Consider the following 57529-nt stretch of genomic DNA (forward strand, 5'->3'; position numbering starts at 1 on the left):
ACCGCCCGCAGCGGAAACCCCCTCTCGGCCTCGGTCGGCCGACGTCTCGCCCTGGGCTTCGGGGCCGTCGCCGCGTGCGTGGCGGTCGCCGGGGGTCTGGGCACCTGGGCGCTGGACCAGCAGGGGAACACCACCGACGACCTGCAGCGCCTCGACGCGGTCTCCCGCCAGGTGCAGCAGCTGCGCTACTACGACGCCGACGTCAGCGGCTGGCAGGGCTGGCTGTACGCGCAGGCGGAGGCCGAGAGCCCCGCTGCGGCCGTCGACCCGGCGGGCGCCAACGTCACGGGTCTCAAGACCGACCGCGAGGCCGGGACCGCCCTGCTCGACGGTTTCGACGAGGAGGCGCTGACGGCGTCGGAGCGCACCGTGCTGGACCAGACGCGGACGGAGTGGAAGGACTTCTTCGCGGTCCAGGACACTTTCGTGAGCCAGGTGGCCCAGGGCACGCCGGAGTCGATGGCCACCGCCTACGCCACCCTCAACGGGCCCCTCAACACGTCGTGGGAGGCGCTGCTCAAGAGCACCCAGGCGCTCGCGGAGAGCGTCGACGCCCGCGCCGAGGACGCCCAGGCGGCGGCGGCCACCCGCGAGGCGCGGCTCAAGGCCGTCCTGATCGCGGCGACGGTCCTGGCCCTCGCGCTGGCCGTGGTCACCGCGCCCCTGGTGGCGCGCTCCATCACCCGTCCCCTGGCCCGCACCCTCGCGGTCGTCCAGGGTCTCGCCGCCGGTCGTCTCGACCAGCGCGTCGCCCTGACCGGGCAGGACGAGGTGGCCCGCCTCGCCGTCGCCCTCGACGCCACCATGGACCGCCTCACCGACACCGTGCGCCGCATCTCGGCCAACGCCGGCACCCTCGCGGGGTCCAGCGAGGAACTCACGACCGTCGCCACTGAACTCTCCTCCGGCGCCGAGAAGGCGGCCGCGCAGGCCCAGGTCGTCTCCGCCGCCACCGAGGAGATCTCCGCGAACATCGGGACCGTCGCCGCCGCCGGGGACGAGATGTCGGCCGCGATCCGCGAGATCGCGACCTCGACCGCCGAGGCCTCCATGACCGCGGCCGGTGCCGTCGCGGCGGCGGGTGCGGCCGGGGACACCCTGGACCGCCTCTCCGCCTCCTCCCGCGAGATCGGGGAGGTCGTGAAGCTCATCACCTCCATCGCGGAGCAGACGAACCTGCTGGCGCTGAACGCCACCATCGAGGCCGCTCGTGCCGGGGAGATGGGCAAGGGCTTCGCCGTCGTCGCCGGTGAGGTGAAGGAACTGGCCCAGCAGACCGCGCGGGCCACCGAGGAGATCGTGGCCAAGGTGGGTTCCACGCAGTCCGACGCGGCGGCCGCGGCGGCGGCGATCAGCGAGATCACCGAGGTCATCGCCCGCATCGACGGGTTGCAGTCCACGATCGCGGCGGCCGTGGAGGAGCAGTCGGCGACGACGTCGGAGATGGTCCGCAACGTCACCGAGGTCTCCACCGGGTCCCAGGAGATCGCGCTGAACATCTCCGGGATCGCCGCCTCCTCCGACCAGACCACGTCGGGGGCCTCGCACACTGCCACCACGGCGGGTGAGGTGTCTCGCGCCGCGGCGGAGCTCAACGACCTGGTCGGGACCTTCACCCTCCCGCGCTGACGTGGGGCTGGCCACGTGGATCGCAGTCGAAACCATCCCCAGACGGCCATGTATGAGATTGGCGGACACCCAATCTTGTGAACGAAGGCCGGTGGAACGATGTCGACGATGATTCCGGCCCGATCGGCACTCGGGCACGACTCCGGACCCACGTCGCCGAAGTGGTGTCCGCGCTGTCCGAGAGGCGGACGCTTCCGCGCTGGGAGACCGAATCCGTCGACTTCAAGGAGGAAGCCGGTCGCCGTGACCGGTCCGGTGAGCTGCGCACCGGCGAACCGCGCAACCAGACCGCGGTCGACGAGCTCGCTCCGGAGATCCGGTGCTTCAGCAACACCCCGGGCGGTGGAGCCATCGTGCTGGGGGTCGACGACAAGACCCACGACGTCATCGGAACCTCCCTCGACGAGGAGTGGCTGCGTCAGCGACTGCACGTCGCGACCGGGATCGCTCCCACCATCGACGTGCACCACGTGCGCGGTCAGAGGGTGCTGGCACTCCTCGTCGCCGAGAGCGAAGGCCCGGTGGAGGATCCTGACCACCGGCTCCGTTGGCGGGTGGGGGACGAGTGTCGCACCGTCGACCGGGCGGAGTGGTGGGCCCAGCGTGCGGTCCGCATCGGCGTGGACCCGATGGCCGCGGTCACCGAGTTCCGTGCTGAGCACGTCACACGTGCCGCGCTCGCGGTGGCGCGCGGACTGCTCGTCGACGCGGGCGACCCCGACGTCGTCGACACGACCGACGAGGGGCTGCTGACGCAGTTGGGGGTCCTCCGCCCGGACGGCTCGTTGAGCCAGGCCGGCGTCCTCATGTTCTGCCCGACCGAGCGACCCGGCCTGAAACTCTCCCGGCTCGACGTCGTCGGAGGCGATGTGGTGTCCGTGTTCCGACCGTCGCCGGGAACGAGCCTGCTCGAAGCTCTCCGCGAGGTCGAGATCCGTCTGGACGCCGTGAACAGGATCCGTCCCGTGAACCACGGCCTCGTCGAGGAACCTGCCCGTGCCCTACCTCCCCGCGCGGTCCGCGAAGCCATCCTGAACGGGCTCACCCACCGCGACTGGTTCCGCTCCGAGCCGACGACGGTGCGGTGGATCGAGACCGACGACACCCTCGAAGTCACGAGTCCGGGTGGGTTCACCGGGGGAGTGACGCCGGAAAACGCCCTGACCACCCGTCACGCGCGCTACCCGGCGCTCGCGGACCTGTTCCAGGCGCTCCGCCTCGTCGACCGTCAGGGGGTCGGCGTCCCCCGCATGTACCAGACCATGCTCGCCGGGGGGCACCGAGCACCCCTCCTGGAGGAGGTGCCCGGCTCGTCCGTCCGGACGACCTTGGCGGGGAAACCCCCCGTGCCTGTCCTGCCTGCCGTGCTGCACGTCATCGAACCATCTCCCCGGCGCCGGGACGTGAGGGTCGCGGTCGTGCTGGACGCATTGTCCCGCAACCCCTTCCTGACCCTGAGCCAAGCTGCGACGGCCCTCCAGCGATCTGTCGAGGCGGCCGGACTCGCCATGGAGTCGATCGACGACTGCCGTGTCGAGGGGCACCGCCTCTTCGCGGAGTTCCGGGACGTGCACCTCCTGAGCGACGAGTTCTTCGCCCTCTTGAAGGCTGGTCGCTTCGGCCCGGTTCCGCCGCGCAGCGCCGTCTTCTGGTACCGGCGGAGCGATCTCGAGACGGTGTCTCGCGTCGCCGGCGTCTGGCTCGCCAGCCACGACCGCGTGACGTCGGGCGACGTCGCGCGACTCACCGGCATGTGGCCCGCCAACGCGTCCAAGCACCTCTCCGCGCTCGCGGAGGCCGGGACACGGTCGCCCGAGGGCCCGGCGGTGGGCGCGCTGCGCACTTCGTGCGGCTGGAACCGCGGGAGGGCGACGGGACGTGAGTCCGGACCGGGGCCCGGCCGAGGGCTCGCCCCGACCGGTCCCCGCTACCGCAGCCTCAGCCGACGAACGGCTCCAGCCACAGGTGTTCGGCCTCGATGCGGTCCGCGCGGCGCAGGTCGTCCTCGAAGTCGACCTCGACGATGTCGTAGCGCGACACGTCGACGGGGACGACGTGCAGGCCCCGACGGGCGATGGCCGTCTCCAGTCCCCGCTCGAAGTAGTCGGTGTCGGCGCAGGCGCGGAGTTCCTCGACGAGGACGGCCTTGTCGGCGGCGCTGACGTAGTTGATGCCGACCGCTTCGCCGAGCCCGCCCGTGACGGTCTTGGACAGTTCCCGCACGAAACCCTCGGGGTCGACGGTGTACTTGACCTCCTCCTCGCCCACGGCTTCCGTGTTGACGCAGACGAAGGTCTCGTCGCGGTCCAGCCACGGCTGCACGTGGCGCAGGACGCGCGGGTCGAACACGACGTCGCCGTTCATCCACAGGACGCCGCCCGGGTGGGAGGTCTCCAGCGCGCGGAGCAGGCTCTTCGAGGTGTTGGTGGAGTCGAAGAGCTCGTTGTAGGCGAAGCGCAGTTCCGGGTGCGCCTCCATGATCACGTTGGCCTTGAACCCGACGACGACGGCGACGCGCGCACCGTCGCCGAGCGCAGTCCGGACGTTGTCCAGCTGCTGCTGCATGATCGTGCGCCCGTCGCGGAGCACGGTCTGCGACTTCGGCAGGGGCCGGCCCAGGCGGGTCCCGAGACCCGCGGCCAAGACGACGGCCTGCACGTTCTGGGAGCGGCTCACGCACCCACCTCCTTGCGTCGGTACACGAGATCGAGGACGCGGTCGGCGGCGTGGCCGTCCTCCGCGTGGCTGAACATCTCCTGGAACGCCTCGTAGCGATCCTTCGAGGCGGTGCTCACGGCGTCGAGGTCCGCGAGCGCGTCGAGGACCTCCTCCGAGGACCGCAGGACCGGGCCGGGGGCGATCCCGGTCAGGTCGAAGTAGAACCCCCGCAGGACGTCGCGGTAGTGCTCCAGGTCGTAGGCGAAGACCAGGATCGGCTTGCCGGTCAGGGCGAAGTCGAACATGGCGGAGGAGTAGTCCGTCACCAGCACGTCGGCGGCCAGGTAGAGGTCGTTGATGTCGGGGTGGGTGGAGACGTCCACCACCCCGGGCACCTCCCCGCCGCGCAGCGCCTCCGGCACGAGGTGGTGCAGGCGCAGCAGCAGCGTCTGGTCGGCGCCCAGGCGCTGCGTGAAGCGGTCGGGGTCCAGGGGGAGGCGGTAGGCCTCGGCGCCCTCGAGACGGTCGTCGTCGCGCCAGGTGGGCGCGTAGAGGACGGCGGTGCGTCCCTCGGGCAGGCCCAGCCCGGCGCGCACGGCGGCGCGGCGGGCGGCCGCGTCCGGGGCGAGCAGCGCGTCGTTGCGCGGGTAGCCGGTGACCGGCACGGCACCCGTGTGGCCGAACGCGGCGCGCAGCGCGACGGCGCCGGCCTCGCTCGGACCGACGAGGACGTCCCAGCGGGTCACGTCCTCGTCGAGCAGGTCCATCAGGGCCGTGTCGTCGGTCTGGAAGTGCGCGTCGCGGTGGATGCGCTTGAGCGGCGTCCCGTGCCAGGTCTGCACGTACGTGGTGCCCGGGCCCTTGCGCCACCGCGGGAGGTGGTTGTCGGCGAACACGACGTCGGCGGACTCCAGCGCGGCCACAGCCTCGGGGGTCCCCACGGGGACGGTGCGGGTGCCGGCGGGGAACGAGTCCGCGTGGCGGGCGTGGGCCAGCCAGACGTGCTCGACGTCGAGCTCGTCCCGGGTCAGTGCGCGCTGGTGCAGGGCTCGCGGGTTGTCGGAGTAGCGCCCTCCGAAGCTGTAGTAGACGATCTTCACGTTCTTCTCTCTGTCGACGGGTCAGGTGGGCGCATCCCTGCGTCCCCTCTGCAGTGTGCGGCCTGTACGGCGCGAGGACGACACTCCGCGTCCCGGGGGTCCGAGGTGCGGGACGGCCATGGATCTGGTTGAATCTTCTACTACCTGACCAGCGGAGGACCGACGTGAGCTCGACCAGCACCGACGACGGCAACACCGGCTACGTGAACCCCACCGGCGACTTCCGCCGCGACCAGCGCTACATCGAGACCCGCATCACCGCGGACGGCCGTGACGGCTACCCGGTCGAGGCGGGCCGCTACCGGCTCATCGTGAGCCGGGCCTGCCCGTGGGCGAACCGGGCGATCATCGTGCGGCGCCTGCTGGGCCTCGAGGGTGCCCTCTCGATGGGCATCGCGGGACCCACGCACGACGAGCGCAGCTGGACGTTCGACCTCGACCCCGGCGGGCGCGACCCGGTGCTGGGCATCGAGCGCCTCCAGGAGGCGTTCTTCGCGCGCATCCCCGGCTACGACCGGGGGATCACCGTCCCCGCGATCGTCGACGTCACCACGGGGCAGGTCGTCACCAACGACTTCCCGCAGATGACGATCGACCTGTCGCTGGAGTGGAGCGAGTTCCACCGCGAGGGCGCCCCGCAGTTGTACCCGGAACACCTGCGCGACGAGATCGACGCGGTGAACGAGGACGTGTTCCGCGACGTCAACAACGGCGTGTACCGGGCGGGTTTCGCGGGCACCCAGGACGCGTACGACCGCGCCTACGCTCGGCTCTTCACCCGTCTGGACGCGCTGTCCGAACGTCTGGAGACCCAGCGCTACCTCGTCGGCGACACCATCACCGAGGCCGACGTCCGGCTGTTCACGACGCTGGCGCGCTTCGACCCCGTCTACCACGGGCACTTCAAGTGCAACCGCTCGAAGCTGTCCGAGATGCCGGTGCTCTCGGCCTACTTCCGCGACCTGTACCAGACGCCCGGGTTCGGGGACACGACCGACGTGACCCACATCAAGGCCCACTACTACCGCGTCCACCGCGACATCAACCCGACCGGCGTCGTGCCCGCCGGCCCCGACCTGTCGGGGTGGTGGGAACCGCACGGTCGTGAGGCGCTGGGCGGTCGCCCGTTCGGGGACGGAACCCCGCCCCCGCCGCCGGTGGAGTCCGAGGTCGTCCCCCGCGACCACGCACCGCAACCCCGCTGAGGCGAGGGTTCAGAGGTCGCGGGTCGTCCGGGAGGTCGTGACGCCCGCGGCCGGGTCGGTGCTGGTCACGCTGGTCGAGCGCAGGGTGCGGGGCCGGAACAGGGCGAACTCGAGGACGACGCCGAGGACGCCGACGACCATGAGGATCACCCCGACCGTGGACAGGTCGAGGCCCGAGACGGAGAACGTCACCGCGAAGGTGAGGACCGCTCCGAGGGCGATGAGGAAGATGCTGGTTCCGAGGCGCATGGGACCAGCGTCCCGTCATCTCGCGCGCACTGCGTCGCCGAGACCCGCCGGGTCACGCGGACGGCGCAACGCCACGGTCGCGGATCAGGGCTGCACCAGGATCCGGACCGGGTTCCCCTGCCGCTCGCGCAGCCGACGGATCCCGTCGGCGACGTCCTCGAGGGGGACGACGGCGCTGACCGAGCGCGAGAGGTCGAGGCGCCCACCGGCCAGCAACCGGACGAGGGTCCCGATGTCGGAGTTCCGGTAACCCAGGTGCCCCAGGGCCTTCTTGCGGGACAGGTTGAACTCCATCGACGTGCCCAGCGACAGGGGCTGCCCGCTGAGTCCCACCCCCACGACCCGCCCGCGCGGCGCCAGCATCGCCAGCCCCTGCTCGAAGGTGGAGGCGAGGCCCACGGCGTCGAAGGCGACGTCCAGCAGGTGCCCGCCGGTGGCCTCGGCGATGCGTTCGCGCAGGTCCGGGTCGTTGGGGTCGAGGGCGACGTCGGCGCCGACGGTCAGGGCGCGTTCCCGCACCTCGGGGTCGAGGTCGACGGCGACGACGGGCACCGCGCCGACGAGTCGTGCGAGCTGCACCAGGTGGGTCCCCACCCCGCCGACGCCCCAGACGCCGACGGCTTCCCCGGGACGGACGTCCGCGGTGTGCACGACGGCGCCGAACGGTGTGGAGACCGCGTCGGCGAGCAGTGCGGCCTGGTCGAGGGGGACCCCGTCGGGAACGCGGGTCAGGCCGCCCGCCTCGGCGAGGGTGTACTGCGCCCAGGCGCCGTCGTAGGCGAACGCCATCAGCAGCAGCTGGTCGCAGTTCACGAGGTCCCCGCGGCGGCAGCGGTCGCACCGGCGACACGGCCGCCCGGCGGCCGGCACCACGCGGTCACCGACCTCCCACCCGGTGACGCCCTCGCCGAGGGCGGCGACGGTGCCGGAGGCCTCGTGGCCCTGGGTGATCGTCTCGGGCCCACGGGGATCGGCGAACGTGCCCTCGAGGAGGCTGACGTCGGAGTGGCAGATGCCGCAGAACGCGACCTCGATCAGCACCTGGCCCGGACCCGGGTGCGGGACGGGGACGTCCTCGACCGACATCGTGCGGGTCGGGACGTGCAGGCGCTGGGCGCGCATGGTGGTGGGCAGTTCGGTCATCGTCGTCCTCCGAGGGGGTTCGGTTCCGGCCAGAACTCCGCGAGCAGCGCCGCGAACTCCTCGGCCCGTTCGATCTGCGGCATGTGCCCGGTGCCGGGGAACACGTGGGTCCGGGCGTGGGGGAGTGCGGTGCGGGCGGCGTCGAGCTGTTCCACCGGCAGGACCCGGTCCTCGCCGCCCCAGACGACGAGCGTCGGGACGGGGTGGCGGGCGGCGGCGCGCAGCAGGTCCCGGCGCCAGCGGGACCGCACCCCCAGGACCGTCCCGAGGGACCGGGCGGTCTCGTGCATGACCCGCACCCCGTGCGGACGCCGGCTCAGCGCGTCGGCGCGTTCCACCCGGTCGGCGGTGACGAGCGCCGGGTCGTGGAAGACGCCGCGCAGGGTGCGGCGGGACGCGCCGGGGCGGGGCGCCAGCAGTCGCGGGCCGAGCCACGGCACCGTGATGACCCGCAGCGCCGCAGTGACCCGCCGGCCGAAACCCGCGGGGTCGGCCAGGACGAGGCTGCGGACCCGGTCCGGAGCGTCCGCCGCGAACTGCAGGGCGACGCCCCCGCCGAGGGAGTTCCCGACGACGTGGAGGGGTTCCCGCAGACCGACCGCGTCGCAGAACGCGGCGACGAACGCCGCCAACCGCGGCACCGATCCCGGGACGGGCAACGGGTCGCTGCCGCCGAAACCCGCGAGGTCCACCGCCCAGCAGCGGTACCGCGGGCTGAGCAACGCCACCTGCTCGTCGAAGTCCTCCAGGCTGCACCCGATCCCGTGCAGCAGCAGGACGGGCGCCCCGCTGCCCTGCACGCGGTAGCGCGCGCGGATCCCGTGGGCCAGGGTGACGTGACGCGCGGGTTCGAGGTCCGGCGCGCTCACGAGAACTCCAGGGCGGGGTCGTCGACGCGGCGGTGGCGCAGTCCGACGACGTCGATCGGGTAGTTCTGGTGCAGCCGCCACGGCGCCGCCCCGCCCTGGGAGGGGAGGAGGCCGGCGGCCCGGCGCACGTAGCCGGAATCGAGGTCGATGAGCGGTTCCCGCTGTCCCGCCGCCGGTTCCCGGGGGACGACGACGCGGTGCGAACGCCGCTGCATCAGGTCCAGCAACCGGCACACGTGCTCGGTGACGAGGTCGATCTTCAGGGTCCACGACGCGTTCGTGTAGCCCAGGGCGAAGGCCAGGTTCGGCACCCCCGACAACATCATCCCCTTGTAGGTGACGCGGTCGGCCGGGTCGACGGGATCACCGTCGACCGACAGCGCCATCCCGCCGAGGAACAGCAGGTTGAGACCGGTGGCGGTCACGACGACGTCGGCGGGGAGTTCCGCACCGGAGGTCAGGCGGATCCCCGTGGGGGTGAAGGTCTCGATCCCGTCGGTCACCACCGACGCCCGCCCCGACCGCAGCGCCCGGAACAGGTCGCCGTCGGGGACGAAGCAGACGCGCTGGTCCCACGGGTCGTAGTCGGGGGTGAAGTGGCGCTCCACGTCGAAACCCTCGGGGAGGCGGGCCGCGACCCGTTCGCGCAGCACCTCGCGGGCGCGGCGCGGCCACCGCCGGGTGAACTGGTACGTGGCGGTGGCCAGGGCGATGTGCTTCGTCCGCACGAGGGCGTAGGCCAGAGCCTCCGGAACCCGTCCGCGCAACCGGTCCGCGAGGTGGTCGCGGGAGGACAGGGCCAGGACCCAGCTCGGGGAGCGCTGCAGCATGGTCACGTGTTCGGCGTCCCGGGCGAGGTTCGGGACCAGGGTGACGGCCGTGGCGCCGCTGCCGATGACGACGACGCGGCGGCCCGTCGTGTCCAGGGCGGTCGGCCAGTGCTGCGGGTGGACGATCCGTCCGGCGAACTCCCCGGCTCCCGGGAACTCGGGGGTGTACCCCTCGTCGTAGCGGTAGTAGCCGGTGCAGCTGAGCAGGAAGCTGCACGTCAGGCGCACGGTCTCGGAACCTCCGCCGGCGCGGGGCCGCTCCACGACGACGGTCCAGCGCGCGGTCGCGCTGGAGAAGTCGGCGGCCAGCACGCGGTGGTGGAAGCGGACGCGTTCCTCGACGCCGAACTCCCGCGCGGTCTCGGTCACGTACTCGCGGATGTCGGCGCCCTGCGCGATGGCCTTGCCGCCGCGCCAGGGACGGAAGGAGTACCCGAGGGTGTACATGTCGGAGTCCGACCGGACGCCGGGGTAGCGGAAGAGGTCCCAGGTCCCGCCGATCGCGCCGCGGGACTCGAGGACGGCGAAGGTGCTGCGGGGCAGTTTCTGCCGCAGCCGGCAGGCCGCGCCGATCCCGGAGAGGCCGGCCCCCACGACGAGGACGTCGAGGTGTTCGAGCGGTTCGCCGTTGTCCACGGCAACTACCTTTCAACACCCTGTCGACTCTGTCAACAGGGTGTCGACGACGACGTCCGGGGACGGCCGTCGCGGGTTAGGGTCGAGCCCGTGAGCACACCACCGACCGCCGTCGCGCGGGGACGTCGAGCCCCCCGTCCGCGCAGCGAGGACCGCGAGACCGCGATCCTCGACACGGCGGAACGGCTGTTCGGCGAACGTCCCTACGCCGCCGTCTCCGTCGACGACCTCGCGCGGGGGGCCGGGTTGTCCCGGCCGACGTTCTACTTCTACTTCCCCTCCAAGGAGGCGGTGCTGCTCGCGCTGCTCGACGGGGTCGTCGCCGAGGCCCGGGCCCGTCGCGACGAGGCGCTGCGCGTTCCCGCGACGGGCACCGCCGACCGCTGGCGCCAGGTCATCCACGCGATCCAGGACCCGTTCCGCACCCACCGCGCGGTCACCCTCGCCGCCGCGGAGGCCCGGGCCACCAGCGGCGCGGTCCGTGACGTCTGGAACGGTGTGATGGAACGCTTCGTGGCCGAGACCGCGGCGGAGATCGAGGCCGAACGCGCCCGCGGTGCCGCGCCGGCGGGTCCACCCGCCCGCGACCTCGCCATCGCCCTGAACTGGATGAACGAGCGGGTCCTGCACTCCTCGTTCACCGCCCAGCAGCCCGCGCTGGAACCCGGGGACGCCGTCGAGGTGCTCCTGACGGTGTGGTTGCGCACCATCTACGGCCGCAGCGACCCGGAGTAGTTCCACCGGGACGAGGAACGACCCGGCACCCCTGAGGGGTACCGGGTCGACCGTGGGGACCGGTGTCAGTGCGCGTCGGAGGAACGGATGTCGCCGTTCACGCCCTGCGGGAAGAACCCGCCCTTGTTCGTCTTGCCCGGGTTCAGGAAGACGACGTTGAGCACCTGACCGAAGGTGCGTGAGTAGGCCACACCGTTGGCGTCACCGGGGGCGACGATGACGGTCCCGTTCGGACCGTCGACGCCCTGGTCGATGTCGGTGGGCCCGTCGAGGGAGTCGCGGGCGTTGGAGATGGCGTCGGCCGCAGCGCCCTGGCCCCGCGCCACGAGCGTGGTCCGGATGGTCGCCGCGTGGTACGCCTCGAAGGCGAGGATGCCGGCGGCGGCGTCGAGGTAGGTCTTGTTGGTGATGAGCGGGGCGGCACCCTTGTAGGCGGTGACGCCGACGTCCTCGAACAGGAACGCGCCGAGCAGGAAGCTGCTCTCGTCGGCGAAGGGGTTGAACTGCTGGCCGGGCTTGATGAGCTTCGCCGCCGTCGCGGCGGCGGTGAAGGAACCCACGAGGTCGATGGTGGGTCGGGCGACCTTCACGGTGCCCAGCGCGGCCCGGAGGAACTTCACGTGCGCGACCTCGTCGCGGGCGATGTCCTCGGCGATCTTGCGGATCCCCGGCGTGGCGAACCGGACCTTGGACCCGCCGCTGACGGCGCCGGTGTTGTAGTTGCCGTCGATGTCGCCGGCCGCGAGACCGTGGCCGAACGCGGCCCAGGAGTAGAACTCCGCCTCGAGGTACTCCAGGTTCAGGGCGAAGTTCAGGATGGTGGCGTCGGAGATGAGTTCACCGTTGGCCGTCTGACCGTTGGGCTGCGCGGAACTGGGCGGGTTGCTGTCGGCGAAGGCCGCCGAGGCCCCACCGGTGCCCACCGCAGCCGCACCGGCGACGCCCAGTCCGGCCAGACCCGCGGTGCGCAGGAAGTTGCGTCGGTCGGCGCCGGTCTCGGCACTGCGGTCGATCATGGTCTTGACGAGCTTGTTTCCGAACACGGTTCCTCCGGTGAATCGGGTGGGTCGCGCGAGCTCGGTCACGGTGTCTCGTCGTGGCAGCACCGGACCGTCGTGTCGGCCGGCCTCGTGCGCCGGTCACCCGTCCTTCGGTGCACTGGGCCGAACGGATTGCTCCCCGGTGGAAGTTCATGCGTCAGAACGGAAAACAATACTCTCCGTGTTCAGATGTCACGGATGGGCGTCAGGATGGGGTGGGCGGGGACGGGGATCGCGTCCCGGAGCAGGGTCTGCAGCAGCTCCTCGACCGGGAGGGGCCGGTGGAACAGGTACCCCTGGGCCAGCGGGCAGCCCAGCGCGACGAGTTCCGCCTCCTGCTCCGCGGTCTCCACCCCTTCGGCGATGACCAGCAGACCCAGTTCGTGCGACATGCGCATCAGCCCGCCGAGCACGGCCCGGCGTCGGGGACTGACGGTGATCTGGGAGGTGAAGTCCCGGTCGAGCTTGAGGAAGTCCGCCGGCAGGGCGTCGAGCTGGCTGAACGCGGAGTAGCCCGTGCCGAAGTCGTCGATGGCGGTCCGCACGCCGATGGCGCGCAGTTCCTCCAGGGTCTCCCGGGTCGCCACGGACGCGGCCTCGACCGTGCTCTCGGTCACCTCGACGACGAGGTCGTGCGCGGACCAGCCCGTCTCGGCGAGGATCCGCAGCAGTTCCGCGACGAAGTCCGGGTCCACCAGGTGCTGCCCGGAGGCGTTCACCGTCAGCAGCAGGTCCCGGCCGAGGGCCTCCCGCATCCGGACGGCGTCCGCACAGGCGAGGGCCGTCACCGCCAGGTCCAGCTCCTTCACCAGCCCGTTCGCCTCGGCGAGCGGGATGAACTGCGTCGGTGGGACCGGACCGCGGGTCGGGTGGTTCCACCGGGCCAGGGCTTCGACCCCGACCACCTCGCCCGTCCCGGGGACGACGACGGGTTGCAGGGCGACCGACACCCCACCGGACAGCAGGGCGGCCCGGAGGTCCTCCACGAGACCGTCGTCGCCGCTGGCGGGCACGGCCACGCGGCCCCGTCCCGCCGCCTTGGCGTCGTACAGGGCCGCGTCGGCACGGCGCATCAGGCTGCCGGCGTCCTCGTGGGCCCGTCGCTGGGCGACGCCGACCGAGAGCCCGGCGGGAAGAGCGGCGCGTCGCAGCGACTCGGCCACCGCCGCCGCGGCCTCCTGGTCGCACCCGGGGAGGACCAGCGCGAACTCGTCCCCGCCGTGCCGCGCGAGCACGGCTCCCGGGGGACCGTGGTCCGCGAGGCTCCGCGTGATGACCTCGGCGAGGGAGACCAGCAGGGCGTCGCCGGCGGCGTGCCCACCGGAGTCGTTGACCTCCTTGAAGTGGTCGACGTCGACGACGGCGAGCGCCAAGGAGGTGCCGTTGCGGTGGGCCTTCGCCACGGCCTCTTCGAAGCGCTCGTCGAGACCCCGGCGGTTGAGGAGTTCGGTGAGGCTGTCGCGGGTGCCGTGCGAGGCTCGCTGGACCAGGCGCCCGATGACGGTGACGACCGCCACCTGGACGAGCAGCAGAGCCGCCACGACGCCCGGGTCGATCCCGCGCCAGAGCAGGCTGCCGGCGACCGCGACGAGCAGCAGGGCCGTGTGGGCCACGGCGTGGTTGCGGGAGAAGAAGTAGAGGTTGTCGATCGCGCAGAACACGAAGACCCCGGCGACGCCGAGCGCGGTGGTGTCGTCGGCGCTGAGGACCACCCCGGAGGCGAGCATGAGGGCCGCCTGTCCCACCACGACGTGGAAGGCCCAACGGGGTAGCCGGAGCCCACGGGTCAGGAGCATCGTCCCGACGACCACCGCGATCGTGGCCAGGCCGAGGATGGCTCCGCCCCGGGCACCGGGGTGTGGCCAGGTGCTCGTCGTGGTGAGAGCGACCGCGGAGCCGCCGGCGACGTAGAAGGCGCCCGTGGTGAACGCCATGAGCCGGGGGGTCGCGACCTCGGGCACGGTCTCGGACGATGTGCTCACCGATCGAACATCGGAAGGCCCCGGTTCCGACTTGACCTCACCCGGCGGTGGCCGCCCCGCGGGTCTGTGCTCCGTCCGGCGGAACCGGTGAGCAGCTGACAGGTCACGACGGGCGGGACCCGACTATCGTGTCTGCATGGATCTGGAGCTCCAGGCTGACCAGGAGAAGCGTTCACTGGAAGGAAGCGCTTACTCAGAGGCTCGAGAGCGGGCGGACGACTTCCGCCGGGACGCGCTCGAAGACCCCGCCGCCGCGATCTACCCGCACGCCGACGTCTCCGACGTCGAGCTGGCTGCGGCGATCGACGGCATCGTGCAGAAGCCCGTGGTGATCACCCGGCAGGGGACCGAGGCGGCGGTGCTGGTGTCCGTCGACTTCTTCAACCGGGCGCACGCCGCGGTGGAGCTGCTCGAGGACGACGCGACCTTCGAGGACGCCTAGGCCCGCACGCGCGACGTCCGGCGGTTCCCGGGTGACCGGTGAGCCGCCGGACGTCGCACGTCCGCGGAGTTCCGTCTCAGGACCGCAGCCCCGCGGTCACGCACGCCTGGCTCGCCGAGCCCGCGCAGAGCGCCTCGACGGTCGTGAACTCGTCCGCGATGACGGTCGTGGCCAGGTTCGACGCGGTCACGGCGGTGGGCTGCAGCAGCGTCGTCGGCACCGCGCCGGCGCCGTTGTCGGTGGTCGTCGTGGTGGTGACGGCCTCCCCGCGTCCCAACGCCAGGGCCATGTCGGCCGCGGCCGCGGCGAGCTGCGGCATCGGCTTGTAGGCCGTGACGGCCTGCTCGCCGGTCAGGAGGCGCTGCATGGCCGCCACGTCGGCGTCCTGGCCGCTGATGGGTGGCAGGGTTCCCGTCCAGCCAGCCTCACGCAGGGCCTTCGCGGCTCCCTTGGCGATGCTGTCGTTGGCCCCCACCACACCCGCGATCGGTGTGCCGTGCAGCTGCTGGATGGCCTGCTCCATCGCGATCTCGGCGTTGTCCGCGGACCACTCCGGGACCCAGGCCTGGAACCCTGTGGTGATCTTGCCGTCGAGCACCGACTTCGCCCCCGAGGCCACCCAGGCCGCGTTGCTGTTGCCGGCATCGCCGTCGAGCTCGACGACGACCGCCCCCGGGGCGGGTTTGGCGTCGAGCACGGCCTGGGCGCCGATCGCGCCGACCTTGCCGCTGTCGAAGGTGACGAACGCGTCGATCGCCGCCCCCTTGATGAGGCTGTCGTAGGAGATCACCTTCGCCCCACCGGACGTCGCCTGCTGGGCGATGGCCGCCGCACCCTCGGAGTCCTTGGGTGCGACGACGAGGACGGTCGCACCGTCGCTCAACGCCTTCGACGCCTGCTGGTTCTGCTCGTCCTGGGTCGAGGCGAAGTAGACGTCGACCGTGCAGCCGGGGCACGACTTCGCGACGTCGATCTGGAAGTTCGGGACGTCGGACGCCTCGTAGCGCAACGAGGTCTTCTCCGCGAGGAACGCGATGTGGGGGGACGCCGTCGACGCGGAGCCGGCGGTCGAGGCCGTCGTCGGACCGTCCGAACAGGCCGTCAGCGTGCCGGTGGCCGCGAGGAGGACGAGAGCGGTGAGGGTGCGCGTGCGGCGCCGGCCGAGAACCTTGACCATGGGCTTCTCCTGATCTCGGGGCGCGTCAGAACTGGAAGCGGCTGACGGCGGTGGACATGCGGGTGGCCATCTCGGCGAGTTCGCGGACGGCGCGGTCGGACTCCAGCGCCCCGTTCCCGGCGGTCGTCGCGGCACCGGCGACGGAACCGATGTTCCCCGCGATGTCCTCCGCGCCGTGGGCGGCGTCGGCGACGCTGCGGCTGAGTTCCTGGGTGGTCGCGGCCTGTTCCTCGACGGCGGCCGCGATGGTCGCCTGGTAGTCGCTGATCTCCGCGATCACCGAGCCGATCGAGCCGATCGCGCCCATCGCGGAGGTGACGTCGGACTGGATCGCCTCGACGCGGTGGGAGATGTCCTCCGTCGCCCGGGCGGTCTGCTGGGCGAGTTCCTTGACCTCGCCGGCGACGACGGCGAAACCCTTGCCGAGTTCCCCGGCGCGGGCGGCCTCGATCGTCGCGTTCAGGGCGAGCAGGTTCGTCTGTTCCGCGATCGCGGTGATCGTCTTGACGACCGTGCCGATCTCACCGGAGGAGGTTCCCAGCGCGTCCATCGTCGCCCGGGTGGTCTCGGCGAGTTCCACGGCCCGTTCGGCCACCGCGGAGGCGTTCGAGGCGTTCGAGGAGATCTCCCGGATCGAGACCCCCATCTCCTCGGTACCCGCTGCGGCACCGGCGATGTGGGCACTGACCGCACCCGCGGTACCGGCGACCTCGGCGGCCCGCTGGGAGACGCTGCCGACGCCGTCGGCGATCCCCTGGCTGGTCGCCGTGAGGCGGTCGGCGGACGACGCGAGGGCCGAGGCCTCCGCGCTGAGGGCGGCGACGGTGCGTCGCATGCTGCTCGTCGCGGAGGTGAGGGCGCTCGCCATGGTGCCGACCTCGTCCCGCTGGTCGATCTCAGCGGTGGCGGTGAGGTCGCCGTCGGCGACCCGCTCCAGGACCTCGCTGACCTTGCGCAGCGGTCCGACGATGCGGCGGACGATGATCCGGGCGAGCACGGCGGTGAGCACGAGCCCGACCACCATCGTGAGGATCATCGCGAGCCGCGCCCGGCGGTAGGTGTCCTGTGCCGCGGCCGACGACGCCTCACCGGTCTTCGCGCCGAGCGATTCCAGGGTCGAGAGTTCCGACGACGCGTTCGCGGCCAGCACGGACAGGTTCCCCAGGTAGAGCGTCTGGAAGCTCTCCCGGTCACCGGACTCGGCGAAGGGAAGCAGGAAGTCGTCGCGGGTGTTGCGGTACGCGCTCCACCAGACGTCGAAGCGCTTCAGCGCCTGCCGCTGCGCGGTGGTGAGGGAACGTCCCTCGAAGCTCTTCACGCGGGCGTCGAGCTGCGTGTCGTCCTCGCCGATGCGGGTCTTCAGGTCGGCGTAGGCGATGTCGTCCGAGGCGAGCGCCAGGTTCGCGAGGTCGCGCTGGGTCTGCAGGGTCGCGGCGCGGACGCCGGCCAGCTCGGCGTTGGGAACCGTCGACCGCTCGTAGGTGGCGCTCGCGCGGTCGCTGACGCTGTGCAGTCCCGTCAGCCCGACCCCCAGCACCGTCCCGGAGACGACCGTGCCCAGCACGACCACCGCAGTGATCTTCGTGCCGACGGACCGGTCGGCGAACCACGAACGCCGGCCGGGCTTCCCCGTACCGCTCTCGTGCTCGAGTCCTCGCGACACCGCAATCCCCTTCGAACGGATCGGTCGACCAGGGTTGGACGACCGCGTTGCTGCCTACTTGAAAGGTTCGACGCGTTGCGACCACGAGCTGAGGACCGGAGAGCATCAATCTGTCGCGGACCCGCCACGGTGGACGCGCTCGGCTGCACGTACGGGCAGGTCCTTCACGTCGGCCCTCCCGCTGCCGATGGACCGGCGTGACCCCTGCCTCCACGCGCACCTCCGTCCCGCGTCGACTGCGCCGGACCGCCACCTGGCTGCTCGCGATGTCGTTGCCCGCGGCGGCCGTGGCCGGTGGGGCGAGCGCGCAGGCCGCGACCCCGTACCCGGGGTACGACTACGGCGTGACGGGGATGATCACCGCGGGGCAGACCTACGGCGCACCCACCGGGATCGCGGTCTCCTCCGACGGGACGGTCTTCTTCTCGGACCCGAGCGACCACACGATCAAGCGCATCAAGTCGGATCACACCGTCGAGGTCGTGGCCGGGGCGGACGGCAAGCTCGCGGCCCCTGCAGGCCTCGCGTTCGGACCGGACGGTGGGTTGTACATCGCCGACCAGGGCAAGGACCAGGTCCTCAAGCTGGTGCTCCCGAGCACGCTGACGGTCGTCGCCGGCTCGGGCGTGGAGGGTCCCGCCAAGATCGGTACGGGGCTGACCTCGCCGCTGCACGACCCGACGGGCGTGGCGGTCGACACCGACGGGAACGTGTACGTCGCGGACTCGGGGAACAACCAGGTCGAGAAGGTCGACTCGAAGGGTGCGCTGTCGATCTTCGCGGGGACGGGGTTCCAGGGGTCTCCCGTCGCCGGCCCGGCGAACGGTACCCAGCTGAACACGCCCAGCGGGCTGACCCTGGACAGCACCGGGAACCTCTACATCGCCGACACCGGCAACCGCACGATCGAGAAGGTCACGCCCACCGGTGTGCTGTCGATCTTCGCGAACAACGTCGTCAGCGGGACCGGGGGGCCGACGTCCCTCGCGGTCGACCTGAACGGCACCGTCTACGCGAACGACCCGACCGGTGCCCAGATCAGGAAGATCTCCACCGCCGGAGCCGTCTCGAAGCTCAGCGACAACGGCACCTACTCAGGTCCCGCGGCGGTGTTCACGAACAACTCGGGAACGATCTGGGTCGCCGACGGCGGCGCCTCGCCGCAGGTCTACACCCTGACGTCGACGGCCGACCCCGCCGCGCCGCGCGTCACCTCGGCGCCGTCCGTCACCGCGGCGGTCAAGGTGCCGTGGACGTACAGGGCCACGGCGACCGGCAGTCCCACCCCGACCTGGTCGCTGCTCAGTGACGCGCCGACCTGGCTGTCGGTCTCGGCCGGCACCGGTGTGGTCACCGGCACGCCGGACACTCCCGGGACCCTCACGTTCACCCTCCGCGCGGCGAGCAGCGCGGGCCACGACGACCAGGTCATCACCCTGACCGTCGGTGCCCTCCCCGCCGCCCCGGCCGCGCCGACGGCCGTCGCGGGCGACGGCCGTGCGGTCGTCACCTGGGCCGCCGCAGCGGCGTCCACGACCCCCACGACGACCCCCGCGGTGACCGGGTACAAGGTCACCCCGTACAAGGACGGCGTCGCCCAGACCCCCGTCGCGTTCTCCGCCACCCAGGCCACGACCCAGGTCCTCACCGGACTGACCAACGGGTCGAAGTACACGTTCACCGTCGCCGCGACGAACTCCTTCGGCACGGGGACCGCGTCGGCGGCGTCCACCGCGGTGACGCCGTACGCGACCGTCAAGAAACCCGTCCTGGACGTCCCGGTCAGCCGGCTCTCCGGCAAGGACCGCCTCGAGACGGCCGTGAACTCCTCGAAGGCGTTGTTCCCGACGACGGGTTCCGCGGGTTCCGTCATGGTCTCGGCCGGGTACAAGTACGCGGATGCGCTCGCCGGGGCCCGCCTGGCCTCGGCGACGTCGGCGCCGCTGCTGCTCACCGAGTCCGACAAGCTCACCCCGGCCGTGGGGACCGAGATCTCGCGCGTCCTCGCGCCCGGCGGGACGATCTACGTCCTCGGCGGCAGCGGAACCGTCTCCACCGGGGTCGCGACCTCCCTCGCGGCGTTGTCGCCGAACTTCAGCGTCGTGCGGCTCTCGGGTGACGACCGGTTCGAGACGGCCACCCGCATCGCCGACGAGGTCACGGCCCGGGCTCCGGGGACCGACACCGCGCCGATCTACCTCGCCAGCGGGGTGAACTTCCCCGACGGCCTCGCGGTGTCGGCGCTGGCCGCCCGCACCGGCGGGATCGTCCTGCTCACCGACGGCCCCGTCATGCCCGCCGCCACCGCCGCCTACCTCGCCGCGCACGACGCGACGGGTTCGCGGGTCGTCCCCGTCGGCGGGGTTGCGGCCGAGGCGGCGAAGACCCTCCCCGCCTCGGGCGGGAGTTCCGCGCGGGCCATCGTCGGGGTCGACCGGTTCGACACCGCGAACCTCGTCGCCCGCAAGTTCACGACGGGCACCGCGACCAAGGCCGCGGGGGTCGCGACGGGTGACAACTGGCCCGACGCGCTCGTGGGTTCCGCGGCGATGGGTCTGCTCGGTGGGCCGTTGCTGCTCACCAGCGGTTCCGACCTGTCGACCTCGGCCGCGGCCGCGCTCACCGCGCTGGACGCCGCGAAACCCCTCACCACCGGGGTCGTCTTCGGTGGTGAACCCTCGGTGCCCGCGGCGGCGGCGACGAGGTTCGGGTCCTACGTCGCGCAGGACTGACCGGCGTCGTCGCGCTCAGGGCCGGGTGGGTGCCCCCAGCCGACCCCGGGTGGCGACGATCAGCACCAGCGTCGCGACGGTGGTGGCGAACAACTGCACCACCAGCGTGTCCTGGTCCCCGTCGAGCGCGGGGAAGATCGCGGGCCACAACAGCGTGTAGGTGCTGTTGATCCCCGCGTGCAGCAGCATCACCAGCGGGACGCTCTGCCCGCTCCGGTTGAAGACCCAGGTCATCACGAGGCTCAGCGGAACGCAGGACGCGATGAACAGCGCCGGGTGCGTCCAGGAGAAGTCGGGCCAGCCGCCCCACTCGGTGAGGAACAGCGGCAGGTGCCACGCGCCCCAGAGCAGGCCGAGGAGGACCGTCCCGGGGACCGCGCCGAAACGCGTCTGCAGGCGGGGCAGGGCGAAGTCGCGCCACCCGGGTTCCTCCGCGAGCGCGGTCGTGACGACCTGGAGCGCGAGCATCGGCAGGTAGCTCACCAGCAGCAGGACGCCGACCGGGCGCACCGCCTCCCACGCCTGCGGGAGCACGAACGTCGCGGCGAGGATCGAGACCGGCACGCCGACGCCGACCCCGAGGTACCACCGCCAGCCGACGCCGAAGCGCAACAGCCGGCCGCGCCAGGAACGCAGACCCGGGCGTCCCTCCACGAGAGCCGTCACCACGAAGGCCGCGGTCACCGGGCCGAGGTAGGCGCCGGGGAGGACGCCCAGGAGTTGCGAGGTTCCCAGGAGGGCCGGGAACGAGAAGGGCAGGACCCCGAGTCCGTTGCCGGACAGCACGTACGGGATCCACGCCAGCCAGCTGAGGCCGAACGCGAGGGTGAAGAACGCGACGAGGGGGTGCCGGGAGACGACCCCGGGCGGGCGGACCCGCAGGGCGGTGGTGGTCATGTCGACCAGTCCACCGGAACCCGGCGCGCGGGTCAGTCCCGCAGGCGACCCGGTCGGGGTGGTGCCTGCACTACCTCTGTTCCGCGGTGCGCAGGAACCGCAGGACCGCGGCCACCCGGCGGTCCACCTCGTCGGTGGGGGAGAGGTCGAGCTTCGCGAAGATGCTGCGGATGTGCTTGTGCACGGCGCCGTCGGTGACGAACAACCGCGACGCGATCGCGGAGTTCCCCAGACCCTCGGCCATGAGTTCCAGCACCTCGCGTTCGCGCGCCGACAACCGGTCCAGCCCGGCGTCCGGGCGGGTGCGGGTGAGCAGCTGCCCGACGACCTCCGGATCGACCGCGGTCCCGCCCTCGGCGACCCGGTGCAGGGCGTCGAGGAACTCCTCCACGCGCCCGACCCGTTCCTTCAGCAGGTACCCGAGCCGGCGTGCGCCCCCCGCGAGGAGTTCCGTCGCGAACGCCTGCTCGACGTAGGCGGACAGCACCAGCACCGCGAGCTCCGGGTGCCGGCGACGGGCCTCGACGGCGGCCCGGATCCCCTCGTCGGTGTGGGTGGGGGGCATCCGGACGTCGACGATCGCGACGTCGGGCAGGTGTTCCTCGACGGCCGCCAGGAGTTCCTCGGCGTCGGCCGCCGTCGCGACGACGTCCAGGCCCTCGGCCCGCAGCAACAGGGCCAGACCCTCGCGCAGCAGCGCGTCGTCCTCGCCGATCACGATGCGCACGGCAACCACACCTCCACCTCGGTCGGACCACCGGGTGGGCTGGTCAGCTCCAGCCTGCCATCGTGGGCGCGGACGCGGTGCAGCATCCCCGACAACCCCGACCCCGCGGCCGCGTCGGCCCCGCCCCGGCCGTCGTCGGTGACCCGCACCAGCAGTTCCGCCCCCCGGCGTCGCACGGTGAGCGTGGCGGAGCGAGCGCCGCTGTGCCGGGCCACGTTCGTCAGCGCCTCGGCCACCACGAAGTAGGCCGTCGCCTCGACCGAGGCCGGGCACCGGCCCGGGACGTCGACCTCGACGTGGCACGGCACCGGGCAGGCCGCGGCGAGGCCGGTGACCGCCCCCGCGAGACCCCGGTCCTCCAGGACCGGCGGCAGGATCCCCCGGACGACGCTGCGCAGTTCCGCCAGCGCCTGTTCGGCGGCGCTCTGGGCCCGTTCCAGCAGTTCGTCGGTCGTGGCGGGATCGGCACCGGGACGGTTCAGGGAACGGCGGGCCGCACCGAGCATCACCGTGACCCCGACGAGCCGGTTCTGCGCCCCGTCGTGCAGCGACCGCTCGATGCGGCGCAGTTCCGCGACGTGGGCGTCGAGGGCGGCCGCGCGGGTCGCGCTCAGCTCCGCCACCCGCAGGGACAGGTCGGTGCCGGGTGGCGGCGCCAGCAACCTCAGCCCCGGTGCGGCCTGCCACCGCGCCAACCGCGGGGAGGCCCCCACGGTGAGCGCCGCCCACCCGAGACCCAGCAGGGCGACCGCCGCGGCGGAGGGCCAGCCGTCCACCGTCCACCACCACGGGGAGGCGTCCACGTCCGCGGGAACCAGTGTCCACCACAACGGGAACGACAGGTCGCGCAGCGCGTAGACGGGCAGCAGGACCCCGACGAGGCCGAGCAGGAGGCCCCAGGTGGCGTGCACGGGGAGCCACAGCAGTTCCCGCCGCACCGCCGCGTCCCGCACCGCCGCACGCGACCCGGACGGGACGGGGCCGGCCGGCAGCATCGTGGAACGGTTGCGCCGCAGCCGTTCGCGCTCCCGGTCGCTCAGGCGGCGCAGGGTCCGCAGGGCACCGGGGAGCAGGAGGAGGCCGATCCCGACCACGCACAGGACCCCGACGACGACGACCCACACCAGCAGGAGACCCGCGAGGAAGGAGGTTCCGAGGCCGCCCCCGAGACGGGCGACCGCCGTTCTCGTCGTGGCGGTGCCCCGGCGGAGCGCGGACAGGGCGCTGGGGTTCTCGGGGGGTTCCACGGGCACGCCGTGACGGTACGAGGTCGACGGCGTCGGTGTCCGCCGGTCTCCGCTGGTGCAACCCGGGACGGGTGAGGAGTACAGCCTGCTGCACCTCGCCCGGGTAGCGCGGGGGATCGTCCGGCCCCCGTGCGCCGCAGCAGGGTCGAGGGGTACCGAACGCCCCCCACCCGAGGAGCTCCCCGTGTCCGAACCGACGAACCTGCACCGCGGTCCCGCCGTCCCCCTGTTGTGGGCCGTGCTCACCGTCGCGGTCCTGCTGAACGTGCTGGCGTCCGCCGGCGTCCTGCCGCTCGCCGTGGGCATCGCCTGCGGCCTCGTGACGTTGGGCTGCGCCACCGCCCTCGTCGTGGCCCGGGTGCGTCGCCGGTGACCGCCGAGCGCACGGTCCCCTGGCGGGCGGTGGGTCTGTTCGCCGTCCTGGCCCTCGGCGGGGCCTGGCTGGCGAGCCTCCCGCTCTACCTCGGCGGTGGTCTGCAGAACCCGCACTTCTTCGTCATCGGGGCCGTCGTCATGACGACCCCCACCCTGGCCGCCCTCGTGACGGTGTTCGGCGTCCTGCGCCCCGCGAACCCGCGGGAGGTGCTGGGACTCGTCGGACCGCTGTCCTGGCGGCGCACCGCGCTGCGGGCGCTCGCCGCGGCCGGCGGCGGGATCGTGCTGGCCGCGGCGGCGATGCTCGTGGCCGCCGCGGCAGGGCTCGTCGACCTCCGGGTGAACCCCGACGCGTCGTCCTCGCTGCTGGCGATCCCGCTGACGACCGTGGTCATCGGCGTCACCGCGGTGGGGGAGGAGATCGGCTGGCGGGGTTTCCTGTTCCACGCCCTGCGTCCGCTGGGGCCGGTGCGGGCGAACCTGCTGAACGGCGCGTTGTGGGGTCTGTGGCACACTCCGTTGCTGCTGCTGGGCTACAACTACGGCACGACGAGCCCGGTGAGCATCCCCCTGATGGTGCTCAGCACGGTGCTGATCGGAACCCTGCTCGCGTGGGTCAGGGAGAGCACCGGGACGGTCTGGGCCGGCGCCCTGGCCCACGGGGCGATGAACGCGTCCACCTCGTTGCTGCTCGCGGCGTTCCTGGTTCCCGCCCAGCAGGGTTCCGAGGCGACCGTCCTGGCCTGGCCCGGGTGGGTCGTGCTCGCCCTGGCCATCGCCGTGGTCCACCGGCGACGCGGCACCCCGCTCGACGGTCCTGCCCACGTCGACGCCTCCGCCCGACGCGACACGCACCCGCAGGACGCACCCGCAGGGTGACGCGAGGATCCAGAGGACTCCCCGCTCCGAACAGAGGAGTGGTGCCCCGGCAGCTCGCTGCGGCACGGAGGGGAGAACGGCGTGCTGAAGCAACGCGAACGAGGACCGCAGGCTCCGGGCCGGCAGGGGCGACACGGTCGACGGTTGCTGGCGGTGCTGGCCGGTCTCCTGTCCGGCGCCACCACCCTGGGGGTCGGCGCGCTGCTCGCGACGCTCGTCACCCGTTCGGCCGACCCCGTCTACGGGGTGGGGCAGGAGTTCATCGCCCGGACGCCGGAGTGGCTGAAGGAGTGGGCGATCCGGCAGTTCGGGCAGTCCGACAAGGCGGTCCTGCTGGGCAGCCTCTACGCCACCCTGGTGATCCTCTTCGCCGTCATCGGCCTCGTCGCGCTGCGCTGGTTGCGGGTCGGCCTCGGCCTCGTCGTCCTCCTGGGTCTCGCGGCCGTCGGCGCCAGCGTGCACCGCCCGGACGCGACCTCGCTGAGCTGGATGCCGTCCGCCGTCGGGACCCTGGCCGGGGCCGCCGCCCTGGTGCTGCTGATCCACGCCCTGACCGGTCGCGCCCCGGCCGCGCGGGGACCGCTGTCGCGTCGGTCGGTGCTGTTCGGTGCCGTCGCCGGCGCGGCGGCCGTGACCGCCGGTAGTGGCGTCCTGGTGAACCGCTCGAAGTCCGTGGCCGCCTCGCGCGCGGACATCGTGCTGCCCAAACCCGTCTCGGCGGCACCCTCGCTACCCCCGGGGCTGGACTCGATCGACGGGATCACGCCGTACGTGACGAGCGCGAAGGACTTCTACCGCGTCGACACCGCCCTCTCCGTGCCGCAGGTCGACATCTCGTCGTGGACGCTGCGCATCCACGGCATGGTCGACCGCGAGGTCACGGTGACCTTCGACGACCTCCTGAAGGAGGACCTCGTCGAACGGTGGATGACCATGACCTGCGTGTCGAACGAGGTGGGCGGCAACCTCGTCGGCAACGCCCGCTGGCTCGGCGTGCCCCTGACCACCCTGCTGGACCGGGCCGGGATCAAGGCCGACGCGGACATGCTGTTCTCCACCTCCGTCGACGGTTTCACCATCTCGACCCCGGTGGCGGACGCCACCGACGGCCGCGACTCGATGATCGCCGTCGCCATGAACGGTGAGCCGCTGACCGACGTCCACGGGTTCCCGGCCCGGATGATCGTCCCCGGCCTCTACGGCTTCGTCTCGGCCTGCAAGTGGATCACCGACATCGAGGTCACCCGGTTCGACGCGAAGACCGCCTACTGGACGGACCGCGGCTGGGCGCAGAAGGCGCCCATCAAGACGGCCACCCGCATCGACGTGCCCGCCTCCTTCGCCAAGGTCGCCTCGGGTCAGACGGTGCCGATCGCCGGGGTCGCCTGGGCGCAGACGCGGGGGATCAGCAAGGTCGAGGTGTCCCTCGACAACGGCGACTGGGCCGAGGCCACGTTGGTCCCGTCGGTGAACGCGAACACCTGGGTCCAATGGACCTACGCCTACGACAACGCCGAGAAGGGCAGTCACACGGTGCGGGTCCGCTCGACGGACGGCGCGGGGCAGGTGCAGACCGAGGACGTCGTGCAGCCGATCCCGGACGGTTCGTCGGGACAGCCCAGCAAGTTCTTCACCGTCGTCTGACCGACGCCACTCTTGGTGACGATCAAGTAACGGATCGTCATTCAACGGGTTCTGGGCGCGCGGTGGACCGGGTGCTGGCCGACGGTGGGAGGGAACCAATCCTCTGGTGGGTCGGCGCCGAACTGAAGTTGTACGCACGATCCGCCGTCGGTCCTGACGGGGGAAGCACCCTTGAGGAGCTACGACCTGATGATGACCACGACTCGCAAGCGCACGTTCTCGGTCCTGGCTCTGGCCGGGGCGATGGGTCTTGGCCTCTCGGCCTGTGGCGGTTCCGACGACACCGCCGGTTCGACCACGAGTTCCAGCACCACCTCCAGCAGCAGCTCGGCGATGGCTTCCCCGAGCGAGTCGATGACCTCCAGCGCCGCGATGGCCGGTTCGACCGACCCGATCGGCCCCGGCTGCGCCGACTACGCCGCCCAGGTTCCCAGCGGTGCCGGTTCCGTCGGTGGCATGGCCGCCGCCAACGTGACGACCGCCGCGTCGAACAACCCGCTGCTGACCCAGCTCGTCGCCGCCGTCTCCGGCAAGCTGAACCCGGACGTGAACCTGGTCGACACCCTGAACAGCGGTGAGTTCACCGTCTTCGCCCCGATCGACTCCGCGTTCGCGAAGCTGCCCGCCGACACCGTCGCGTCCCTGAAGACGCCCGAGGGTGCGAAGACGCTGACCAGCGTCCTGACCTACCACGTGGTGGCCGGGAAGATGGACCCGCAGCAGCTGCTCGACGCGGGCACGGTTCCGACCGTCCAGGGTGGTTCGGTGAAGGTCGCCGGTACGCCGGACAAGCTGACCATCGACGGTTCCACGAACGTCATCTGCGGCAACGTGCAGACCTCGAACGCGACCGTCTACCTCGTCGACTCGGTGCTCATGCCCCCGATGTGATGACGAACTGAAGAGCGCCGGCGACCTCACGGTCACCGGCGCTCTTCTGCGTTGAACGGCGATCAGACGCGGACGAGCATCTTCCCCGTGTTGGCGCCACGCATCATCGACAGGAACGCCTCGACGGAGTTCTCGATCCCGTCGACGACGGTCTCGTCGTAGGCGATCTTCCCCTCGGCGAACCAGCCGGCCATGCGGGTGCCGAACTCCCCGGCGAGGTCCTGGTGCTCACCCACGATGAACCCGCGCAGGGTCAGCTTGCGGGTGACGAGGTTCGAGAGGTTGTCCGGCCCGGCGGCGGGTCCGGTGGCGTTGTAGCGCGAGATCGACCCGCACAACGCGGCCCGGCCGTGGTCGTTGAACGCGTCGAGCGCGGCCTCGAGGTGGTCGCCGCCGACGTTGTCGAAGAACACGTCGATGCCGTCGGGGGCGGCGTCGGCGAGGAGTTCGCGGATCGCACCCTCCTTGTAGTTCACGGCCCGGTCGTAGCCGTACTTCTCCTGCAGCAGGGCGACCTTCTCGGCCGTGCCCGCCGAACCGATGACGGTCTTCGCGCCGAGCAGACGGGCGATCTGACCGACGGCGGTCCCGACGGCACCCGCGGCACCGGAGACGAAGACGGTGTCCCCCTCGCGCAGACCGGCGACCGCGGTGAGGCCCGCGTACGCCGTCATGCCGATCATGCCGAAGACACCGAGGTGCAGGGAGTTGGGGGCGCCGGGGATCGCGTCGACCCTGCGGAAGCCCGACGCGTCGCCCTGGGCGACGTCGCGCCAGCCGAACCCGTGGACGACCAGCGAACCGACGGGGAGGTCCTCGCTGGTGGACTCCTCGACGTGGCCGATGGCGCCGCCGGTCATCGTCTCGCCCAGGGCGTACGGCGGGACGTAGCTGCGGACGTCGTTCATCCGGCCGCGCATGTAGGGGTCGACGGAGACGAACTCGTTGCGGACCCGCACCTGGCCGGGGCCGAGGTCGGGGAGCTCGATCGTGACCGTGCGGAAGTCGTCCGCGGTCGGCCACCCCTGGGGGCGGTTCACGAGCTGGACCTGGGTGCTGGACGTCACAGGAACTGACTCCTTCAGTCGGTGGTGAGGGATGCGATCAGCAGCAGGCTGCCGATGAGCGCGGGGAGGATCTGGATCAGTGCGGGGCGGACCTTGGAGCGGTCGGAGGCGAGCAGGACGATCCCCGCTGCCACCATGGAGAGCGTCCCCACGAGCACGAGGACGGCGCCGACGGTGTGCCGGCCGGTGGCGTGCACGACGATCCCCGCGAAGATCTCGAGGGCGAGGAACAGGTTGTAGAAACCCTGGTTGAACGCCATCGGAGCCGTCGTGCGGGCCGTCTGCTCGTCGAGACCGAAGACCGCCCGCGCCCGCGGTGTGGTCCAGAGCAGCGATTCCAGGACGAAGACGTACACGTGCACGAGAGCCGCGATGCCGGTCACGGTCAGGGCGGCGATCAGCACGAGGACTCCTCAAGTCTTTGGAACGGTCGTTCCACTATAGACTGCTCCCGAGAGGGGGCGCCACGTGGGAAGAGTCCAGACGTTCGACACCGACGAGGTGGTGCGCGCGGTGCGCGCGTTGTTCTGGGACCGGGGGTTCGAGGACGTCTCCGTCCCGGAGATCGAGATCGCCACCGGACTGCGCCGTTCGAGCCTCTACCACGCGTTCGGCAGCAAGCGCGGGCTGTTCGACGCCGCCGTGCAGAGCTACCTCGACGAGGTCATCCGGCCGCGGCTGCGGCCGCTCGCCGGGCCCGACGTGCAGCCCGGGGCACTGCTCGACTACCTCCACGGCCTGCGCGCCGTCTTCGCCGACGGACGCGTCCCGGCCCTGCAGAGCGGCTGCCTGCTGCTCAACGCCGCGACGGCCCCGATCGGACGTGAGCCCGAGATCGCCGACGTGGTGCTCGGCTACCGCCGGGAACTGCACGCGGCCATGGCCCGCGGGGTGGCCGCGTACGCGCCGTCGCTGTCGGCCGAGGACCAGGACCGGCTGGCGCGGGTCTGCGCCGCCCTCGTCGTCAGCGCCATGGTCCTCGCCCGGGTCGACACCGACGAGGCCGCGCGGACCATGGACGCCGCGGTCGAACTGGTCCAGGACGCTCGTTCCCCTCAGGCCGGTTCCACGTAGTCCGGCGGCGGGGTCCCCGGAAACCCCGCCGTCGCCCAGGGCATGCCCCCGTCGTTGAGCAACGCCACCACGTTCCCGTCCGCGTCGCGGCCGGCGCAGGTCGGGTACCCGCCGTCCCCGATCCCGGTGCTGAACACGATCCCGTCCTCGACCCCGTCGCTCGGATCCTCGGACGGTTCCACCGCCGCGGCGGTCGGCGACCAGAACCCGCCGCTGCCGCCGTCGGTGACGATCCCCAGCGCGTCGACGGTCTCCCACCGCACGGGAACGGCGTCGCCGAAGGAGAGCTCGAGCCAGGCCACCCGCCGGCCGTCACCGGGTTCCCAGATCGAGGCGGTCACCTGCGCGTCGACGGGTCCCTCGGAGACCACGAACGGATCCGCCGCGGAGATCGGAAAGCCCTGCACCGCCTCGTAGCCGTCGGCGGCGAGCACCGATCCGGTGGGCAGGTGCAGAGTCGTCACGTGCCGCACCAGGACCGGTCCGGACAGGCCCGGCAGGTCGGGGGAGCAGGGCGGCAGTTCCACGTGGTCGACGGCCTGCAGGTGTGTCGTCCCCGGCGCCGCCGGGGTCTCCTCGCAGGCCCGGAACCCCACGACCGTCCCGGCGGAGGGAGCCGGGGAGGACGAGGGGCGGGCGCACCCGCCGGGGAACCCCCGCACGCGGCGAGCAGGAGCACCAGGAGCGGGACGGCCCGGCCCACCCGGCACCGTTCGTCCGTGCGGGGGAGGATGACCCTGTGGACTCCGAGGTGGACGTGGACGGGTCGAGAGCCGCCGGGATCGTCGCGGGGACGGCCTGCGGGGACGCGCTGGGCGCGGGGTACGAGTTCGGTCCGCCCCTCGCGGACGAGACGCCCGTGGAGATGGTGGGTGGCGGGGTGTTCGACTGGGCCCCCGGGGAGTGGACCGACGACACCTCGATGGCGGTGCCGGTCCTGCAGGCCGTCGCGGCCGGTCGCCCCCTCACCGACGACGCGACCCTCGACGGGATCGTGGCCGCCTGGGTCGGGTGGGCGCGTGACGCCCAGGACGTGGGGGCGCAGACCCGGGCCGTCCTCGGGCGGCTGCGGGCCCCGTCCGGCACCGCCGACGGCCTCGCCGCCGACTGCCGCGCCGCCGCCGCTGCGCTGCACGCCGAGACGGGGCGCACGGCCGGGAACGGGTCGCTGATGCGGACCGCGCCGGTCGTCCTCGCCCACCTCGACGGCGGCAGTTCCCCCGAGGAGCTGGCCGTGAGCGCCCGGGCCGTGAGCGACCTCACCCACGCCGACCCGGAGGCCGGTGACGCCTGCGTCCTGTGGTGCGCGGCGGTGCGGCACGCGGTCCTGGCGGGGGAGTTCGACCTCCGCGGTGGACTCGACCTCCTGCCGGGATCCCGCCGCGACCTGTGGGCGGGGCGCATCGACGTCGCCGAGGTCTCCCGGCCCCGCGACTTCCCGCAGAACGGCTGGGTGGTCCAGGCGCTGCAGGCGGCGTGGTCGGCGATCGTGACGACCCCCGTCCCGACGGCCGACCCCGCGTCGCACTTCCGCCTCGCTCTCGAGGACGCGGTGCGCGGCGGGAACGACACCGACACCGTGGCCGCGATCGCCGGCGGGCTGCTCGGGGCCCGCTGGGGTGCCGGGGCGGTTCCCCCGGTCTGGCGCGAACTCGTCCACGGGTGGCCCGGTTCCCGCCTCGCCGACCTGGAACGGCTGGCTCAGCAGGTAGTGCGCCCGCTCCGCGCGGACTCCTGAGCCGCCAGCACGATCCGGGTCGTCCGCATCCCGACCCCGATGTCCGGTTGCGGCTGGACGCTCGAACGCACGGCGTCGGGGTCCGCGCCGTGGGGGAGCTGCAGCGGGCGGCCACCGGCCGCGTTCCCCACGCGGTTGGTCACCGCCGTCACCGAGACGGGTTCCGCGCCCAGCCACGCGTCGAGCAGGTCGGCCACGTGCACGACGTGGTCGACGAGCACGATGCCGCCGGAGAGTTCCAGGTCGGCGAACCAGGCAGCTCCTCCCTCCGATTCCCCCGTCGTCTCGTGCGGTCGCCGACGTCCCACCGCGATCCTGCTGGGAGTCCCTGCACGATCGCCGGTCGGGGGTGAGCGAGCGGGCCGGGTGGGGGGTGGTGGGCTAGGGTCGCCGGGTGGACATCGGTCCGACCGTGCTGGCGGTCGACGTGGGCGGAACCGGCCTGAAGGGTTCGGTCGTGGACCTCCACGGATCGACGGTCTCCTTGCGGCACAGCCCCACCGTCTCGCCGGGGCGGGCCCCCGAGGACAACCTGCGCGCGCTGCTCGGGGTGCTGGCCGAGGACGCCCGGGCCGCCGGGGCGGAACCCGTGGCCGTCGGGGTCGTGACCCCCGGGACGGTCGACGAGTCGAGCGGCACGATCGTCTACGCCTCGAACCTCGGCTGGAACTCCTACCCGCTGCGGGCGACGCTGGAGGAGTTCACCGGGTTGCCCGTCGCCGTCGGGCACGACGCGCGGACGGCGGGGCGAGCGGAGCACCTCGCCTCCGGCGCGAGCGGGAGTTTCGCGTTCGTGCCCATCGGGACCGGGATCGCCGCGGCGCTCGTCGTCGGCGGTCGCGTCGTCGAGGGCTCCTCGGGTTCGGCCGGGGAGTTCGGCCACGTCGTCGTCCACGCCGGCGGGGAACTCTGCCCGTGCGGTCAGCGTGGCTGCCTCGAGGCCTACGCGGCCGGGGCGGCCGTCGTCCGGCGCTACCTGGCCCGCGGTGGGCGGGGCGCGGTGACCACCGCCGACGTCGTGGGGTTGCTGGGCCGCGACGCCGACGCGGACGCCGTGTGGCGCGACGCCGTCGAGGCCCTGGCGCTGGCCCTGCACGGGCTGACGATGCTCTTCGACCCCGCGGAGGTGGTGCTGGGTGGCGGGGTCTCCGGGGCCGGGGGGTCGCTGCTGGAGCCGCTGGCCGCGGCCCTGTCGGAACTCTTCGTCTGGCGCGCGCCGCCGCCGCTCGCGACGGCCCGGTGGGGGACCGACGCCGGGAGGGTCGGTGCCGCCCTGATCGGCTTCGAGCGGGCCGGTCTCCTGCCCCGCTTCCCGGCTCCCTGAGGTTCCCGCGCCCGGCTCACGGCGGCCGGTCGTCCCGCTCTGGCAGGCTGCCCCTGTGCGCCTGCTCGTGATCACCGACGGAGTTCCGCCCGAGCACCGTGGTGGGGTGGCGTCCTCGGTCCTGGTCGAGGTCGACGAACTCGCCCGCCGCGGTCACGAGGTCACGCTCCTCGTCCGCCGGCACGACCCGGCCCGGCCCCTCGTCGAGGACCGGGGGCACTACCGTCTGCTGCGCCACCCGGCCCCCGCGCGGGGGAGCCGCGGCTACTACGCGCACCCGCTGACGACGACGCTGCAGGTCCCGGGGTGGTTGCGCTCGCTCGACGCCCGCGAGGGTTTCGACGCGGTCTACGCCCACTCGACGTTCCACGCCGCGGCCGCCGTCCGCGCGGGGCTCGGCGAGCGCACCGTGCTCCGCTTCCACGCGCCGTCCTCGCTCGAGGTGCGACTCGACGCGGCCGGCGGGAAGTACCCCTTCGTCCGGGTCACGTCCGGAGCGGTCGCCGACCTCACCCGCCGGGCCGAACGCGTCGCGATCGAGGGTTCCGCCCGGACGCTGGCGACGAGCTGGTACGTGCGGCGGTTGTTGCAGCAGGTGCACCCGGGGGTCCGGGCCCGCGTCGACGTCGTCCCGCTCGCCGTTGACCTGCCCCGGTTCGCGCCCGGCTCTGCAGCCGCGGCCCGGGCTCGTTTCGGGTTGACGGGTTCACCGGTGCTGCTGACCGTGCGGCGCCTCGTCCGGCGGATGGGGCTGGAGAACCTGCTGGCCGCCGTGCCGGCGTTGCGGACCGAACACCCCGGGGTGCAGCTCGTCGTCGGCGGAACCGGGTACCTCGCCGAGGAACTCCGTCGCCGGGCCCGCGAACTCGGGATCGCCGATCACGTGGTGTTCCCCGGTTTCGTGGCCGACGCGGACCTGCCCGAGCTGTACCGGGCCGCGGACCTCTTCGTGCTGCCCACCCTGGAGATGGAGGGTTTCGGCATCGTCACCGTCGAGGCCTTCGCCAGCGGGGTCCCCGTCGTGGCGACCCCCGTCGGGGCGAACCCGGAGGTCGCAGGTTCGCTGGACCCCCGCACGATCGCCGCGTCCACCGGACCCGCGGACCTCGCCGCGGCGGTGCTGCAGGGTCTGGAACTCCGGGCAGAACTCGCGCCGCGGGCGCGGGCGCACGTCGAACGGAACTACTCGCCCGGCGCCGTCGGGGAACTCGTGGAGGCGGCGCTCGAGAGCGTCACGCGCTCCGCCGGAACTGGGCCGGTCCGTCGGGGTCGCCGGAGGTGACCCGGTCGACGCCGACCGGTGGGCAGTGGTCGGTGGACCAGGAGCTGCTGAACCGTTCGACCGTGGAACGCCTGTGCACCACCGCCCTGGGGCGAGCGGTGCAGGTGGAGAACGTGGAGCGCCTCCGTGGTGGCACCAAGAAGGGCGTCTTCCGGGTCACCACGACCACCGGGACCTCGGTCGTGCTCTACGTCTGGCACGAGGACGAGGACTGGTGGAGCACCTCGACGGACCCGGCGGCGGACGTCGAGCCGTTCACGCCGGCGAACGGGATGACCCTGTTGACCAGTGCCTACGAACACCTCAGGGCCGTCGACGTGCGCGTCCCCGCGGTGCTGCACGCCGAGCACCGCGGTGCGGACCTGCCTGCGGACTGCGCGGTCGTCGAGGACGTCACCGGTCGCTCACTGGAGGCGGTGCTCGCCGACGATCCGGTCTCGGCGGTCCCGCTCCTGGCCGAACTCAAGGGCTTCCTGCTGCGGATGGCTACCACCACGAGCAGCCGCTACGGCAAGGTCGCCGACGGGCGCAGTGGAGAACCGATGACTGGTGCGGAGACCGTCCCGTTCCACGAGGTCGTGCTGCAGCGGGCGCTGCGCCACCTGGTGGCCGTCGCTGTCCGCGAACCCCGCCTGGCCGCAGCAGCCGAGCGGGTCGAGGACGCGCTGCGCCGGCGCGCCGCGGCCGTCGAGCCGCGTGAGGGGTCCACCCACAGCCTCACCCATGGCGAGCTCGGCCCGGACCACGTCCTCATCGACTCCACCGGCCGGCCGGTGCTCATCGACCTGGAGGGTTTGATGTGGGCCGACGTGGAGTGGGAGCACGCGTTCCTGGAGATGCGGTTCCACGAGCACTACGAGGCGCTGCGCATCCCGGACCTGGACGAGGAACGGCTGCAGCTGTACCGGTTGGCGCTGCACCTGTCGCTGGTCGAGGGTCCGCTGCGACTCATCGACACCGGGTTCCCCGACGTGGAGTTCATGGCCGGGATCGCCGAGCACAACCTCGGTCGGGTGCTCTCGACGACAGCGGGACGACCGTGCGCCGTCCGGGCTTCGAGTCGTCGTCTCCGGGTCCCTGATGGTGCTCTTGTCGATCGTGGGTCTGATCTTCCTGCGGTCTGACCTGACAACCCGCAGCCAGGTCCTTGAGACCGTCGAGCTGGTGTGCGGTGGCCTGCTGACGGGGGTGAGTGGCCGGCGTCTGCGAGCCACCAGCACGCGGTGAAGCTCGGTGATCTCCCGCACTTCGACGTCCGAGGTCGCCGGCCACCAGCGCGCAGGGCCGCGTGGTGCTGGGCAGCCGGGATCTGGACGCATCGGACGCCGGTGGGCGGCGCCACGTCGCTCTTCCGGTACTCACTCGTCCGGTGGGTGAGGCAAGGTGGCAGTCATGACCGACGCAGGACTGCTCAAGGACGCCGAAACCGAACTCAAGAAGGCGAAGAACAGCTCGACGCACGCTGACCCGGAGAAGCTCTCGAGCCTGGCCGTCGAGGTCGAGTCCCTCGACCCCGAGCTCGCCGGCCGGCTCCGGGTCTCCGCCCAGCAGGTCCGGGCCCTCCGCGCGAAGCACGAACGCGAGCAGAGCCGGGTGCTCAAGCCGAAGTTCCGGGCCGGGGGGCTCGACCGCTTCTGACGCCGTCGTGCGAAGGGTCCGCCTCGCGTGGGAGGCGAACCCTCCGCACGTCGTGCTCACGCCGGTGGCGGGTGCAGAGCACGACGTCTTCCCGACCGCTCTGGCGGCGCGACCGTCCAGCGCAACGGGTTCGGGGAGTCCCGGTCAGCTGCAGTCGTGCGGGGCGTCGGCCGCCAGGTCCTGCAGGGCCGCCAGGTTCGCGGCGTCGGTCGCGCTGGAACCGGCCGTCGTGGCGTCCGGGACGGCGACCCCGGTGCGGACGAGTTCCGCGTTGACGTCGATCCCGTCGTCGGTGCGGTACCAGCCCGCACCCGCGACGTCGACGCGCTGGCCCATCGGCAGGTACGACATCAGGTCGTGCACGTAGGCGTCGCGGCACCCCTCGGCGGGCAGGACCCCCGCCAGCGGGGTCGGGTTCGAGCCGTCGGCGCCGGCCACCACGGGCACCGGGCCGGCCGCCCAGGCGACGACGACCTCGGCCGCCGCGGTCCGGGTCGTCGCGGTCGGCGTCGGGGCGGGGAGCGACGTCGAAGCGGTCGCGGTGCCCGTCCCGCGGACCCCTTCCTGGAAGGCCCGCTGGACGACGACGGGGTTGGGGTCGGTGTCGGGACGGTCGTGCTCCCAGACGCCCAGTGCGGTCAGGGGCAGCAGGACGGCGAGCGCGCCGACGACGAGCTTTCGCCGGGAGACGGGGGCGGAGGCGTCGGCCGCCCCGGGGGAGAGGAAGTCGTGCGGTTCGTCCTCGACCGTGTGCTCCGGCTGCCACGGGGTGTCCCAGCGGGCGAGCTCGCCGCGCTCCCCGAGGTCGACCCGCAGCGCGCTGCCCCGGGCGGAGTAGCGGACGTCGAGCGAGACGACGTGCCAGGGCGGGCCGGGCGCGCGGTGCACGGCGACGACGACGGCCCGGCCGCCGTGGTGGGCGGGGTTCGTCGTGCCCCGCACCTTCACGAAGTCCCCGGGGCGCAGCTCCTCGGACTCGGGTGCACGCACGTCCCCTCCATCGGCCGCGGGGTGGCCCTCATGAGCGCGGGCCCCGGGCGTGGACGTCCGCGACCACCTGCAGCCACCACTCCCGGCGCCGGACGACGGCCGTCCAGGTGAAGCGCAGGACGACGAACCCCCGGCGGGTGAGTTCGGCGTCGCGGCGGCGGTCCTCGGCGAACTGCACGGGGTCGTCGTGGGTGCGGCGACCATCGAGTTCGACCACCAGCCAGCCGTCGACGAGGAAGTCGACCCGTCCTGCGGGGTCGAGCACCACCTGGGTCTGCAGGGAGTACCCCGCCTCCAGCAGGTCGTAGCGCCCGATCGACTCCAGCGGGGAGCCGGACTTCTCGTCCGCCATGGCCAGCAGCTTCCGGCGGTCGTCGTTGCGGTTCATCCCCTTCGCGGCGAGGTTCAGGTCCTCCCAGGAGACGCGGCCCGCGGCGAGGGCGGCGTCGAGGGGGACCAGGGCGGTGCGACGTGGCAGGCAGCGCAGGCAGTCGAGGACGGTGGTGAGGACATCGGTGCAGCCGTCCAGGTCGGTGACGTCGCGGCGGTGCACCAGGGCTGCGCGCCAGACCGTCGTCGAACCGCGGCCGGCGGTCACGTGCGGAACCGGGGGCGCATCGACCACGGCGAGGCCGAGTGCCGTCGCGGCGGTGTGGCAGGAGCGGACGCCCCGGACGGCAGCGGCAGCGAGCACGTCGGCCGGGCACCCCGGGAGGGCGTAGAGCCCGGGCAGCGGACGGCGCAGCACCCCTCGGCGGACCGCGGTGCGAAGTCGATCCGCGGTGGTCAGGTGGCGCAGCCGGTCCCAGCGCGCAGCACCCCCGCAGCGGCCCACCGCCGCGTCCGCATCCACCGCTCAAGGGTGGACGATCCGGGGCTCGACGGCGGGGGCCCTGTGGACAAGTCGTTGGCCCGCAGTGGTTCTGCAGCCATCGGCCGACACGCCGTCGGAGCGGGGGTCCCGCGCGGCGTGTCGGCCGATGGCTGCAGAACCACCGTGGGGTCAGTCGTTGCGGGCGTTGTAGACGGTCGCGCCGGTGGCGCTGACGTGGGCGGCGTAGTCGCGGTAGACGGCCAGCGCCTCCTCGCGGAGCACGTCGGAGACGACGGCGATGCCGCGGGCCTCGAACTGCTCGGCCCAGTCGTCGCGGACGGGGCCCTCGTCGAAACCGCTGATCTCCTCCAGCTCCGGGCCGGAACCGGCGACGACGAGGGTGCGGACCCCGGACCACAGGGTCGCTCCGTAGCACTGGGCGCAGGGACGCCAGTTCACGACGAGCTCGCGACGGGCACCGTCGGCGCCGAGGTCCCACGACCCGGTGCGGGCCTGGGCCAGGCCGAGGGCGGTGACCTCGGCGTGCCCGGAGGAGATCCCGGTGGAGAGGACGACGTTGACGCCCACGGAGACGATCTCCCCGGTGGTGGAGTCGGCCACCACGGCGGCGAAAGGGCCGCCGTTGCCCTCGCGGAAGTTGCGGGCGGCGAGGCGGTGCACGAGGGCCATCCGGTCCTCGCGGGTCGCCAGGGCGTCGGGGACGTCGGCGAGTTCGTCGTCGACCCAGGCGGGGAGGGCGATGGTGAAGGAGTGGCTGAGGGCCGAGGTGTCCATGGGGGGAGGATCCCAGTGCGGCTATCCGGGTGGTAGCCGGTCCCGTCGCTCCAGCGCCGCGGCGCGAGGGTCGATGAGGGGATCAGCGGTCACCGTCGGGGTGACCGGCCGCACCAGGGGAGACGCCTGCATGTCCACGATCGACGAAACCCCGGACACCGCCGTCCGCGGCGCGCAGACCGTCGCGCCCGTCCAGGCCTCCGCGCTGCTCTTCGCCGCGTCGATCCTCGGTGAGGCGAGCTACACCCCCGACCAGGAGCTCAAGGGCACGCTGAGCAGCCCCGCCCGCGTGCACGAGGAGGAGGTCGTCGAGGCCCCCGAGCCCGTCGTCGCGAAGCCCGTCGTCGCGAAGCCCGTCGTCGTGGAGCCCGCCCCGGTCGTGGAGGCCCCCCGCAGCGCGGGCGTCGTCCCGCCGGTGCGCGTCGAGGCCCCCGCGGCACCGGTCGCCGCGCCCGTCGTCGAGCCGGTCAGGAAGGGCTTCTTCGCCCGCCTGATCGACAAGCTGCTCGGACGCTAGGCCAGCGCGGAGTCGGCGAGCGCGCTGCGCGGCCCCGCGTCCGCGGGGAGCAGCACGGTGCGGTCGGCGCTGCGGGTGGCGAACCGTCCGTGCAGGACGAGGCGGTCGCGGGTGGTGGGGCGTCCGGTGCGGTGCAGGCCGCGGGGGTCGAAGAAGACCACCGTGCCCGCGCCCCCGTGCAGCACGACGTGGGCGGCGTCGCCGAACTCCCGCAGCAGGTCGGGGTCCTCGAGGCGGTGCCCGCTGCGTTCGAGGTGACGGACCCGCCGGGCGCCGCGCCGGCGGTGCGAGGCCCGCACGTAGTGCAGCGGGCCGGTGCCCTCGTCCACGCCCGTCAGGTGCAGGGCGACCTCGAGCGAGGGGCCGGCGGCGGTCCGTGCCCAGTCGGTGGGCCGGACCGGTGCCGCGGCCAGGGTGAGCAGGCCGTTCATGTCCAGGACGCGCACGTCGCGACGGCAGTAGGCGCCGGCGACCCCGGCGACCTGGGAGTGGCGCAGGAAGCGCGTGTAGGGGTCCTCGGGGTCCACGGGCGGGTGGGCGCCGAGGAGTTCGACGGCGTGCGGGTCGTGCAGCGGTCCGGCCCAGCCGGTGGGTTCGCCACCGGCGACGAGGCGACGGCGGCGCACGATGTCGGCGGACTGGTCGGCGATGAGGTCGTCGGTGCGCGAGAGGACGTCCTCGAGCAGGGCGGCGCTGCCGAGGAGGGCCTCGACGCTGGTGCTGGCGACGCCGTCGCGGTCCAGGTCGGCCACGACCCGCCGCGCCTCCGGGGACAGGGTCCGCGGTTCTCCTCGCCTGCGCACGTGCCTCCCTCGTCGCTGCTCCTGCGGCACCGTAGTGCTGTCTCACCGTGGGGCGCTAGTGACACTCCGTGAGGGATGCCGTCCCGCCACCGCGCGGACGGCCGTTGCCCGGGGGAAGCTTCGGCCGTGGCGGAAGAAACCAAGGGGACCGTGCTGGTCGCCCTGCTCGCAAACGTCGGCGTCGGCATCGCGAAGGGCATCGGTGGGGCGGTCACCGGCTCCAGCGCGCTGCTCGCCGAGGCCGCCCACTCGATCGCGGACACGATGAACGAGGCGTTCCTGCTGCTCTCGCTCAGCCGGGCCGACCGACCCGCCGACCGGACCCACCCCTTCGGCTACGGCAAGGAACGGTTCTTCTGGTCCCTCATCGCCGCAGTCGGGATCTTCCTGTCCGGAGCGGTGTTCTCGGTCTACGAGGGGATCTCCTCGCTCACCGGCGAAGCCGAACCGATGTCGACGCAGCACTTCATCGTGATCTACGTGATCCTCGGCATCTCGATCGTGCTCGAGGGGGGTTCGCTGCTGAAGGCGCTGCGGCAGGTCTCGCGCGAGGCCTCGACCGCGCAGCGGCGAGTCCTGACCTACGTCGTCCGCTCACCGGACCCGACGGTGAAGACCGTCGCCAGCGAGGACAGCATCGCCGTCCTCGGCGTCCTGGTGGCGCTCGCGGGGACGATCCTGCACCAGGTCACCGGCTCGAACGTCTACGACGCGATCAGTTCGATCGTCATCGGTGCGCTGCTCGGGGTCGTGGCGTTCCTGCTGGGACGCGACACCAAGGAACTCCTCATCGGTGAGGCCGCCGACCCGGCGGTGCGCGTCGCGGTGGTCCGGGTCCTCGGCGCCGAAGCGGGGATCGTGCGGATCCAGGAGGTCCTCACGATGCAGCTCGGGCCGAGCGGCGTCCTGGTCGCCGCCCGCGTCCAGTTCGGTGAGGAACTCACCTCGCGCGCCATCGAGGAGCTCTGCACTCGCGCCGAGGAAGAGATGCGCCGGCGGGTTCCCACGATCACCCAGGTGTTCCTCGACCCCAGCCGGGTGACGGCGTCCGCGGACGCCGCGGCCCGGGAACGTCTCGCCGTCACCGAACGTGAGGCGGCGGACCTCCTCGACCCCGACGCCGCCGTCCAGCCCCTGCCGCAGGCCCGCACCCGGACGGGTCGCACCCTGCGGAAGTGAGTTCCCGCTCACCGGCACCCCCGGACACCGGGGCCGCAGGTGGTGGGAGGGTGGGGCGTCGAGCGTTCCAGGAGGTGGGGTCGTGGCGCGGGATCCGTCCGGGACGGTGATCACGCGTCCGTGGTGGCGTCGCCTCGTCGAGCGCCTGCCCGGACGCTGGCTGGTCGGCGCCCCGGCCGTCGTCGCCGGTCGCGCGGTGCTGGCCGTCACCGGTCTGCTCGTGCTCCTGACCGTCCCGCTGCTCGTGCCGACGGCCGCGGACTGGATGGTCGTGCTGGCCGTCGCGGCCGCCGACGCGGCCTTGCTGGTGGCCAGCCTCGCGGTGCCGTGGGGGCGGCTCGGCCGTTATGGTCCCGTCCTCTTCCCCCTGGTGCAGATGCTGGGTCTGGCCGTCGTCGGTGTGAGCACCGAACGCGTCGACGGCGCCTACGTCCCGCTCTTCGTCCTCGACTTCGTCTTCGCCGGCCTCTTCCTGCCGCCGCGGAGCGCCTACTGGCTGTTGCCCGCCGCGCTCCCGCTCTACCTGCTCACCTCGGAGCAGCTCAGCGCCCAGGTCGCCGTGCGGACGGTGGTCATGGCCTGCGTGTGGGTCCTCGTGGCCGAACTGCTCGCCTCGATGAGCCGCCGCCAGCGGGCGGCCTCCGACCGGCTGGAACGCGACGCGCGGACCGATCCCCTCACCACCATCGGCAACCGGCGCGACCTCGAGGACCGGATGGCCCTGCTCGTCCCCGGGGACAGCGTCGTCGTCTGCGACCTCGACCACTTCAAGCAGCTCAACGACACCCGGGGTCACACGTTCGGCGACCAGGTGCTGCGGGAGTTCGGCGCGATGCTGACCACGGGGCTCCGGCGCGGTGACTACGCCGCCCGCTTCGGTGGCGAGGAGTTCGTCCTCCTGCTGCACGGCAGCGGGACCGACGTCGCGATCGACGTCGTCGAACGACTGCGCGGCTCCTGGCGGGAACTCGGCGGGGCTGCGACGTTCTCGGCGGGCTGCGCGACGCTGGACGCGGACACCGGCGCCCAGCAGGCCCTCGTCGCGGCCGACGCCGCCGTGTACGCGGCGAAGGCCGCCGGACGCGACTGCACCCGGAGCGCCGAAGCGGCGCAGGGCTGGGGGCCTAGGGTTGACGCGACCACCGCCGAGGCCCTGTTCGAGGAGTAGCCCCCATGCCCACCACCCCCGCCGTCTTCGTCGGACCGCAGGAGAACCCGCTGCTGGTCGAGGCCGTGGAGCGTGGCGGGGGCACGGTCGTCGCGCTGGCGGACGCCGAAGCCGTCGTCGTCAGCGGCGGGCACGGGGACCTGCCCGAACTGCCCGACTCCGTGACGTGGGTGCAGCTGCCCTCCGCCGGGATCGAGAGCTGGGTCGCCGCGGGCGTCATCGACGCCTCGCGCACCTGGACCTCCGCCGCCGGGGCGTACTCGCACTCCGTCGCCGAGGGGGCCGTCGCGCTGCTGCTCGCCGGGGTCCGCGGGATCGGGCGCGCGGCCCGGCTCTCGACGTGGGACCCGGAGACCCTGGACGGCGTCCAGTCCAGCCTGCGCGGCTCGACCATCGCGATCATCGGCGCCGGCGGCATCGGCACCGCGATGATCCCGGCCTTCGTCGGGCTCGGTGCGGAGGTCATCGCCGTGACCCGCCGCGGTCTTCCCGTGGACGGCGCAGCGCAGACGCTGCCCGCCGACCGCGTCGGCGAGGTCTTCGCCGCCGCCGACCACGTCGTGCTCGCCGCTCCGGCGACCTCCGAGACGAAGGCCCTCGTCGGGGCCGAGCAGCTCGCCGCGCTGGGCCCGCAGGGGTGGCTGGTGAACATCGCCCGCGGTTCCCTCGTCGACACCGACGCCCTCGTCGCGGCGCTCGCCGCCGGCACCATCGCCGGGGCCGCCCTCGACGTGACCGACCCGGAACCGCTGCCCGACGGCCACCCGCTGTGGACCGAACCCCGCTGCATCATCACCCCGCACTCGACCAACCCGAGCGTGCTGCGGGTCGGCGCGCTGGCCGAGCGGGTCACCGAGAACGTCCGTCGTTTCGCCGCCGGTGAGGAACTGCTGGGTCTGGTCGACCCCGAGCGCGGTTACTGATCCCTCCGACGTGCGGGGTCCCGCCCCGCGCGTCACGGTGGTCCCGTGCAGACGTTCCTCCCCTACGCCGACTTCGCCCGGTCCGCGGCCGTCCTCGACGGTCCGCGGCTGGGCAAGCAGCGCGTGGAGACGCTGCAGGTCCTGCGCGCCCTCGAACTGCCCGACTACGGCTGGGTGAACCACCCGGCGGTGCGGATGTGGCGGGGGTGCACCCCGGCCCTGGTCGCCTACGGCCTCGCGGTCGTCGACGCGTGGACCGCCACCGGCCGCGCCGACACCACCGGAGCGCAGATCGCGGAGTTCGCCCCCGAGGTCGTGGGTCGCCCGCAGTCCGCGCTCGCCGACCTGATGCCGCCCTGGCTGGGCGACGAGGACCTGCACCGCAGCCACCGTTCCGCGTTGCTGCGCAAGGACCCCGGGTTCTACCGGCCCCTCTTCGGCGACGAACCCGAGATGCCCTACGTGTGGCCGGACCCGCCCTCGCCAGCCCCGCCGGTCCGCCCCGCCGGGCGGCTGGTGTGGATCGTGCGCGGGGCGCCCGCGGTCGTGGGGGAGTTCCTCACCGACGGCGTCGTGGGCCTCGGCGTGGACTCCGGCATCGACGTCGACGTGCGCGGTGCCGCGGCGGGCGCGTCCCTGCGCGACCTGCTCCGGGAGGTCGCCCCCGGGAGACGACCCGGCAAGGCGCTGCGGGTCCTCGACACCTTCGTCCACGAACTCGACCCCGGGACCGAGGTGGCCCTACCCATCGAGGGCGACCAGGCGCTGCTGCTCGGCGAGGTCGTCGGCGAGTACGAGTTCGACGCCCGCAAGGGGGTTCTCGCGCGCCACCGCCGGAAGGTCCGCTGGGGTGGCCGGGCCGCCCGTCGTGACGTCGAACCCCCTGCCCTGCTGCAGGATCCCCGCCCCTTGTTCAGTGTTCCGCTCGCCGCCTGAGGAGACCCCTTGTCCGACACCGCCCTGCTCGACGTCGACGGCACGCTCGTCGACACCAACTACCAGCACGCCCTCGCGTGGTTCCGCGCCTTCCGGCGCTTCGACCTGACGTTGCCGGTCTGGCGGATCCACCGCGCCGTCGGGATGGGCGGCGACCAGCTCGTCCCCGCCGTGGCCGGGGCGGAGTTCGAGAGCGCCCACGGGGACGCCGCACGGGACGCCTGGACGGAGGAGTTCGAGCCGATGTTCGGCGAGGTCCAGCCCTTCGACGGCGCTCGCGACCTCCTGGTGGAGCTGCGGCGGCGGGGCTGGAAGGTCGTCCTCGCCTCCTCCGGGCAACAGGACCAGGTGGAGGGCTACCTCGACCTGATGGGGGCCCGGGACCTCGTCGACGGCTGGACCACCTCGCAGGACGCCGAGAGCACCAAACCCGCCCCTGACCTCTTCCACGCTGCGCTGCAGCGGGTCGGGGGTTCCTCGGGGGTCGTGCTCGGGGACTCGACGTGGGACTTCGAGGCGGCGGGGAACGCGGGGATGACCGCGGTCGCCGTCCGGACGGGGGGTTTCTCCACCGAGGAACTGACGACTGCCGGTGCGGTCGCGGTGTTCGACTCGCTGCCGGACCTGCTGGAGGGCCTGGACGGGACGCCGTTGTCCCGCCCCTCCTGATCAGCGCAGGGTGCGGGTGCGCCGCGGGATCGTGACGGTCGCGGTCGGCGCCGAGGCCGTCATGCTCGCCTTCGCCGCGGCGACGGCCGCGCCGACGTCCAGCATCCCGGTGCCGTAGCCGCCGTCCCAGGACTCGGGGGTGGCGGTGGTCCGCAGGACGTCCTCGACCTGCGCGACGCTGGCCCGGGGCGCGACGGAGCGGACCAGGGCCGCGGCGGCGGAGACCTGGGGGGCCGAGAAGGACGTCCCGGAGGCGGAGGCGTACACGTACCGGCCGGAACTCAGGGGTTTCCCGACGGGGATCTTGTCGCCGGGGGCGCTGAGGTCGACGAGGGTGTTGTGCTGGGCCCAGGGGGCGGGGGTCCCGGTGCTGGTGGACGCCGAGACGGAGATGACGCCGGGGTAGGAGGCGGGGTACTCCAGCGGGTTCCCGGTGTCGCCGGAGTTCCCGGCGGAGGCGACCACGACGACCCCCTTGCCGATCGCGTAGGCCACGGCGGCGGCGGTGGTGCTGTTGTAGGTCTCCCCACCCAGCGACAGGTTGACGACGTCGGCACCCTGGTCGACGGCCGCGGTGATGCCCTCGACGACGGCGTCGCTCGCACAGCCCTCGGGTTCGCAGACCCGGATCGCGAGGATCTTCACGTCGGGCGCGACCCCCGCTGCGCCGTAGGCGTTCTGGTAGGCGCCGGCGATGACGGTCGAGACCTCGGTGCCGTGCTCGCCGATGTCGGTGCCGGCCGCGAAGTTCCCGCCGTCGATCACCCGGCCGGCGATGTCGGGCTGGTTCGCGTCGACACCGGAGTCGAGCACGGCGACGGTGAGCCCGGTGCCCCGGGTGGTGGGCCACGCGTCGTAGGCGTGGATCGAGCCCAGGTGGTAGGCGTAGGACAGGTACGGGTCGGTCGCCTTCAGGGTGCGGCCCGTCAGGGGTGTGGCGCCCGTGGGCGCCAGCGCGTAGCTGGTGCGCACCTGGGCGGCGGACACCGCGGGGTCGGCCTCCATCGTCGCCGCCAGCCGCTGGGCGGCGGCGGGGTCGGTGGCGGTCCGGGTCTCCAGCTGGGGTCGTCCGTCCACCCAGCGCAGCGCGTCGACCTGGACCCCGGGACCGTCGGCCGGCGTGATCTCCACGGCGTGCGCGGCGGAGCCCGGCACCAGGGTCAGCGCGAGCAGCGCGGAGGCGACGGTGGCGGTGCGGAGGAACTGGGGCAACGGGACTCCCTGGGTCGGGGCGAGACTCCCCGTGCATCGACGGTCTCACACGGTCGCTTGAGACGGGTGGGTCCGCCTCGACCCGGATGGCCGTACGGCTCGGCCGGGCGTGTTCCGGCCACCGCTTCCTGGTCACCGTTCGGTTGCACCGGAGTGAAGTGCTTGCCGGAACGGCGGTGCGTCGACTAACTTCCGATACGCATCGACGAAGCGCATCGACGAGGACGTCGGAGTTCGTCTCACGGGGTGGGAGGGTGGCGTGGCCCGAGTTCCGACGAGCAAGGACGTGGCGAAGGTCGCCGGCGTCTCCCAGAGCACCGTCTCCTACGTGATGAGCGGAAAGCGTCCGATCTCCGAGAAGACCCGGCGTCTGGTCGAGGACGCCATGGAGCAGTTGCTGTACCAACCGCACGCCGGTGCCCGTGCCCTGGCGAGCCAGCGCACGAACATCATCGCGATCGTCCACCCGGTCCTCTCCAACCTCGGGGTCGGCGGGATCATGGCGTTCATCGACGAGATCGCGACGCAGGCCCGTCGCCGGGACTACGACGTGCTGCTGGTGACCGCCGCCGAGGGCAAGGAGAGCCTGCGCCGGGTCGCCGGGCGCGCCCTGGCCGACGCCATGGTCGTGATGGAGGTCAAGGCCGAGGACGAACGGGCCGAGGTCTCGCGCGGGATCGCCCAGCCGAGCCTGTTCATCGGGTACCCGGACGAGGCCCTGGACGAGCACAGCACGTTGCACTGCATCGACTTCGACTTCGCCGGCGGTGCGGAACTCCTGGTCGGTGAACTCATCGGCACCGGAGTGCGTGAGATCGTCGTGCTCGGCTGGGGTCCGGAGGTCGTGGCCCGCGGGGTGAACTACGTCCCGCGGTTCCGCCGTCGGGCTGAGGCCACCGCGGCCGCAGCCGGAGTTCCGCTGCGCTGGGTCGAGGTCCCGCGTGACTCCGTCGCCATCAGCGCAGCGCTCGACGACCTGCTGGGTTCGGGGTCCGTCCCCGGGTTGCTGCTCGCGGACGGCGTCCCCGAGACCCTCGGTGCCCTGCTCGACCGCGGTCTGCGGCCGGGGCGGGACGTCGACGTCGTGGCGTTGTGCACCGACGCGGAGGCGGAGGCGCAGGCCGTGCCCCTGACCGCCGTCTCCCAACAACCCCGGGACGTCTCCCGGCGTGCCGTCGAGTGGTTGTTCCAGCTGCTCGACGATCCTTCGGCACCCGGCGAGGTCCGCCTGGTGCCGGCCCACCTGACCCGACGACAGTCCGTGCGTCCCCAGCACTGACATCCCCCACGGTTCGGCCACCCGGCCGATCCACCCCCATCGTCGATACGCATCGACGAGTACCGCCCACGACGTCGTGGGCACGAGGAGAGGAACGACATGGCTCGACGAGGATCCATGGGACGCACCCGCGCGATCGCTGCGCTGGCGGCCCTCCCGCTGCTGCTCGCGGCCTGCGGCGGCGGCGGTGGGAGTGCGACGAAGTCGGACTCCGGCACGCTGCGCGTCCTGGACTACTACAACTCCGACCCCAACAAGACGTTGTGGGGCACGGCGCTCACCGACTGCGGCACCAAGGTCGGCGTGAAGATCGAGCGGGAATCCGTCCCCGGCGAGACCCTCATCCAGAAGGTGCTGCAGCAGAGTTCGTCCAAGACGCTGCCTGACGTCCTCATGCTCGACAACCCCGACGTGCAGCAGATCGCCGCCTCGGGTGCGCTGGCCCCGCTGGACGACCTGGGCGTCGACCCTTCCGGGGTCGCCGACGGCGTCATCAAGGCCTCGACCTACCAGGGCAAGCTCTACGCCCTGCAGCCCGTCACGAACACCATCGCGCTCTTCTACAACAAGAAGATCCTCGAGGCCGCGGGCATCACGCCCCCCACCACCTGGGACGAGCTCAAGACCGACGCGAAGGCGCTGACCGCCGGCAGCCAGTACGGGTTCGCGATGTCCAACGTCAACACCTACGAGGGCACCTGGCAGTTCCTGCCCTTCATGTGGTCCAACGGCGGGGACGAGAAGGACATCAACACCCCGCAGACCGCCGCCGCCCTGCAGCTGGTCAAGGACCTCCTCGACCAGGGGTCGCTCTCGCAGTCCACCGTCACCTGGACCCAGGCCGACGTCGCCGACCAGTTCTCCGCCGGCAACGCCGCCATGATGATCAACGGTCCGTGGAACTTCGGGACCCTGGACAAGGTCTCGGGCCTCGACTACGGCATCGTCCCGATCCCCGCCCCCACCGCCGGCGGGACCGTCGTGTCGCCGTTCGGCGGCGAGGCCTGGGCCGCACCGGAGACCGGGGACAAGGACAAGCAGAAGAAGGCCGCGGAACTCATCCAGTGCCTGAACAGCGACGAGAACGAGGTCACGATCTCGGCCGGCACCGGGACCGTCCCCACCAAGCCGGAACTCTCCAGCCAGGTCGTCGCGAAGAACCCGAACCTCGAGGCGTTCGCCACGCAGGTCCCGGACCTGCGCGCCCGCACCGGTGAGCTCGGTGACGGCTGGCCCAAGGCCGCCACGAAGATCTACACCGCGGTGCAGAACGCGCTCGTCGGGGGCATGACCCCCGAGGCCGCGCTGGCGCAGGCCCAGAATGGCTGAGGTCTCGGCCCCAGGTCGTTCCGCCGGCGGGGCCACGGCCCCGTCGGCGGGTGCGGCCCCGCGGAAGGGCCCGTCGCAGAAGCTGACGACGCGTCTCGTGCAGATCGCGTTCATCGTCCCCGCGGTCGTCTACCTCGTCCTGTTCTTCGGCTTCCCCGTCGTCAAGAACGTCATCATGGGTTTCCAGGCCTACACGACCAAGACGTTCTTCACCGGCGAGGCCCCCTGGGTCGGGCTGGAGAACTACCGCAACGTCATCGGCGACGCGATCTTCTCCCGCTCCGTCGTGAACACCCTGCTCTTCACCGCCGGGTCCATCGCCGGGCAGTTCGTCCTCGGTCTGGCGATCGCGTTGTTCTTCCACAAGCGGTTCGCGCTGTCGGGGATCCTGCGCTCGCTGATCCTGCTGCCGTGGCTCATCCCGATGATCGCCGGCACCGCGGTGTGGCGCTGGATCCTCGACGCCGACAACGGCGCTCTCAACCGGATCCTCTCCGCCCTGCCCGGCGTGGACGCCTCACCGAACTGGCTGACCTCCACCTCCCTCGCCCTGATCGCGGTGATCGGGGTGAACATCTGGCTCGGCATCCCCTTCAACATGACCATCCTCTACGGCGGTCTGCAGGAGATCCCCGAGGAGCTCTACGAGGCCGGTGCCCTCGACGGCGCCACCGGGTGGCGGGCGTTCCGCCACATCACGTGGCCGTTGCTGCGCCCGGTCGTCACCGTCGTCCTCGTGCTGGGGGTCGTCTACACGCTGAAGGTCCTCGACGTCATCCTCGGGCTCACCAACGGCGGCCCGGCGAACTCCACGCAGACGATCTCCACGCTCTCCTACGACATGTCGTTCCGTCAGTTCGACTTCGGGGCGGGCGCGGCGCTGGGCAACATCCTCATCGTCATCTCCCTGATCTTCGCCGTGGTCTACCTGCGGCTCAACCGGAAGGCGGTGGACGAGTGAGCGCGGTCATCTCCACCCGGGTCAGCACGACGGAGGTCCGGGCCGAGGGCAAGGCCCCCCGTCGACCGGTCTACACGGTCGTCGGCATCCTCATCCTGGCGTTCATGCTGTTCCCGCTGTACTGGATGGTCAACGTGTCGCTGCAGCCGGCCGGGAACGCCGTCGCGACCCCGTGGCTGCCGTTCGACTTCTCGCTGCGCGGCTACACCACGGCGATCTCCGAACAGGGCCACAACCTCGTCACCTCCCTGGTCATCAGCCTCGGCTCGGTCGTGTTCAGCCTCCTCATCGCGACCCCCGCGGCCTACGCCATGGCCCACTTCAAGTTCGGCCGCTGGGCGACGGTCATCCTCTTCGGGATCCTCGTCACCCAGATGGTGCCGGGCATCGTCGTCGCGAACGCGCTCTACAGCGCCTACACCGACCTCGGCCTGCTCAACACGACGGGTGGGCTGATCCTCGCCGACTCCGCCGCCGGGATCCCGTTCTCCATCATCCTCATGCGGGCGTTCATGGGGTCCATCCCGGCCTCGGTCATCGAGGCCGCCTACGTGGACGGCGCCGGTCCGGTCCGGGCGTTCTTCTCCATCGTGCTGCCGATGAGCCGCAACGCGCTCATCACCGCCGGCCTGTTCACGTTCCTCTTCGCCTGGGGCGACTTCCTCTTCGCCCTGACCCTCACCACGACCGCCGACGTGCGCCCGATCACCCTCGGCCTGTACACCTACGTCGGGAGCTTCGTGTCCGACTGGTCGCCGATCATGGCGACCGCGGTCCTGTCCTCCCTGCCCGCCATCGCCCTGCTCGTCCTGGCCCAGCGCTACGTCGCCGCCGGGGTCACGGGTGGGGCCGTCAAGTCCTAGGAGTTCCGAATGACCATCAGAGTGACCGTGTGGGGCGAGAACCGCCACGAGCAGCTGGAACCCGCGGTGGCGCAGCGCTACCCCACCGGGATGCACGGTGCCGTCGCCGAGGGGATCGAGGCCAACCTCGGTTCCGGCGTGACCGTCCGGACGGCGACCCTGGACCAGCCCGAGCACGGGTTGACCGAGGAGGTCCTGCAGGACACCGACGTCCTCACCTGGTGGGGGCACGCCGCGCACGGCGACGTCTCCGACGAGGTCGTGGAGCGGGTCCACCGTCACGTGCTGGCCGGGATGGGGCTCATCGTCCTGCACTCCGGGCACTGGTCGAAGATCTTCCAGAAGCTCATGGGGACCTCGTGCACCCTGCGCTGGCGCTCCGAGCACGACCGGGAACTGCTGTGGACGATCGACCCCACGCACCCGATCGCGCAGGGCGTCCCGCACCCCCTCGTCATCGAGGAGGACGAGATGTACGGGGAGTTCTTCGACATCCCCGCCCCCGACGAGATCGTCTTCATCTCCTCCTTCACCGGCGGCGAGGTGTTCCGCTCGGGCATCACGTTCAAGCGCGGGTTCGGGAAGATCTTCTACTTCCGTCCCGGTGACCAGGACTTCCCCACGTACTTCCACGAGGGAGTCCGCAAGGTGATCTCCAACGCGGTCGAGTGGGCCGTCACGGTCCGCCCCGAGCGGACCGACCCCGTGCTGCTGCGCTACGACATCGAGGACTTCTACAACGGCCAGGGCTACCAGGGCGCCCTCGACCCGGAGAGGCAGCAGTGACCGCCCCGCTCCGCGTCGTCCTCGTCGGGGCCGGCGGCATGGGCAAGGCGTGGCTGGCGACGATCCTCGCCGACCCGGCCGTCGAACTGGCCGGGGTCGTCGACCTCGACCTCGACGCCGCGTCCGCCGCCCTCGCCGCGGCCGGGGTCCCGGACGTCGCGACGGGTCGCGACGCCGTCGAGGTGGCGCAGCGGACCGGCGCGCAGGCGATCGTCAACGTGACGGTGCCGCAGGCGCACCACCCCGTCACGACGGCCGCGCTGTTCGCGGGGTTCCCGGTGCTGGGGGAGAAGCCCGTCGCCTCGACCGTCGCGCAGGGGTTGTCGCTCGCGGCGGCCTCGGAGGTCTCCGGGGTGCCGTTCCTGGTGTCGCAGTCGCGGCGCTACAACGTCCACGTCGAGGAGTTCCGCGCGCAGGCCGCCGTGCTCGGCGACCTGGGGTCGCTGTCGACGGAGTTCTTCAAGGCGCCGCACTTCGGCGGCTTCCGCGAGGAGATGGCCCAGCCGCTGCTCGTCGACATGGCGATCCACCAGTTCGACCTCGCGCGGTACCTGTTGCGGGCCGAACCCGTCTCCGTCTACTGCGAGTCCTGGAACCCGTCGTGGTCCTGGTACTCCGGGGACGCCTCGGCCGCGGCCGTCTTCGAGATGTCGAACGGCTCCCGCTACACCTTCACCGGCTCGTGGTGCGCGCCCGGCCAGGAGACCTCGTGGAACGGGGCCTGGCGGCTCTCCGGCGCGAACGGCACGGCGACCTGGAACGGCGACGACGTGCCCGTCCTCGACGCGCCCGGCTCGCCCGCGGCGTTCACCGACCCCGGGAAGGAGATCGCCGGGTCGCTCGCGGCGTTCACCGCCTTCCTGCAGGACGGGACGCCGTTCTCCGGTGAGGTGCACGACAACGTCCTGAGCCTGGCCATGGTCGAGGCGGCGGTCGAGTCCGCCGCGTCGGGCACCCGGGTGCTGGTGGACGACGTGCTCCAGCGCGCCTACGAGCAGGCCCTCGCCGACGAGCAGCGCGCCGACGTCGCGGCGGCCCTGAAGGGCTGGACCTCCGTCCGCGAGGCCCTGACCCGCTGACCCACCCCCTCCGACGCGTGATCTCGCAGGGATTCCCCGCGGGATCACGCGTCGGAGGGGTGTGCCGGGGGTGTGGACCGGTCAGTACGATCCAGCCCAGAACGTTCGACGACGATGTCCTGGAGGAAGTCCTCGCATGTCCACCGATCGACCGGAGTTCGGGGTCGCCGTCATCGGCCACTCCTTCATGGGCGCCGTCCACTCCCACGCCTGGCGCAGCGTCGACCACGTCGGCACCCCGCGCTGGCGCACCAAGCGCCTCGCGCTGGCCGGGCGTGACCTCGGCCGCGCGCAGGCCGCCGCCGAGCAGTTCGGCTGGGACGAGGGCGTCGCCGACTGGCGCGAGGTCATCGCGCGCGACGACGTCCAGGTCGTCGACATCCTGACCCCCGGTGACTCCCACGCCGAGATCGCCATCGCCGCGCTGCAGGCCGGCAAGCACGTCATCTGCGAGAAGCCGCTGGCCAAGACGGTCGCCGAGGCGCAGGCCATGACGGAGGCCGCGCAGGCCGCCGCCGCGCACGGCGTCCGCAGCATGGTGGCGTTCAACTACCGCCAGGTGCCCGCGATCGGCCTCGCCAAGCAGCTCGTCGACTCCGGCCGTCTCGGCGAGGTCCGTCAGGTCCGCGCGGTGTACCTGCAGGACTGGATCGTCGACCCGAGCTTCCCGCTCACCTGGCGCCTGCAGAAGGACCGTTCGGGTGCCGGGGCGCTGGGCGACATCGGGTCGCACATCATCGACGCGGCGCAGTTCATCACCGGCCAGCGCCTCACCGGCGTCTCCGGCACCGTCGAGACCTTCGTCAAGCAGCGTCCGCTGGAGGCCGCCCGCACCGGGTCGAACACCGGCCTGGGGGCCGAGGCCTCCACCGAGTTCGGCGAGGTCACCGTCGACGACGCGGCCGTGTTCTTCGGGCGGGGTGACGGCGGCGCGCTCATGACCTTCGAGGCGACCCGCATGGCGCTGGGCCGCAAGAACGGCATGCGGATCGAGGTGAACGGCTCGAAGGGGTCGATCGCGTTCGACTTCGAGTCCATGAACGAGCTGCACTTCTTCGACGGCACCCTGCCCGACGCGGAGAACGGGTTCCGCCGCATCCTGGCGACCGACCCCGCCCACCCCGGCGTCTCCAACTGGTGGCCGGCCGGGCACGGCCTGGGCTACGACCACCCGTTCGTGCACGAGCTGCAGGAGTTCCTCGGCGCGATCGTCGACGGGCGCGACCCCAGCCCCAGCTTCGCCGACGGGCTGCAGGTCCAGCAGGTGCTGGACGCGGTGCAGCGCAGCGCCGAGAACGACTCCACCTACACGACCATCTGAGGAGAAGAACATGGCAGAGACGCGTCCGGTGACGTTGTTCACCGGCCAGTGGGCCGACCTCCCCTTCGAGGAGGTCTGCCGCCTCGCCTCGGAGTGGGGCTACGACGGCCTCGAGATCGCGACCTGGGGCGATCACCTCGACGCCACCCGCGGGGCGAAGGACGACGACTACATCGCCGAGAAGAAGGCGGTGCTGGCGAAGTACAACCTCAAGGTGTGGACGATCTCCGCGCACCTGACCGGCCAGGCCGTCTGCGACCTGATCGACCAGCGGCACCAGGACATCGTCTCCGTCGAGGTGTGGGGCGACGGCGACCCCGAGGGCGTGCGTCAGCGCGCCGCGGAGTACGTCAAGGATGCGGCCCGCACGGCCGCGAAGCTGGGCGTGAAGACCGTCACCGGGTTCACTGGATCTTCGATCTGGCACACCGTCGCGATGTTCCCCCCTACGCCCGACTCCATGGTCGAGGCCGGCTACCAGGACTTCGCCGACCGCTGGAACCCGATCCTGGACGTCTTCGACGAGCTCGGGGTGAAGTTCGCCCACGAGGTGCACCCCTCCGAGATCGCCTACGACTACTGGACGACCAAGCGCGCGATGGAGGCCATCGGCCACCGCGAGGCGTTCGGGCTGAACTTCGACCCGTCGCACTTCGTGTGGCAGGACCTCGACCCGATCGGGTTCATCCGGGACTTCTCCGACCGGATCTACCACGTGCACTGCAAGGACTCCCGCAAGCAGCTCGACGGCCGCTCCGGTCGCCTCGGCTCGCACCTGCCGTGGGCGGACTCCCGTCGCGGCTGGGACTTCACCTCCGTCGGTCACGGTGACGTGCCCTGGGAGCTGATCTTCCGCGAGCTGAACAACATCGGCTACACGGGTCCCACGAGCGTGGAGTGGGAGGACGCCGGGGTCGACCGCCTCAACGGCGCCCCCGACGCGCTCGCGTTCGTCCGCAAGCTCGGTGCGTTCTTCGTGCCCCCGGCCGCCGCGTTCGACGCGGCCTTCTCCTCCAAGGGCTGAGCCCACGATCCGTGATCTTGCGGGGAGACCCAGCAAGATCACGGATCGGGTAGGGGGCTCAAGGGGGTCGGGGGCATGGTCGATGCCCTGGGTGGCGCATCCGGGTCCGGGTGCCGTCCAGGTCCGATCGCCGGGGGTGTCACCGCGTGTCGTCGCGTCCCGTCGCGTCCGGTGAGCGCCTCGTGGAGGCACCCGGGGAACCCGCGCTGCTGCAGGGGGTGCTCCGGCGGCGGCTGGTCTTCGGCCTGGTCTTCGCCGCCGCGATCCTCGTCGGCCGCAGCGCCCAGGCCGACGGCGCGCACCTCGCGATCGTCTGGCCCGCCTCGGCGGTCGGGCTGCTCTGGGTCGCCGGCTCGCCCGGGCGCCGGCAGCGGATCCTCGACGCCGTCCTGCTGCTGACGATCACCGTCGTCCTGCGGGTCGTGACGCACATGCCCCTGCCGGAGTCCGCCCTGCTGGCCGCCGCCGCGCTGACCCAGGCGCTCTTCGGGGCGCACGTCTACCGCCGGTTGCAGCCCGAGGGCTTCCGCCTGGTGAGTCCCGGCCACGTCCGCTCGCTGGCGTTGTCCTCGCTCGCCGGGGCGCTCGCGTCCACCCCCGTCGCGGCCCTCGCCTTCGTCGTCGCGGACCACGTGCCGGTGGCGCAGTCGAGCGTGCAGTGGGCGCTGCGCACCACCGTCTCGACGTTCATCGTCCTCGCGGTGCTCCTGCGCACCGCCGAACGGCGTCCGGACGCGCCGGGCAGCAGCGCCTCGCGGGGAGAGCGCTACGCGCTGTTCCTCGCGTTCCTGGTGTCCTACGGAACCGTCTTCTGGGTCGTCAACGGGTTCGCCGTGACGTTCCTCGTCCTGCCGGTCGCCGTCTGGGTGGCGCTGCGACGCACGACCACCGCGGCCATGGTGCACGTCGTCCTCGCGGCCGCGGCCGTCGTCGTGTCCGCCTGGTCCGACCGGGGACCGTGGCGGGAACTCACCCCGGACCTGCAGGCGATGAGCGCGGAGGCGTTCATCGGCACTCTGGGGTTCCTGACCCTGGTGCTCGCGCTCTACCGCGACGAGAGCGTGGACAACGCCGAGCGGGCCGAGCGGGCGCTGCGCGACGCCGCCGAGCAGGCCGACCTGCTGGCCGCCGTCTTCGGGTCGATCTCGGACGCCGTCTGCGTCTTCGACAGCGCGGGGAACTCGTTGCTGCGCAACCCGGCGGCCGAGACCCTGCTGGGCGGCGGGACCCCGGCCGAGCGCAGCCGCTGGGACTCCAGCTACGGCTTCTTCCACCTCGACGGGGAACGGATGGCCGACGGCGACCTGCCCGTCGTGCGCGCTCTGCGGGGGGACGCCGTCGACGGTCTCGACCTGCAGCTGTTCTCCCCGCAGGTCCCCGACGGCGTCCTGCTGAACGTGTCCGCCCACCCCCTGCCCGGTTCCGGCGGTGCGGTCTGGAACGGGGGTGTCGTCGCCGCCTTCCACGACGTCACCGAGGTCCGGACCGCCAGCGCGCAGGTCGCGCAGGCGCACGACCTCATGACCAACGTGCTCGCGGCGGCGACCGACCACTCGATCATCGCCGTCGACACCGCGGGCGTCATCACGCTGTTCAACGAGGGGGCCGAGCGCATGCTCGGCTGGAGCGCCGAGGAGGTGGTCGGCGGCCCGGCGCTGGTCGTCCACGACCCGGCCGAGATCGAGGCCATGTGCGAGGCGCAGGGGCTGGAGCGCCCGAACGACCTCTTCACCCGCGGGGTCCCTCAGGAGACCGTGACGCGCCGGTTCACCTACGTCCGCAAGGACGGCACCACCTTCCCGGTCAGCCTGACGACCTCGGTCATGCGGGACGGCGAGGGGCGGCTCATCGGCTGGATCGGGATGGCCACCGACGTCTCCGACCTGGAGAACTCCGAGGAGCTGCTCCGCGTCGCGCTCGAGACGGCACCCGTCGGCATCGTGATGATCGCCGCGACGGGCCGGGAGGCCGGCCGGATGCTGCGGGTCAACCGGGCGCTGTGCCGGTTCACCGGGAGGACCGAGGAGGAACTGCTCGGAACGGCGTTCGACACCCTGGGGGCGGACTGGCCGGTCTTCGACGACCTGTTCGCCGCCGTCCTCAGCGGTGCCCGGCTCGAGCAGCGCGTCGACGTCGCGCTCGACGCCCCCGACGGGCGTCGGCTCGAGGCCCAGGTGTCGGTGACCCTCGTCCGGCCGCGCGGCCGTGACGTCATGCTGCTCGGCCTCGTGGAGGACGTCACCGAGCGGCGGGCGGCCCAGCGCGAGCTGCGCCACCGGGCCCTGCACGATCCGCTGACCGGGCTGCCCAACCGTGCCCTGTTCCTCGACCGGCTCGAGCACGCGGTGACCCCGCCCGTGCGCGGGACCGGTCCGGTGGGTCTGCTCTACGTCGACCTCGACGGGTTCAAGGCCGTGAACGACACCGCCGGTCACCAGGCCGGGGACGACCTGCTGGTCGAGGTGTCCCGGCTCCTGTCCTCCTGCGTCCGTCCCGGCGACACCGTCGCCCGCCTCGGCGGGGACGAGTTCGCCGTCGTCTGCCCGGGGACGTCGGGGGAGTCCGACCTGGTCGCGATCGGGGCCCGGATCCTCGCGTCGCTGCACGATCCGATCCGGGTCCGGGGCTTCGACGCGGTCGTCGGGGCGAGCATCGGGGTGCGCTGGTGCGCAGGTGGTGTCACGGCCGAGCAGCTGCTCCGGGACGCCGACGAGGCGATGTACGCGGCCAAGCGTTCCGGGAAGGGACGGGTGGTGGTGCACGGTGGGCGGGGAACCGCGGTCGTGGCTGCTGCGTCTCACCCCTGAGGGGTCTGTGACGCAACGTGTCCAGGCGGGCACGGCGAGTGTGGCACATCTCACAGGATCCCCCCGCAGCGGTCACAGGCTGGTTGAGTGCGGCGCATGACGACGCTCCCCCGGCGCCCCTTCCGCACGCTCACGACCACCGCGCTCGCCCTCGCCACGGCCACGCTGGCCCTGGCCGCACCCGCCTCCGCGGACGAGATCACCCCCACCCCGATCGACCCCCAGGCCCTCCAGGTCCTCGACGAGACCAACGCCGCCCGCGCCACCGCGGGCTGCGCGCCGCTGCTGCTCATGCCCCTGGAGACCGGGGTCGCCGACGGGCACGCCGACCAGATGGCCGCGACCGGCGACTTCAGCCACACCGGTCCCGACGGCAGCTCGCCGCGGAGCCGGCTCGCGGCCGTCGGGGTGCGACCCCAGCGCACGGCCGAGAACATCGCCCTCGGCTACGACGCGGCCTCGGTGGTCGACGCCTGGATGGCGAGCCCGGGTCACCGCGCCAACATCCTCGACTGCAGCCTCGTCTACGTCGGCATCTCCGAGCGTCAGGGCGTCGGCGGCCAGTACTGGACCCAGGTCTTCTCCAGCCTCTGACCGGTCACTGCACGTGATTTCCCTCCGACGCGTTGTTCCGGGCCTGCACGGGGCATGCTGGGACCGCACGCGGAACCGGGGCGGCGCGAGCGCCGTCGGAGGTTCCGGGCGCCAGGAGGGTGCGGAGGTCGCACCCGCAGCGTCGGGAGGTCGGGGTGTCCGGAGCACCGTGGTGGGAGGACTTCCACGCGGACCGGCCGGACGACGCTCCCCGGGCCGGGACCACCACGCGCGCCTCCGCCCCGCCGCGGGTCGTGCAGACCCCGCCACCTCCGCGACCGCCCCGCGGCCTGCAGGTCGTCGCGGGGGTCCTGGGCGTGGTGCTCCTGGTGCTGGTGGCCCTGCTCGCGGTCCGGACCTCCGCCCGCCCCGCCGACGACGGGGTCTCGGCGCAGGGAACCCCCGGCGCGCCGGCGACCACCCCCGTCCCGACCCTCTCGCCGTCTCCGTCGCGGTCCCCGTCCAGCGGGACCGCGGCGGTCGACGCGGCGGCGACGGCTGAGCTGGAGGCCCTGCGCGAGAACGGCTTGCGCGTCCACCCGCCGACCGGGCAGTGGGTCGCGCAGCTCTCGGCCAAGAGCGTCGGGACCACCGACCCCGTTCAGAC

The 57529-nt window shown here is 72.5% G+C and carries 54 protein-coding genes and 1 pseudogene (2 of these 55 only partly in view); 33 read left to right on the plus strand and 22 right to left on the minus strand.

Annotated elements, in window-relative coordinates:
* Together AC0I8G_RS18640 and AC0I8G_RS18645 are read left to right on the plus strand one after the other, a co-directional pair.
* On the plus strand, nt 1-1629 hold the 3' portion of the coding sequence (locus AC0I8G_RS18640) for a methyl-accepting chemotaxis protein (RefSeq protein ID WP_471731280.1). It extends 105 nt beyond the left edge of the window; only the last 1629 of its 1734 coding nucleotides appear in the window; the start codon falls outside the window, past its left edge; its stop codon occupies nt 1627-1629.
* 164 nt (nt 1630-1793) lie between these two features.
* A pseudogene (locus tag AC0I8G_RS18645) lies at nt 1794-3221 on the plus strand (DUF5635 domain-containing protein); the annotation flags it as partial.
* Between the two features lie 346 nt (nt 3222-3567).
* Here the strand turns inward: AC0I8G_RS18645 and AC0I8G_RS18650 are convergent.
* On the minus strand, nt 3568-4305 hold the full coding sequence (locus tag AC0I8G_RS18650) for a phosphocholine cytidylyltransferase family protein (RefSeq protein ID WP_328294305.1): 738 nt from the start codon (nt 4303-4305) through the stop codon (nt 3568-3570).
* Nucleotides 4302-5387, minus strand: coding sequence for a CDP-glycerol glycerophosphotransferase family protein (locus tag AC0I8G_RS18655; RefSeq protein WP_471731281.1), 1086 nt, complete (start codon nt 5385-5387; stop codon nt 4302-4304). The genes AC0I8G_RS18650 and AC0I8G_RS18655 overlap by 4 nt, the downstream gene beginning before the upstream one ends.
* A 164-nt stretch (nt 5388-5551) precedes the next feature.
* Here AC0I8G_RS18655 and AC0I8G_RS18660 point away from each other — a divergent pair, with 164 nt between their 5' ends.
* Nucleotides 5552-6592, plus strand: a complete 1041-nt coding sequence (locus AC0I8G_RS18660; RefSeq protein WP_471731282.1) for a glutathione S-transferase family protein — start codon at nt 5552-5554, stop codon at nt 6590-6592.
* A gap of 9 nt (nt 6593-6601) precedes the next feature.
* Here the strand turns inward: AC0I8G_RS18660 and AC0I8G_RS18665 are convergent, their stop codons facing one another.
* The 4 genes from AC0I8G_RS18665 to AC0I8G_RS18680 all read right to left on the minus strand — a co-directional run bounded on the left by AC0I8G_RS18665 (nt 6602) and on the right by AC0I8G_RS18680 (nt 10319).
* Nucleotides 6602-6841, minus strand: coding sequence for a DUF6458 family protein (locus AC0I8G_RS18665; RefSeq protein WP_380257803.1), 240 nt, complete (start codon nt 6839-6841; stop codon nt 6602-6604).
* 84 nt (nt 6842-6925) lie between these two features.
* Nucleotides 6926-7975, minus strand: coding sequence for a zinc-binding dehydrogenase (locus tag AC0I8G_RS18670; protein WP_471731326.1), 1050 nt, complete (start codon nt 7973-7975; stop codon nt 6926-6928).
* A 5-nt stretch (nt 7976-7980) separates the two neighbouring features.
* A complete protein-coding gene (locus AC0I8G_RS18675; RefSeq protein ID WP_471731283.1) occupies nt 7981-8853 on the minus strand; it encodes an alpha/beta fold hydrolase in 873 nt (290 codons plus the stop codon).
* Nucleotides 8850-10319, minus strand: coding sequence for a flavin-containing monooxygenase (locus AC0I8G_RS18680; protein WP_471731284.1), 1470 nt, complete (start codon nt 10317-10319; stop codon nt 8850-8852). The genes AC0I8G_RS18675 and AC0I8G_RS18680 overlap by 4 nt, the downstream gene beginning before the upstream one ends.
* Before the next feature lie 90 nt (nt 10320-10409).
* Here AC0I8G_RS18680 and AC0I8G_RS18685 point away from each other — a divergent pair, with 90 nt between their 5' ends.
* On the plus strand, nt 10410-11054 hold the full coding sequence (locus tag AC0I8G_RS18685; RefSeq protein WP_471731285.1) for a TetR/AcrR family transcriptional regulator: 645 nt from the start codon (nt 10410-10412) through the stop codon (nt 11052-11054).
* A 65-nt stretch (nt 11055-11119) separates the two neighbouring features.
* On the opposite strand, the gene AC0I8G_RS18690 is transcribed toward AC0I8G_RS18685, so the two are convergent.
* Both AC0I8G_RS18690 and AC0I8G_RS18695 read right to left on the minus strand, forming a co-directional pair.
* Nucleotides 11120-12097, minus strand: a complete 978-nt coding sequence (locus AC0I8G_RS18690; protein ID WP_471731327.1) for a ferritin-like domain-containing protein — start codon at nt 12095-12097, stop codon at nt 11120-11122.
* Nucleotides 12098-12279: 182 nt separating this feature from the next.
* Nucleotides 12280-14076, minus strand: coding sequence for a putative bifunctional diguanylate cyclase/phosphodiesterase (locus AC0I8G_RS18695; RefSeq protein WP_471731286.1), 1797 nt, complete (start codon nt 14074-14076; stop codon nt 12280-12282).
* Nucleotides 14077-14212: 136 nt separating this feature from the next.
* Between AC0I8G_RS18695 and AC0I8G_RS18700 the strand changes: the two genes are divergently transcribed.
* Nucleotides 14213-14518, plus strand: a complete 306-nt coding sequence (locus AC0I8G_RS18700; RefSeq protein ID WP_471731287.1) for a hypothetical protein — start codon at nt 14213-14215, stop codon at nt 14516-14518.
* Nucleotides 14519-14594: 76 nt separating this feature from the next.
* On the opposite strand, the gene AC0I8G_RS18705 is transcribed toward AC0I8G_RS18700, so the two are convergent.
* Together AC0I8G_RS18705 and AC0I8G_RS18710 are read right to left on the minus strand one after the other, a co-directional pair.
* Nucleotides 14595-15695, minus strand: a complete 1101-nt coding sequence (locus AC0I8G_RS18705) for a substrate-binding domain-containing protein (protein WP_471731288.1) — start codon at nt 15693-15695, stop codon at nt 14595-14597.
* Between the two features lie 25 nt (nt 15696-15720).
* Nucleotides 15721-17358 carry a methyl-accepting chemotaxis protein gene (locus AC0I8G_RS18710; RefSeq protein WP_471731289.1) on the minus strand — a complete coding sequence of 546 codons (1638 nt, stop codon included), beginning with the start codon at nt 17356-17358 and terminating at the stop codon, nt 15721-15723.
* A 197-nt stretch (nt 17359-17555) separates the two neighbouring features.
* On the opposite strand from AC0I8G_RS18710, the gene AC0I8G_RS18715 reads away from it, so the two are divergent.
* Nucleotides 17556-20090: a cell wall-binding repeat-containing protein gene (locus AC0I8G_RS18715; protein WP_471731290.1), complete on the plus strand. Its 2535-nt coding sequence runs from the start codon at nt 17556-17558 to the stop codon at nt 20088-20090.
* A 15-nt stretch (nt 20091-20105) separates the two neighbouring features.
* On the opposite strand, the gene AC0I8G_RS18720 is transcribed toward AC0I8G_RS18715, so the two are convergent.
* From AC0I8G_RS18720 to AC0I8G_RS18730, 3 genes are all read right to left on the minus strand, one after another.
* Nucleotides 20106-20987 carry a CPBP family intramembrane glutamic endopeptidase gene (locus AC0I8G_RS18720; protein ID WP_471731291.1) on the minus strand — a complete coding sequence of 294 codons (882 nt, stop codon included), beginning with the start codon at nt 20985-20987 and terminating at the stop codon, nt 20106-20108.
* A 70-nt stretch (nt 20988-21057) separates the two neighbouring features.
* Nucleotides 21058-21714, minus strand: coding sequence for a response regulator (locus tag AC0I8G_RS18725; RefSeq protein WP_380257824.1), 657 nt, complete (start codon nt 21712-21714; stop codon nt 21058-21060).
* Complete coding sequence (locus AC0I8G_RS18730; RefSeq protein ID WP_471731292.1) at nt 21702-22967, minus strand: sensor histidine kinase; 1266 nt, start codon at nt 22965-22967, stop codon at nt 21702-21704. The genes AC0I8G_RS18725 and AC0I8G_RS18730 overlap by 13 nt, the downstream gene beginning before the upstream one ends.
* Before the next feature lie 178 nt (nt 22968-23145).
* Between AC0I8G_RS18730 and AC0I8G_RS18735 the strand changes: the two genes are divergently transcribed.
* The 4 genes from AC0I8G_RS18735 to AC0I8G_RS18750 all read left to right on the plus strand — a co-directional run bounded on the left by AC0I8G_RS18735 (nt 23146) and on the right by AC0I8G_RS18750 (nt 26750).
* Complete coding sequence (locus AC0I8G_RS18735) at nt 23146-23334, plus strand: hypothetical protein (protein ID WP_328294322.1); 189 nt, start codon at nt 23146-23148, stop codon at nt 23332-23334.
* Nucleotides 23331-24215 carry a lysostaphin resistance A-like protein gene (locus AC0I8G_RS18740; protein ID WP_471731293.1) on the plus strand — a complete coding sequence of 295 codons (885 nt, stop codon included), beginning with the start codon at nt 23331-23333 and terminating at the stop codon, nt 24213-24215. Before AC0I8G_RS18735 ends, AC0I8G_RS18740 begins: the two co-directional genes overlap by 4 nt.
* A gap of 81 nt (nt 24216-24296) precedes the next feature.
* The gene (locus tag AC0I8G_RS18745; RefSeq protein WP_471731294.1) at nt 24297-25859 is read left to right on the plus strand and encodes a molybdopterin-dependent oxidoreductase; all 1563 of its coding nucleotides are present in this window, start codon (nt 24297-24299) and stop codon (nt 25857-25859) included.
* Between the two features lie 192 nt (nt 25860-26051).
* Nucleotides 26052-26750, plus strand: coding sequence for a fasciclin domain-containing protein (locus AC0I8G_RS18750; RefSeq protein ID WP_471731295.1), 699 nt, complete (start codon nt 26052-26054; stop codon nt 26748-26750).
* Between the two features lie 62 nt (nt 26751-26812).
* On the opposite strand, the gene AC0I8G_RS18755 is transcribed toward AC0I8G_RS18750, so the two are convergent.
* Nucleotides 26813-27817 (minus strand): NADP-dependent oxidoreductase, encoded by a 1005-nt coding sequence (locus tag AC0I8G_RS18755; RefSeq protein WP_471731296.1) that lies wholly within the window; start codon nt 27815-27817, stop codon nt 26813-26815.
* 14 nt (nt 27818-27831) lie between these two features.
* A complete protein-coding gene (locus AC0I8G_RS18760; protein WP_471731297.1) occupies nt 27832-28221 on the minus strand; it encodes a DUF1304 domain-containing protein in 390 nt (129 codons plus the stop codon).
* A 64-nt stretch (nt 28222-28285) separates the two neighbouring features.
* Here AC0I8G_RS18760 and AC0I8G_RS18765 point away from each other — a divergent pair, with 64 nt between their 5' ends.
* Nucleotides 28286-28891, plus strand: coding sequence for a TetR/AcrR family transcriptional regulator (locus AC0I8G_RS18765; protein ID WP_471731298.1), 606 nt, complete (start codon nt 28286-28288; stop codon nt 28889-28891).
* On the opposite strand, the gene AC0I8G_RS18770 is transcribed toward AC0I8G_RS18765, so the two are convergent.
* Nucleotides 28873-29553 carry a DUF4241 domain-containing protein gene (locus AC0I8G_RS18770; protein WP_471731299.1) on the minus strand — a complete coding sequence of 227 codons (681 nt, stop codon included), beginning with the start codon at nt 29551-29553 and terminating at the stop codon, nt 28873-28875. The two genes, AC0I8G_RS18765 and AC0I8G_RS18770, sit on opposite strands and share 19 nt — an antisense overlap.
* Before the next feature lie 77 nt (nt 29554-29630).
* Here AC0I8G_RS18770 and AC0I8G_RS18775 point away from each other — a divergent pair, with 77 nt between their 5' ends.
* On the plus strand, nt 29631-30629 hold the full coding sequence (locus AC0I8G_RS18775) for an ADP-ribosylglycohydrolase family protein (RefSeq protein WP_471731300.1): 999 nt from the start codon (nt 29631-29633) through the stop codon (nt 30627-30629).
* On the opposite strand, the gene AC0I8G_RS18780 is transcribed toward AC0I8G_RS18775, so the two are convergent.
* Nucleotides 30593-30937 carry a Gfo/Idh/MocA family protein gene (locus AC0I8G_RS18780; protein WP_471731301.1) on the minus strand — a complete coding sequence of 115 codons (345 nt, stop codon included), beginning with the start codon at nt 30935-30937 and terminating at the stop codon, nt 30593-30595. The two genes, AC0I8G_RS18775 and AC0I8G_RS18780, sit on opposite strands and share 37 nt — an antisense overlap.
* Nucleotides 30938-31023: 86 nt before the next feature.
* Between AC0I8G_RS18780 and AC0I8G_RS18785 the strand changes: the two genes are divergently transcribed.
* From AC0I8G_RS18785 to AC0I8G_RS18800, 4 genes are all read left to right on the plus strand, one after another.
* Complete coding sequence (locus tag AC0I8G_RS18785) at nt 31024-31953, plus strand: ROK family protein (RefSeq protein WP_471731302.1); 930 nt, start codon at nt 31024-31026, stop codon at nt 31951-31953.
* A 55-nt stretch (nt 31954-32008) separates the two neighbouring features.
* A complete protein-coding gene (locus tag AC0I8G_RS18790) occupies nt 32009-33235 on the plus strand; it encodes a glycosyltransferase family 4 protein (RefSeq protein WP_471731303.1) in 1227 nt (408 codons plus the stop codon).
* The gene (locus tag AC0I8G_RS18795) at nt 33232-34359 is read left to right on the plus strand and encodes an aminoglycoside phosphotransferase family protein (RefSeq protein ID WP_471731304.1); all 1128 of its coding nucleotides are present in this window, start codon (nt 33232-33234) and stop codon (nt 34357-34359) included. The genes AC0I8G_RS18790 and AC0I8G_RS18795 overlap by 4 nt, the downstream gene beginning before the upstream one ends.
* A gap of 268 nt (nt 34360-34627) precedes the next feature.
* Nucleotides 34628-34873 carry a hypothetical protein gene (locus AC0I8G_RS18800; protein WP_328294335.1) on the plus strand — a complete coding sequence of 82 codons (246 nt, stop codon included), beginning with the start codon at nt 34628-34630 and terminating at the stop codon, nt 34871-34873.
* Nucleotides 34874-35017: 144 nt separating this feature from the next.
* Here the strand turns inward: AC0I8G_RS18800 and AC0I8G_RS18805 are convergent, their stop codons facing one another.
* The 3 genes from AC0I8G_RS18805 to AC0I8G_RS18815 all read right to left on the minus strand — a co-directional run bounded on the left by AC0I8G_RS18805 (nt 35018) and on the right by AC0I8G_RS18815 (nt 37472).
* Nucleotides 35018-35863 carry a hypothetical protein gene (locus AC0I8G_RS18805; RefSeq protein WP_471731305.1) on the minus strand — a complete coding sequence of 282 codons (846 nt, stop codon included), beginning with the start codon at nt 35861-35863 and terminating at the stop codon, nt 35018-35020.
* Between the two features lie 28 nt (nt 35864-35891).
* On the minus strand, nt 35892-36716 hold the full coding sequence (locus AC0I8G_RS18810; RefSeq protein WP_471731306.1) for a DUF559 domain-containing protein: 825 nt from the start codon (nt 36714-36716) through the stop codon (nt 35892-35894).
* A 150-nt stretch (nt 36717-36866) separates the two neighbouring features.
* Nucleotides 36867-37472, minus strand: a complete 606-nt coding sequence (locus AC0I8G_RS18815) for a nucleoside deaminase (protein WP_328294338.1) — start codon at nt 37470-37472, stop codon at nt 36867-36869.
* Nucleotides 37473-37602: 130 nt separating this feature from the next.
* Here AC0I8G_RS18815 and AC0I8G_RS18820 point away from each other — a divergent pair, with 130 nt between their 5' ends.
* The gene (locus AC0I8G_RS18820; protein ID WP_471731307.1) at nt 37603-37989 is read left to right on the plus strand and encodes a hypothetical protein; all 387 of its coding nucleotides are present in this window, start codon (nt 37603-37605) and stop codon (nt 37987-37989) included.
* Here the strand turns inward: AC0I8G_RS18820 and AC0I8G_RS18825 are convergent.
* Complete coding sequence (locus AC0I8G_RS18825; RefSeq protein WP_471731308.1) at nt 37986-38792, minus strand: phytanoyl-CoA dioxygenase family protein; 807 nt, start codon at nt 38790-38792, stop codon at nt 37986-37988. The two genes, AC0I8G_RS18820 and AC0I8G_RS18825, sit on opposite strands and share 4 nt — an antisense overlap.
* Before the next feature lie 126 nt (nt 38793-38918).
* On the opposite strand from AC0I8G_RS18825, the gene AC0I8G_RS18830 reads away from it, so the two are divergent.
* The 5 genes from AC0I8G_RS18830 to AC0I8G_RS18850 all read left to right on the plus strand — a co-directional run bounded on the left by AC0I8G_RS18830 (nt 38919) and on the right by AC0I8G_RS18850 (nt 43667).
* On the plus strand, nt 38919-39971 hold the full coding sequence (locus AC0I8G_RS18830) for a cation diffusion facilitator family transporter (protein WP_380257861.1): 1053 nt from the start codon (nt 38919-38921) through the stop codon (nt 39969-39971).
* 82 nt (nt 39972-40053) lie between these two features.
* A complete protein-coding gene (locus tag AC0I8G_RS18835) occupies nt 40054-41139 on the plus strand; it encodes a GGDEF domain-containing protein (RefSeq protein WP_471731309.1) in 1086 nt (361 codons plus the stop codon).
* Nucleotides 41140-41144: 5 nt separating this feature from the next.
* Nucleotides 41145-42062 (plus strand): D-isomer specific 2-hydroxyacid dehydrogenase family protein, encoded by a 918-nt coding sequence (locus tag AC0I8G_RS18840; protein WP_380257865.1) that lies wholly within the window; start codon nt 41145-41147, stop codon nt 42060-42062.
* 45 nt (nt 42063-42107) lie between these two features.
* Nucleotides 42108-42998: an MSMEG_6728 family protein gene (locus AC0I8G_RS18845; RefSeq protein ID WP_471731310.1), complete on the plus strand. Its 891-nt coding sequence runs from the start codon at nt 42108-42110 to the stop codon at nt 42996-42998.
* Nucleotides 42999-43007: 9 nt separating this feature from the next.
* Nucleotides 43008-43667 carry an HAD family hydrolase gene (locus tag AC0I8G_RS18850; RefSeq protein ID WP_471731311.1) on the plus strand — a complete coding sequence of 220 codons (660 nt, stop codon included), beginning with the start codon at nt 43008-43010 and terminating at the stop codon, nt 43665-43667.
* Here AC0I8G_RS18850 and AC0I8G_RS18855 read toward each other — a convergent pair whose 3' ends face one another.
* On the minus strand, nt 43668-44879 hold the full coding sequence (locus AC0I8G_RS18855; RefSeq protein WP_471731312.1) for a S8 family serine peptidase: 1212 nt from the start codon (nt 44877-44879) through the stop codon (nt 43668-43670).
* A 259-nt stretch (nt 44880-45138) separates the two neighbouring features.
* Between AC0I8G_RS18855 and AC0I8G_RS18860 the strand changes: the two genes are divergently transcribed.
* The 11 genes from AC0I8G_RS18860 to AC0I8G_RS18910 form a co-directional block, all read left to right on the plus strand.
* Nucleotides 45139-46158, plus strand: coding sequence for a LacI family DNA-binding transcriptional regulator (locus AC0I8G_RS18860; RefSeq protein ID WP_380257873.1), 1020 nt, complete (start codon nt 45139-45141; stop codon nt 46156-46158).
* Between the two features lie 117 nt (nt 46159-46275).
* The gene (locus AC0I8G_RS18865) at nt 46276-47487 is read left to right on the plus strand and encodes a sugar ABC transporter substrate-binding protein (RefSeq protein ID WP_471731313.1); all 1212 of its coding nucleotides are present in this window, start codon (nt 46276-46278) and stop codon (nt 47485-47487) included.
* Nucleotides 47480-48448 (plus strand): carbohydrate ABC transporter permease, encoded by a 969-nt coding sequence (locus tag AC0I8G_RS18870; protein WP_471731314.1) that lies wholly within the window; start codon nt 47480-47482, stop codon nt 48446-48448. Before AC0I8G_RS18865 ends, AC0I8G_RS18870 begins: the two co-directional genes overlap by 8 nt.
* On the plus strand, nt 48445-49311 hold the full coding sequence (locus AC0I8G_RS18875; RefSeq protein ID WP_471731315.1) for a carbohydrate ABC transporter permease: 867 nt from the start codon (nt 48445-48447) through the stop codon (nt 49309-49311). Before AC0I8G_RS18870 ends, AC0I8G_RS18875 begins: the two co-directional genes overlap by 4 nt.
* A gap of 9 nt (nt 49312-49320) precedes the next feature.
* Complete coding sequence (locus AC0I8G_RS18880) at nt 49321-50097, plus strand: ThuA domain-containing protein (RefSeq protein WP_471731316.1); 777 nt, start codon at nt 49321-49323, stop codon at nt 50095-50097.
* Nucleotides 50094-51176, plus strand: a complete 1083-nt coding sequence (locus AC0I8G_RS18885; RefSeq protein WP_471731317.1) for a Gfo/Idh/MocA family protein — start codon at nt 50094-50096, stop codon at nt 51174-51176. The genes AC0I8G_RS18880 and AC0I8G_RS18885 overlap by 4 nt, the downstream gene beginning before the upstream one ends.
* Before the next feature lie 136 nt (nt 51177-51312).
* Entirely contained in the window at nt 51313-52497 is a 1185-nt protein-coding gene (locus AC0I8G_RS18890; RefSeq protein ID WP_471731318.1) for a Gfo/Idh/MocA family protein, read from the plus strand.
* Between the two features lie 10 nt (nt 52498-52507).
* Nucleotides 52508-53521, plus strand: a complete 1014-nt coding sequence (locus AC0I8G_RS18895; protein ID WP_471731319.1) for a sugar phosphate isomerase/epimerase family protein — start codon at nt 52508-52510, stop codon at nt 53519-53521.
* Nucleotides 53522-53667: 146 nt separating this feature from the next.
* Nucleotides 53668-56328 (plus strand): diguanylate cyclase domain-containing protein, encoded by a 2661-nt coding sequence (locus AC0I8G_RS18900; protein ID WP_471731320.1) that lies wholly within the window; start codon nt 53668-53670, stop codon nt 56326-56328.
* A 96-nt stretch (nt 56329-56424) separates the two neighbouring features.
* Nucleotides 56425-56922, plus strand: a complete 498-nt coding sequence (locus AC0I8G_RS18905; RefSeq protein ID WP_471731321.1) for a CAP domain-containing protein — start codon at nt 56425-56427, stop codon at nt 56920-56922.
* Nucleotides 56923-57077: 155 nt separating this feature from the next.
* Nucleotides 57078-57529, plus strand: the 5' portion of a protein-coding gene (locus tag AC0I8G_RS18910; RefSeq protein ID WP_471731322.1) for a hypothetical protein. It continues 283 nt past the right edge of the window; the window shows 452 of its 735 coding nt (coding positions 1-452); it begins with the start codon at nt 57078-57080; the stop codon falls past the right edge of the window.

It is taken from the genome of Kineococcus sp. AC630 (genome assembly GCF_979255925.1).

Excerpts from the sequence above, each read along its gene's own strand:
- AC0I8G_RS18665 (WP_380257803.1), bottom strand. The coding sequence starts at position 6,841 with ATGCGCCTCGGAACCAGCATCTTCCTCATCGCCCTCGGAGCGGTCCTC.
- AC0I8G_RS18700 (WP_471731287.1), top strand. The coding sequence starts at position 14,213 with ATGGATCTGGAGCTCCAGGCTGACCAGGAGAAGCGTTCACTGGAAGGA.
- AC0I8G_RS18705 (WP_471731288.1), bottom strand. The coding sequence starts at position 15,695 with ATGGTCAAGGTTCTCGGCCGGCGCCGCACGCGCACCCTCACCGCTCTC.
- AC0I8G_RS18720 (WP_471731291.1), bottom strand. The coding sequence starts at position 20,987 with ATGACCACCACCGCCCTGCGGGTCCGCCCGCCCGGGGTCGTCTCCCGG.
- AC0I8G_RS18750 (WP_471731295.1), top strand. The coding sequence starts at position 26,052 with ATGACCACGACTCGCAAGCGCACGTTCTCGGTCCTGGCTCTGGCCGGG.
- AC0I8G_RS18800 (WP_328294335.1), top strand. The coding sequence starts at position 34,628 with ATGACCGACGCAGGACTGCTCAAGGACGCCGAAACCGAACTCAAGAAG.
- AC0I8G_RS18815 (WP_328294338.1), bottom strand. The coding sequence starts at position 37,472 with ATGGACACCTCGGCCCTCAGCCACTCCTTCACCATCGCCCTCCCCGCC.
- AC0I8G_RS18820 (WP_471731307.1), top strand. The coding sequence starts at position 37,603 with ATGTCCACGATCGACGAAACCCCGGACACCGCCGTCCGCGGCGCGCAG.
- AC0I8G_RS18840 (WP_380257865.1), top strand. The coding sequence starts at position 41,145 with ATGCCCACCACCCCCGCCGTCTTCGTCGGACCGCAGGAGAACCCGCTG.
- AC0I8G_RS18865 (WP_471731313.1), top strand. The coding sequence starts at position 46,276 with ATGGGACGCACCCGCGCGATCGCTGCGCTGGCGGCCCTCCCGCTGCTG.
- AC0I8G_RS18870 (WP_471731314.1), top strand. The coding sequence starts at position 47,480 with ATGGCTGAGGTCTCGGCCCCAGGTCGTTCCGCCGGCGGGGCCACGGCC.
- AC0I8G_RS18880 (WP_471731316.1), top strand. The coding sequence starts at position 49,321 with ATGACCATCAGAGTGACCGTGTGGGGCGAGAACCGCCACGAGCAGCTG.
- AC0I8G_RS18890 (WP_471731318.1), top strand. The coding sequence starts at position 51,313 with ATGTCCACCGATCGACCGGAGTTCGGGGTCGCCGTCATCGGCCACTCC.
- AC0I8G_RS18895 (WP_471731319.1), top strand. The coding sequence starts at position 52,508 with ATGGCAGAGACGCGTCCGGTGACGTTGTTCACCGGCCAGTGGGCCGAC.
- AC0I8G_RS18905 (WP_471731321.1), top strand. The coding sequence starts at position 56,425 with ATGACGACGCTCCCCCGGCGCCCCTTCCGCACGCTCACGACCACCGCG.